This window comes from Micromonospora sp. NPDC049230, assembly GCF_040647875.1.
Lineage (GTDB): Bacteria > Actinomycetota > Actinomycetes > Mycobacteriales > Micromonosporaceae > Micromonospora.
This window is the reverse complement of the sequence record NZ_JBEZCZ010000022.1, coordinates 57672-115342: the sequence shown is the minus strand read 5'-3', so window position 1 is coordinate 115342 and position 57671 is coordinate 57672. Positions and strand designations below refer to the sequence as shown.

Here is a 57671-nt window from a genome sequence, read left to right as displayed (position 1 = left end):
TTCGCGGCTGTTGCGGGCGGCCGTGCCGCCGACAAGCGTGGAGAAGTCCGGGGCGGGCAGCGCGGCCACGTCGAGTTTGCCCGCGACCGTTCGGGGCAGCGCGTCGACAGCGACGAACGCCGAGGGGATCATGTAGTCCGGCAACGTGGCTCGCAGCCGGTCGGTGTCGACGGGTGCACCGACGACGTAGGCGACGAGTCTCCCGTCGCGGACGACCACTGCGGCCTGGCCGAGGGCGGCCTCGATCTCGCCAAGCTCGATGCGGAAGCCGCGGACCTTGACCTGTCCGTCGGCGCGGCCGGCGAACTCCAACACCCCATCGCGATTCCATCGGGCGAGGTCCCCGGTGCGGTACATGCGCGAACCCGGCGGGCCGTACGGGTCGGCCACGAACCGTTGCGCGGTCAGCCCGGTCCGGTTGAGGTACCCGTGCGCCAGCCCGGCCCCGGCGACGTACAGCTCACCGAGGACGCCCGGGGGCACCGGACGCAGGGCGTCGTCGAGCAGATAGGTCCGCACGTTCGCCAGCCGGTACGCCGACCGGTCCGGACCGTGCCATCCATAGGCGTCCACTGACGCCTCGGTCGGCCCGTACAGGTCGTGACAGGTCAACCCGGGCGTCGCGCACACCCGTTGCCACAACTGCCCGTCGATGGCCTCGCCGCCGACGAGCAGCACACTCAGGCCCGCGTCCAGCACACCCGCCGGCACCAGCTCCCGCAGATAGGTGGGCGTCACGTCCAACACGTCGAGGTGGTGGCGGCGGACGTAGGCGACAAGGGCGGCGTCGTCGCGGTACTCGTCGTCGTCGAGGACGTGCACTGTGTGCCCGTCGAGCAGCCAGAGCAGCGGCTCCCACGACCCGTCGAAGGTGAACGACGCCACGTGCGCCACCCGACGTCGCGGACCGGCCATCAGCCGCTCACGATGCGACGCGAACAGGTTCACGATGCCCCGATGGGGCACCACCACACCCTTCGGCCGTCCCGTCGACCCGGACGTGAAGATCACATATGCGGGGTCGTCCGCCCGGGGACGGGCGGCGCTGCCGATCGGGCCCTCGAAGAGGGTCGGGTCGTCGAGCAGCAGGCGGGCGTGGCCCGGCGGCAGGGGAGTGTCGCCGGTGGTGAGCACCAGCGTCGGCGCGGCGTCGTCGAGCATCGCCGCGATCCGGTCGGTCGGCTGGTACGCGTCCAGCGGCAGGTACGCCGCACCCGCCCGGAGGACGCCCAGGATCGCCGGGACGGTGAGCGGGCGGGACACCGCGAGCGCGACCAGGGCGCCCCGGCCGACGCCGCGTCCGGCCAGCACGCCGGCCAGCCGGGACGACCACCTGTCCAGTTCGGCGAACGTCCACGACCGGCCGCCGGAGACCAGCGCCACGGCCACTGGCGTGGCCGAGGCCTGCGCCTCGAACAGGTCCACGATGGACCCCGGCGGCGTTGTCCCGTCGGTGTCGACGGCCAGCAGCAGGTCCCGTTCGTCCTGGCTCAGGACGTCGATTCGGCTGACCACCGCCGACGGGTCGGCGGCGACCGTGGCGAGGACCCGCTGCAACCGCTCGACAAGGGTGTGCGCCGTGGCGCGGTCGTACCGGTCGGTGGCGAATTCGAGGCTTCCCTCGATGCCGCCGTCCGAGGCGTCGGCGAAGTCGAAGGAGAGGTCGAACATCGCCGTACGGTGTCCGACGGGTTCGGGCGCTCCGGTCAGCTCGGCGAGCGTCCAGGTGTCGCCCCCGCCGGGCAGGTAGGAGACCATCGTCTGGAACAGCGGGTGCCGGCCCAGCGACCGGGCCGGGTTCAGCGCTTCCACCAGGTGTTCGAAGGGCACGTCCTGCCTGTCGAAGGCGGCCAGGTCGGTCTCCCGTACCCGGGCCAGCAATTCGCGGAACGACGGGTCGCCCGAGGTGTCGGTGCGTAGCACCAGCGTGTTCACGAAGAAGCCGACGAGGTCGTCCAGCGCGGCGTCCGGTCGGCCCGCCACGGGTGCGCCCAACGGCACATCGGTGCCCGCGCCCAACCGGGACAGCAGCACCGCCACCGCCGCCTGCACCACCATGAAGAGGCTGGTGCCCGTCGATCGGGCCAGGTGCCGGAGGTCGCGGGCCACCGCGTCGGGCAGGACGAAGTCGACGAGGTCGCCACGGTGACTGGCCTCCGCCGGGCGGGGTCGGTCGGCCGGCAGGTCCAGCTCGTCGGGCAGCCCGGCCAGGGCCTCCCGCCACGCCCGCACCTGATCGGTCAGGTCGGCGGACTGTTCACGTTGCCAGAGGGCGAAGTCGGCGTACTGCACGGGGAGCGGCCGGTACACCGGGGCGTGTCCGGCGCGGCGTGCCTCGTACGCCGTGGTGAGGTCGGCGCGCAGCGGTTCGTCGGACCATTCGTCGCCGGCGATGTGGTGCAGCAGCAGGAGGAGCACGTGCTCGTCCGGTGCCACCCGGAACACGTCCACCCGCAGCGGTGGCTCCCGATCGAGCGCGAACGGGTGCTCGGCGGCGGCGTCGACGTCGCCGCCCTCGTGGAACGCGACCGGGACGGCGTCCGGTGGGAGGATGTGCTGGTAGGGGGTCCCGTCGATGTCCGGGAAGATGGTGCGGAGGGTTTCGTGGCGGGCGACCACGTCGCCGATCGCCGCGACCAACGCGTCCGGGTCCAGGCGGCCACGCAGCCGCCAGGCGATGGGGATGTTGTACGTCGGGTTGGGTCCCTCCAGCCGGTACAGGAACCACAACCGTTGTTGGGCGTACGACAGGGGCACCCGGTCCGGGCGTGCTCCGGCCACCAGCGGTGCGCGGCTCGACCCGACAAGCTTCGGCAGTAGGCCCGCCACGGTCGGTGCGTCGAACACCGCGCGGACCGGCAGGTCCACGCCCAGGACGGCCCGGACCCGGCCGGCGAGGCGCATGACCAGCAGTGAGTGGCCGCCGAGGGCGAAGAAGTCGTCGTCGATGCCGACTGACGGCAGGCCGAGCACTTCGGCGAAGAGGTCGCAGAGTTGTTGTTCGCGGCTGTTGCGGGCGGCGGTGCCGCCGACAAGCGTGGCGAAGTCCGGGGCGGGAAGCGCCGCCACGTCGAGTTTGCCGGCGATGGTGCGGGGCAGCGCGTCCACCTCGACGAACGCCGAGGGGATCATGTAGTCCGGCAGCGTGGCCCGCAGCCGGTCCAGGTCGACGGGCCCAACCACGTAGGCGACCAGTCGGCCGTCGCGGAGCACCACGGCGGCCTGGCCCAGGGCGGCCTCGATCTCGCCCAGCTCGATGCGGAAGCCGCGGACCTTGACCTGCCCGTCGGCGCGGCCGGCGAACTCCAACACCCCGTCGCGGTTGAACCGGGCCAGGTCCCCGGTGCGGTACATCCGACTGCCGGCCGGACCGAAGGGGTCGGCCACAAAGCGTTGTGCCGTGAGCCCCGGTTGATTCAGGTACCCGTGCGCCAGCCCGGCCCCGGCGACGTACAGCTCACCGAGGACGCCCGGGGGCACCGGACGCAGGGCGTCGTCGAGCAGATAGGTGCGCACGTTCGCCAGTCGGTACGCGGCCCGGTCCGGACCGTGCCACCCGTAGGCGTCCACTGACGCCTCGGTCGGCCCGTACAGGTCGTGACAGGTCAACCCGGGCGTCGCGCACACCCGTTGCCACAACTGCCCGTCGATGGCCTCGCCGCCGACGAGCAGCACACTCAGGCCCGCGTCCAGCACACCCGCCGGGACCAGCTCCCGCAGGAACGTGGGCGTCACGTCCAACACGTCGATCCGTTGCGCCAGCAGCCGCGACACGAGAACACCCGCGTCGCGGTACTCGTCGTCGTCGAACACATGCAGGGTGTGCCCGTCGAGCAGCCAGAGCAGCGGCTCCCAGGACCCGTCGAAGGTGAACGACGCGACGTGCGCCACCCGACGCCGGGGGCCGGCCATCAGCCACTCGCGATGCGACGCGAACAGGTTCACGATGCCCCGGTGCGGCACCACCACGCCCTTCGGCCGTCCCGTCGACCCGGACGTGAAGATCACGTACGCGGGGTCGTCCGCCGACGGCGCACCCACGAACGGCTCCGCCGCCGGCACCGCCGAGCCCACCACCAGCCGAGGGCCGGTCCAGGGCATGTCGGTGTCCCCGGTGGTGACCAGGATCGCCGGAGCCGCGTCGTCGAGCATCGCGGTGAGCCGGTCGGTCGGCTGGTAGGCGTCCAGCGGCAGGTACACCGCACCCGCCTTGAGCACGCCCAGGATCGCCGGGACGGTGAGCGGGCGGGAGGTGGCCAGCGCGACGATGCCCCCGGCGTACGAGGCCAGCGCACCGGCGAGCCGCGACGACCAGTCGTCCAGCTCGGCGTACGTCCAGGCGCGTCCGCCGGAGACCAGGGCCACCGCCTCGGGGCTGGCCGCCGCCTGCGCGACGAACAAATCCACGATGGAGCCCGGCGGGATCGGGGTGGCGGCCGGCACGGCCAGCAGCCGGGAACGCTCGGCCGGGGCCAGCACGTCGATCCTGCTCACCACCGTCGACGGGTCGGCCGCCACGGTGGCGAGGACCCGCTGCAACCGCTCGACGAGGGTCTGGGCGGACGACCTGTCGTACCTGTCGGTGGCGTACTCCAACTCGCCTCGAACACCGCCGCGGGTCTCGAAGAAGTCGAAGGACCTGTCGAACATGGCGACGTGCTGGCGGACCCGCTCGGTCTCGACGCGCAGCGACCCGAGGTGCCAGGCGGCGTCGGCCTCGCCGAGGTAGGAGACCATCGTCTGGAACAGCGGGTGCCGGCCCAGCGACCGGACCGGGTTCAGTGCCTCCACCAGGTGCTCGAACGGCACGTCCTGCCTGTCGAACGCGGCCAGGTCGGTCTCCCGCACCCGGGCCAGTAGCTCGCGGAACGAGGGGTCGCCCGAGGTGTCGGTGCGTAGCACCAGCGTGTTCACGAAGAAGCCGACGAGGTCGTCCAGCGCGGCGTCCGGTCGGCCCGCCACGGGTGCGCCCAACGGCACATCGGTGCCCGCGCCCAACCGGGACAGCAACACCGCCACCGCCGCCTGCACCACCATGAACATGGAGGTCCCGGTCGAGCGGGCCAGCGCACGCAGTCGTTCGGTCACCTCGGCGGGCAGCGTGAAGTCGACGACGTCGCCCCGGTGACTGGCCTGCGCCGGGCGGGGCCGGTCGGCCGGCACGTCCAGCTCGTCGGGCAGCCCGGCCAGGGCCTCCCGCCAGCCGTCGACCTGGGCGGTGAGCGCGCCCGACTCGGCGCGCTGCCACAGCGCGAAGTCGGCGTACTGCACGGGCAGCGGCGGGAACGCCGGCACCAGCCCGGCGCAGCGGGCGGTGTAGGCGGCCACGATGTCGCGGCGCAGTGGCACATCCGACCACTCGTCGCCGGCGATGTGGTGCAGCAGCAGCAACAACACGTGCTCGTCGGGTGCGACCCGGAAGAGCTGGGCGCGCAGCGGAGGCTCGTGGTCGAGGCGGAATCCGTACGCCCCGATCTCGGCGAGCCGGCCGGGGAGGTCCGCCTCGGCGATGTCCGTCACCGGCACCGCGACCGGTGCGACGGGCAGGACGCGCTGGTACGGCTCGCCGCCGTCCTGCTCGCCGAAGATGGTGCGGAGGGTTTCGTGGCGGGCGACCACGTCGCCGATCGCCGCGACCAACGCGTCCGGGTCCAGGCGGCCACGCAGCCGCCAGGCGATCGGGATGTTGTACGTCGGGTTCGGCCCTTCGAGGCGGTAGAGGAACCACAGCCGTTGTTGGGCGTACGACAGTGGCACCCGGTCGGGGCGTGGTCCGGCCACCAGCGGTGCTCGGCTGGATCCGACGAGTCTCGGCAGCAGTCCCGCGACTGTCGGTGCGTCGAACACCGCGCGGACCGGCAGCTCGACGCCCAGGACGGCGCGGACCCGGCCGGCGAGGCGCATCACCAGCAGCGAGTGACCGCCGAGGGCGAAGAAGTCGTCGTCGATGCCGACCGACGGCAGGCCCAGCACCTCGGCGAACAGGTCGCAGAGCTGTTGTTCGCGACTGTTGCGGGCGGTCCGACCCACACTCGACGCGGCGAAGTCCGGAGCCGGCAACGCGGCGACGTCGAGCTTCCCGGCCACCGTCCGGGGCAGCGCGTCCACAGCGACGAACGCCGACGGGATCATGTAGTCCGGCAACGTGGCCCGCAGCCGGTCCAGGTCGACAGGCCCACCCACCACGTAGGCGACAAGCCGGCCGTCCCGGAGCACCACTGCGGCCTGGCCGAGCGCCGCCTCGATCTCGCCAAGCTCGATGCGGAAGCCGCGGACCTTGACCTGTCCGTCCGCGCGACCGGCGAACTCCAACACCCCGTCGCTGGTGAACCGGGCCAGGTCCCCGGTGCGGTACATCCGACTGCCGACCGCACCGAACGGGTCGGCCACGAACCGCTGCGCCGTCAACCCGGCCCGGTTCAGGTACCCGTGTGCCAACCCCGCCCCGGCCACGTACAGCTCACCGAGCACCCCCGGCGGCACCGGACGCAGGGCGGCGTCGAGCAGATAGGTGCGCACGTTCGCCAGTCGGTACGCGGCCCGGCCCGGACCGTGCCACCCGTAGGCGTCCACTGACGCCTCGGTCGGCCCGTACAGGTCGTGACAGGTCAACCCCGGCGTGGCCGACACCCGTTGCCACAACTGCCCGTCGATCGCCTCGCCGCCGACGAGTAGCACACTCAGACCCGCGTCCAACAGACCCGCCGGCACCAGCTCCCGCAGGAACGTGGGCGTCACGTCCAACACGTCGATGCGCTGCGCCCGCAGGTAGCCGACAAGCGCGGCGGCATCGAGATAGACGTCCGAGTCGACGACGTGCACCGTGTGCCCGTCGAGCAGCCAGAGCAGCGGCTCCCACGACCCGTCGAAGGTGAACGACGCCACGTGCGCCACCCGACGTCGCGGACCGGCCATCAGCCGCTCACGATGCGACGCGAACAGGTTCACGATGCCCCGATGCGGCACCACCACGCCCTTCGGCCGTCCCGTCGACCCGGACGTGAAGATCACGTACGCCGCGTCCTGCGCCGACGGCGTCGCCACGAACGGCTCCGCCTGCGGCACGGCCGAGCCCACCACCAGCCGAGGACCGGTCCAGGGCACGTCGGTGTCCCCGGTGGTGACCAGGATCGCCGGAGCCGCGTCGTCGAGCATCGCGGTGAGCCGGTCGGTCGGTTGGTTCAGGTCGAGCGGCAGGTACGCCGCGCCGCTGTCGAGCACGCCGAACACCGCCGGCACGGTGAGCGCCCGTGGCAGCGCGAGCGCCACCCGATCGGTACGCGTGACCCCGCGCTCGCGCAACGCCCCGGCCAGTCCGGCGGCCCAACGCTCCATCTCGGCGAAGGTCCACTCGCGTCCGTCCGCGACGAGCGCGACAGCGGTGGGCGTCCGGGCCGCCTGCTCGTGGAACAGGGCACTGACAGTGGTGTCGGGCACCGGCCTGGCGGTGTCGTTCCAGCCCCGCAGGACGCGGTCGCGTTCCGCCGAGGTCAGCACGTCGACGGCGGCGAGGGGCGCGTCCGGGGCGTCGCAGATCCGGGTCAGCACCACTGTCAGCCGGTCCAGGAGCGTCGCGGCGGCGTCGGTGTCGATCAGGTCGGCGCGGTACTCCAGTTCAAGGTGCAGTCGATGGCCCGGACGCGCGGTAAGCGTCAGCGGATAGTGCGCGCAGTCGCGGACGTCCGCGCCCGTGACGCGTACGCCGTCTGCCGCCGCCGGCAGGGACTCGCCCAGCGGGTAGTTCTCGAAGACCGTCAGGGTGTCGAACAACTCGCCGTGCCCGGCCAGCCGCTGGATCTCGGCCAACCCGAGGTGCTGGTGCTCCATCAGCCGCACCTGCCCGTCCTGTAGGCGGCGTAGCACTGTCGCCACCGGCGTGGCCGGGTCCAGGGTGATGCGTACCGGAATGGTGTTGATGAACAGGCCGATCATGGTGTCGGCGCCGGTGAGGTCCGGCGGACGCCCGGCGACCGTCGCGCCGACCACCACGTCGTCGCGGCCGGTCAGTGCGCCGACCACGATGCCCCAGGCGCCCTGGACGACTGTGTTCATGGTGAGCCCACGGGCCCGGCCGAGGGCGGTGAGCCGAGTGGTCGCCTCGACCGGGAGGTCACGCACGAGGCGCTGCGGAACGACAGCGTGGGCCGGCGGACGGCCAGCCAGCAGGGTCGGCCCGTCCAGCCCGGCCAGTGCCGCGCGCCACGCGGCCTCGGCCGCCGGGCGGTCCTGGGCGGCGGTCCAGGCGAGGTAGTCGCGGAAGTCGGCGGGCGCCGGCAGGAGGTCGCCCCGGTAGAGGGCGATCAGCTCGTCCAGCAGCAGCGGCACCGACCAACCGTCGAGCAGCAGATGGTGGTGGGTGAGCACGAGCCGGTGCCGGTGCGGCCCGAGGCGGACCAGGGTCATCCGCAGCAGCGGCGCGGTCGCCGGGTCGAGCCGGGTCGCCAGGTCCGTGTCGAGGAAGCCGGGGAGGTCGTCCTCGGTCAGGTCCAGGGCGGCCCAGGGCAGCGGCACGTGCCGGGGCACCACGGCAACGGACTGCCCGTTCTTGCGGCGGCGGAACGCCACCCGCAGGTTGGGCCGACGGTCGAGCAGGGCCTGCCCGGCGGCCCGCAGCCGCTCGGCGTCCAGCGGCCCGTCCAGGGCGACAGTCAACTGTCCGGTGTAGACGTCCGGGCCGTCCGCGGCGAGATGCGCGTGGAACAGCAGCCCTTCCTGGAGCGGGGTCAGCGACAGGATGTCGGCGATCCCGGAGGCCTGCCCGGGGGTGGCGGTCGCGGTCACGAGAGTTCCCATTCGGCCTCGAACTCGTCGATCTCGTCCTGGCTGAGCGTGAGCGTCAGGTCGGACGGGGTGAGCCCGCCGGCGGCCGGGCCGCGGGCGTGCACGACGAGCGCCTCCAGCGCGGCGAACCAGGTGGCGGCCAGGTCGGCCACCGCCGCGTCGTCCAGCAGCTCACGCGGGTACGCCCAGGTCACTCCCAGCTCCGGGCCGGTCGCGGTGTCCTGCACGTACGCGTTGATCTCCAAGGTGTACGGCGCGACAGGCATGCCCAGGTCGAACCCGCCGGCCAGAATGCCGTGCCCCGCCACCGGCGTCCAGCTCCCGCCGTCGCCGGACGAGGCGGTGAACCGGCCGAGGTAGTTGAAGCTGACCTGCGGCGCGGGCCGGGCGGCCAGCTCAGGCTCGGTGTCCGGGTTGAGGTAACGCAGCATCCCGTACCCGATGCCGTGGTCGGGGATGGCCCGCAACTGCTCCTTGAGCCGCTTCAGCGCGGTGCCGGCGCTCGGTCCACCGGTCAGCGCCTCGGCGACGTCGATGTCACCGGGGTCGAGGCGGACGGGGAAGACCGTGGTGAACCAGCCCAGCGCCGGAGTGAGGTCGACGTTCGCGACGACCTGCTCCTCCCGACCGTGCCCCTCCAACGCGATGAGCACGGAGCGCTCGGCGCCCCTGCCGTGCCGGGTCCGCCAGTCGATCATCGCCAGGGCCAGCGCGGTGAGCAGCACGTCGTTGATGCCGGCGTGGAAGGCGGCGGCGACGGTGGTGATCAGCGGCTCGGTGGTCACGGCGGGCAGCCGCACGGTGTGTCGGGTGACGGTGGCGAGGTCGTCCACCGGCCGCAGCGGGCGTCGCGTCAACGCCGGGTCCGCGCCGGTCAGGATGCGCTGCCACAGCGCCAGTTCCGCTGTGCGTTCCGGCCGCCGGGCCGCCTCGGTGAGTGCGGTGGCCCACCGCCGGAAGGACGTGCCGCTGCGTTCCAGGACCGGGGTACGCCCCGCCGCCCGCTGCTCCCAGGCGGCGGCCAGGTCGGCCGGCAGGATCCGCCACGACACGCCGTCCACGACGCTGTGGTGGATGACCAGCAGCAGCCGGCCCGGCGCGGAGGGCCCCCTGTCGAACCAGACGGCCTGGGCCATGACACCCCGCTCGGGGTCGAGCCGGCCGGCGGCGGCCTGCTCCTCGGCCTCGATCACCGCGCCGGGTTCGGCCCGCCGCAGCCACGGCCGACCGGTGCCGCGCGGCGCGACGTGCAGCCGGCCCGGCGTCGCGGGGGTGGCGCGGACGAGCCGCGAACGCAGCAGGTCGTGCCGGTCGGTGAGCGCGTTCAGCACGGCGGTCAGGTCGGCCTCGGTGGCTCCCGCCGGCGTGGCGAGCACCATCGACTGGCTGAACGCGTCGATGTCGCCGCCGGTCTCGTCGAGCCAGCGCAGGATCGGCGTGAACGGGATGTCGCCCACACCGTCGTCGGGCCGGTCCCGGGCGCCGGTGTCGAGTTCGGTGACGACCTCGGCCAACGCGGCCACCGTCCGAAGCTCGAACACCTGGCGTGAGGTGCAGACCAGCCCCGCCGCGCGGGCGCGCAGCACGAACTGGATGGAGACGATGCTGTCCCCGCCCAGGCTGAAGAAGTCGTCCTCGATGCCGACCCCGGGGACGCCCAGGACGTCCGCGTACAGCTCGCACAGCACCCGTTCCCGTGGCGTGCGGGGCGCGGTGCCGGTGGCCTGCGCGGCGTAGTCCGGTGCCGGCAGCGCCGCCCTGTCGAGTTTGCCGCTGGTCAGCACCGGCAGTCGGTCCAGCAGCACGAAGCCGGTCGGCACCATGTAGCTGGGCAGCCAGGACTCGGCGTGCAGACGCAGCGCCTTCACCAGCGCCGCCGGATCGGCGACAGCGGTCAGGGTGTTGGCGTGCGCGACCACCGCGCCGCGACGGTAGGCGTGCCGGGGCTCGGTGCCGCGTTCGAAGACGACGTCCAGGTCCCCGCTTGTCGAGGAGCCGTCCCAGGTCACCACGGCGTGGTAGCCGGCTGCGTCGGCAAGTGCGTGGAAGTCCTCGACGGACGGGGCGTCTGCCGCACCCAGGCGCGCGTTCGGCACCGCGGTGACCCGCAGCCGCGGCGGGTCGGCGGTCAACTGCTTCCGGACGTCGTCCAGGTGCCCGGCCCAGGCGTACGTCGTCTCGGGTGTGGGCGCGGGCACCGGCGCGGTGGTGAGCACCACGTCGTAGCGGTAGCCGCTCAGCTCGTTGTCGTAGCCGCCCCGCTTGACCCACACCTCGGCGCCCCGGATCGAACCGGTCGGCAGCGTGGCGAAGTAGTCCGGGTCGAGCAGCAGCTCCCGTTCGGCGCGGACCGCCGCCTCCACCGCGGCGTCCAACGCGGCGGGGGCCACGCCACGGCTGGTCTGGATCGCCTCGTGCAGCATCCGGTGCAGGCGCAGGTTGCGGACGTCTCCGACGAAGATCACACCGCCGGGGGCGAGTCGCTCGGCAGCCGCGCGCAGCACGCCGCTGAGGTAGTCGGCGCTCGGGAAGTACTGCACCACCGAGTTGATGACGACAGTGTCGAACCAGCCGGTCGGCACCCCCGTCAGGTCGTGGGCCGGTTGGGCGCGCAGCGTGACCCGGTCGGCGAGCCCCGGAATCGCCGCCACCGCGGCCCGTAGCGTGTCGACGGCCTGCTCGGAGAGGTCCAGCCCCCAGTAGCTCTCGCACTCCGGGGCGAGTCGCGACAGCAGCAACCCGCTGCCCACGCCGATCTCCAGGACGCGCCGGGGCCGCAGCGACCGGATCCGGTCGACAGTGGTGTCCCGCCACTCGCGCATCTGCGCCAACGGGATGGGCGCGCCGTCGAAGCTGCTGTTCCAGCCGGTGAAGTTCTCGTCGAAGCGCTCGACCCGGCCGGCCTGGTAGAGCAGTTCGTGCAGTTCCTTCCACTCGGCGACCTGGCTGTCGGCCCGGTCCTGCGGTGCGGCGTCCTCGCTCGGTACGACGTAGGCCGCCAGCCGCACGTCACCCGGGCGGTCCTCGCGGGCCAGCACTGTGACCTGGCCGACGTTCGGGTGGCGGGCCAGCACCGACTCGATCTCGCCCAGCTCGATGCGGTATCCGCGCACCTTCACCTGGTCGTCGACCCGCCCGAGGAAGTCCAGCCGTCCGTCCGCCCGCCAGCTCGCCACGTCACCGGTGCGGTACATCCGTCGGCCGGGTGGGCCGTACGGGTCGGCGAGGAACCGCTCGGCGGTCAGGTCCGGCCGGTTGACGTAGCAGCGGGCCAGGCCCGGACCGGCGAGGTAGAGCTCACCGGGCACCCCGGGCTCCACCGGCCGCAACGCGTCGTCGAGCACGTAGGCGTCGGTGCCCGGGTCGGGGCGTCCGATCGGGACCGAGGAGCTGTCGATCCGCTCCGGGTCACACTCGCCGAGTGTGGAGTTGACGGTGGCCTCCGTCGGGCCGTACGCGTTGAACATGCGGCGGTCCCGGGCCCAGCGGGCGACAAGTTCCGGCGACACCCGTTCGGTGCCGGCCAACAGGATGCCCGGTGGCAGGTCACACTCCGGGGGCAGCGCGGCCAGCAGCGCCGGCGGCAGGATCATGAAGTTGGTCCGGTGCCGGATGGCGTACTCGGTGAGTGCCGGCCCGGCGACGCGACGCTCGGCGGGGACGATGACCAGTCGCCCACCGGAGAGCAGGGCCAGGCAGAGATCCCAGAACGCCACGTCGAAGCTCGGCGAGGCGAAGTGCAGGACCCGGACGTCCGGGGTGAGCCCGAACCGCTCGAACTGGGTGGAGAGCAGCTTGGCCACGCCGGTGTGGGTGAGCAGCACGCCCTTGGGGCGGCCGGTCGAGCCCGAGGTGTAGATGACGTAGGCGGCGTGCTCGACCCGCAGGCCGGGCCGTTCGGGGTCGTCGGTCGACGCGTCCGCAAGCTCGGCCACCACCTCGGGGGCATCGAGCAGCAGCCGGGGCACCCCGTCGGCGCGCGGCAGCCGGTCCGCCGACTCGGAGGTGGTGACCAGGCAGACCGGTCGCGCGTCGCCGACCAAGTAGGCGAGCCGCTCGGCCGGATCGGCCGGGTCCAGCGGAAGGTAGGCGCCGCCGGCCTTCAGCACCGCCAACTCCGCCACGATCATGTCGATCGAGCGCGGCACGGCGAGCCCGGCCACCCGATCCGGGCCCAGGCCCCGGGCGACCAGCAGGTGCGCCAACCTGTTGGCCCGGGCGTCCAGCTCGGCGTAGGTGACCTCGACGTCCTCGAAGACCACCGCCACCGCGTCCGGGTCACGTCGAGCCGTCCGCGCGAACGCGTCCGGGAGGGTGGTCGGGGCGACGGTCAGCGGACCGCCGCTGGAGAGCGCCTCCCGGTCCGCCACGGTGCCGCCGGTGCTGCCGCCGATGATCTGCATACAGTCGCTCCTGAAGGGCCGGGGCGGTCGGGTCGGTAAGGTAAGCCTGGCCTAAATGTCCGGATTCGAGGCGCGGTGGAACCGGGGCTCGGCCCGTCGGCGCGAGCCCCGGAGGCCCGAACGAATCAGCGCCCGCGCGTCACGGGTGGCTGGTGAGGTAGCCGCCCATGGTGCGGAAATACTCTGTCGCGGCCAGCTCGGTGCCGTCGTCCAGGCGGACCCGTTCGACAGCGAGGCCGGGGCTCTTGCCGCGGCGGGCCTCGGCGCCGGCCACGATGACGACGGCGTCACCCTCGCGGATGAAGATCCGACCGGGCGTACCGCCGTAGTTGCCCTTCGAGACGGACGCGGCGGTGATGCGCAGCCGCTGGCCCCGGTGGAACGCGTACGCGTTCGGGTACGGGTCGGACTGCGCCCGGACCAGCCGGTCCAACTCCTCCGCCGACCAGGTCCAGTCGATGCGGTTGTCCTCATCGGAGCGCTTGTGGAAGAAGCTGGCCTTCGAGCGGTCCTGTGGCGTCCAGTCGGTCCTGCCGGAGGCGATCAGCGCGAGACCGTCGACGGTGATCGGGCCGAACAGCTCCAGCGTCTTGTGGAACAGGTCGGTAGTCGTGTCCCGCGGACCGACCGGCACCGACCGCTGCAACACGATGTTGCCGGCGTCCAGCTCCGCGTCCATCATGTGCGCGGTCACCCCGACCTCCTGCTCACCGTTGAGCAGAGCCCAGATCAACGGCGAGAAGCCGGCGTACGCGGGGAGCAGCGAGTCGTGCACGTTGAGCGTGCCCCGGCGGGGCAGCTCGAAGATCCGCGGCGGGATCCAGGTGCGCCAGTTGGTCGCCACGATGACGTCCGGATCGGCCTTCTCCAGCGGGATCAGCAGATCGTCGTCGGGCCGGTCGCGGACCTCGACCGGAATGCCGTGGGCCGCCGCGAGGTCGGCGACCGAGTCGCTCCAGATCCGCTCGTACGCGTGCTCGCTCGGCGGGTGCGTGACCACCAGAGCGACCTCGTGCTCCGAGTCCAGTAGTGCTTGCAGGGTCCGATGCCCCCACGTCTGGTACCCGAACATGACTACCCGCACGGTTCCTCCTGGCCCATCCAACTCAGCGAAAGTTAGGTTAGTCTAACCTAGCTTCGCGCCGTCCCCGGGGGCGGCTCTTTCACGTGCAGGGTGTCGACCCGCTCGACCTGACGATGAGGACTGCCGATGTCACAGGCCGCTCCATACGGCGCAATTCCGGTCTACGACCTGCTCGGAATCGGCTTCGGTCCCTCCAATCTGGCCCTGGCGGTCGCCGTGCACGAGCACAACGGCGACGCCGCGGCGGACCCGGTCACCGCCGTGTTCCTGGAGCGCCAGCCCCGTTTCGGCTGGCACCGCGGCATGCTGCTGTCGGACGCGACGATGCAGGTGTCCTTCCTCAAGGACCTGGTCACGTTGCGTAACCCCACCAGTGAGTTCAGCTTCCTGTGCTACCTGAAGGACCGGGGGCGGCTCGTCGACTTCGTCAACCACAAGAGCTTCTTCCCGCTGCGCGTCGAGTTCCACGACTACCTCGAGTGGGCCGCGGCCAAGGTCGGCGACCTGGTGCACTACGGCCAGGAGGTCACCAAGGTCGTCCCGGTGCTCCGCGACGGCGTCGTCGAGGCGTTCGACGTGCTGGTACGCCACGGTGGCCGCGTCACCTCGTACCGCGCTCGCAATCTCGTCGTCGCGACCGGGCTGCTCCCGCAGACCCCGGCCGGCGTGGAGATCTCCGACCAGATCTGGCACAGCCGCGACCTGCTGACCAACATCGACCGGCTCGACGGCACCGACCCCTCGCGGTTCGTCGTGGTGGGCGCCGGCCAGAGCGCCGCCGAGGTCACCGCGTTCCTGCACGAGCGGTTCCCGACCGCCGAGGTGTGCGGCGTGTTCTCCCGGTACGGCTACAGCCCGGCCGACGACAGCTCGTTCGCCAACCGCATCTTCGACCCGGCCGCCGTGGACGACTACTTCACCGCGCCGTCGGAGGTCAAGACGATGCTGATGAACTACCACCGCAACACGAACTACGCGGTCGTCGACGCCGACCTCATCGAGGAACTCTATCGGCGCTCTTACCAGGAGAAGGTCAACGGCGTCCAGCGGTTGCGCCTGCTCAACATGTCCCGTCTGACCGGGGCCCGCGAGCACGATGGCCGGGTGGCCGTCACCGTCGAGACGCTGACCACCGGCGAGGTGTCGGTCCTCGACGCCGACGTCCTGATCTGCGCCACCGGCTACCAGCCGGTCGACCCGTTCCCGCTGCTCGACGACGCGGCCCGGTACTACCACCGGGACGAGTTCGGCAGGGCCGTGGTGCAGCGCGACTACCGCATCCGGGCGGACGCGTCGGTGCGGGCCAACGTCTACCTCCAGGGCGGCACCGAACACTCCCACGGCATCAGCGCCTCCCTGCTGTCCAACGCGGCGGTACGCGCCGGCGAGATCCTCGGCTCCATCGTCGGCCGCCGCGCCGACGACCGCCCGGTGGCCACCCGCGTCGCGGTGGCGGCGGGTGTGCCGGACTGACGGCGCACCTCTGACCACACCAACGAGCAAGCCCGCGCCGGTGGCCGGCGAGCGGGGGCAGCAACTTCGGGGAAACTGCTGCCTCAACCGCGTGCCAGGCAGCAGTTTCCCCGAAACTGCCGCCTCGTCGGTGGCCGGAGCGGTCGTGTGGTGCTACCTGTCGCGGGCGCGGAGGAACAGGATCACCACGATGGCGACCGCGACGAGGACGAAGAAGCCGATCATCACCGGTGTGTCGACGGGTGACTTTGGACCACCGACCACGGCGAGGTTTGCCAGCATGTTCGGCTCCGTCCGATGAGGAGGGTGTGGGTCAGGACCACTCCCTTCCCCAAATGCCCGCCGCCCAACCCGCGCCGGTGCTGCCGGGCTGACCGGGAGTCGCCCGCACCCGGGCGCCGCGTCAGAAGCTGCTGACCAGCTTCACGAACGCCTCGTCGATCTTGGCGGGATCGGTGGCGTCGAAGGCCTTGCCCGACGATGCCTTGGCGATGCGGTCCAGGGTGGCGAAGTCCGAGTCCCGGTCGAAGGCGATGCAGAACACCTTCACCGGGCGCTGCGGGTCCAGGGCGACATCGTCGAGCAGACGGGCCAGGTCGTTGTCCTTGCTGTACTCGTTCTTGCCGTCGGTCAGCACGACTATCGCGTTGATCCGCTGCGGGTCGTACCTGTCGCGCAGTTCTCGGTGCGCGGCCCGGACCGTCGCGTAGAGCGCGGTGGCGCCCTCGACGTGCAGGCCGGCGATCTTGCTGTTGATCTGCTTTTCGTCGAACTCACCGAGCGGGACCTCCCGCCGGTAGGGGGTCTTCGGCCGGCTCGGAATCTCCGAGGAGAACGACCAGAGCCCCACCCGGTCTTCGCTGTTGAGCAGCGCGAGGCCCTTGCCCGCCGCCGCCGAGGCGACCTGGAAACGGGTGCCTGTGGTGCCGACCTTCGCCTCCATCGACCCCGAGGTGTCCAGGGCGATCAGGATGTTGGCCTTCTTGCGCAGCGTGCGCCAGCCGTCCAGCATCGCACCGATCACCTGCGGGTCCGGGGGCTTGAAGTAGCGCAGCCCGCCGGTGGGCTCGGCGCCGACGCTGGCGAGCAACTCCGCCGAGGCGCGGCCCTCGTGGTCGCGGAAGCCGAGGCGGGCGAAGCTCTTCTGCTGATCGTCCTCGGTCAGGAATTTCCGGAAGTCGGCAGCCGCCGCGCGCTGCCGCCCATCGGCGGAGGGCAGCACGACGAACGGGTGGTCCAGGTTGAACGTGCCCTCCTTGGGATGGACGGCGACAAGCGGCACGTTCGGCCGGCGGCCCCGCTCCTGCCCCTCCTGCCGAGGGCTCAGCGCACCCGTGTTGTAGAGGTCCACCAACTCCTCCTGGAGGACGACGGCACTCATGTCGCCCGTGCTGCCCGGGTCGCCGGTCAGGTCCGCCTCGGCGAGGCTGCGCAGCAGGTCCACCGAGTCGTCGCTGTAGTGCGACACGTTGGCCTCGATCCGCCTGACGAACTGGGTCACCGCGGGGTTGGCCAGGTCGGACCGGGTCAGGTCGCTGGACCGTTGCACCGCCGCGTAGTAGGTGGCGATGGTCGCGGCCAGCCCGGAGGTGGACAGGTTCGGGTTGTCCTTGCCGAAGGTGAAACGGCCCCACTCCGGCTTGCCGAAGCCCGCCCACCCGTCCCGCCCGGAGAGGCCCAGGATCTCTCCCCAGCCCAGCGCCCCCCGCTGGCGTATTAGCTCGGCTTTGGGCTGCGGCATCGCGATCACCAGCGGGCTGTTCGCGATCGACGGGTACTGGGCCGGAGTCTGCGGCTCCCGCCCGGCGGCCTGGTCGAGCAGCCGGAGCTGGCCGGTCCAGAGGCTCGACGTCGGCAACCAGACCTGTGGTTGCGGCAGGCCGGTGTTGGCCCAGCCGGCAGCCAGCGCCTCGGTGGCCTTGCCCGAGTTCAAGGCGCTGACGTGCACCTGGGCGCAGCGGCCGCCGTCGATCGACCGGTCGCTGCGGTTGTAGCGTTCGGCCAGGTCGACGAGCAGAGCCGCCTTCTCCGTGGAGGAGTTGACCTCAAGCGTGGTGGTGCAGTCGGCGTCGCGCTGGCGGACGATCACGAACGCCCCGGCGATGACCACCAACCCGGCGGTGACGGCGGCGGTGTACGGCAACCACTGCCGCTTACGCGTGGCGGTTGGGGGCATCGGGACGTCCTCCTCGGCGGGCGGGGCGTTGGCAGTCAACCTATCGATCCGGCGCCAGCCGGCGACCCCGACCCCAGCGCACCTGTCATCCCCGGTCGGACCGCCCCCCGAGCGCCGTCGCGACCAGCAGCCGCACCAGGTAGACCACGACGAAGGCGACAGCCCCGACCGCGGCGGCCGGGACGACCGCGCTCGACGCGACGTAACCGGCGGCGGCGCCAACCGAACCGAGGAAGAGCGCTGTCGAGATGCCCCAGGCGTCCGGGGCCTCACGACGCAGCCGCCGCAACGCGCCGCCAGCACCAGCACCGCCGCCGGGCACCGTCACCGGCGGCTGCGCCACCACCGGGTGTACGGGCTGCGTCATCGGCAGGTAGGCCGGCTGAGTCGGCACCTGCGGGTGCGCCGGCTGCGTCACCTGCGGGTAGGCCGGCTGAGTCGGCACCTGCGGGTGCGCCGGCTGCGTCGGCACCTGCGGGTAGGCCGGCTGCGTCATCGGCAGGTAGGCCGGCCGCGGCACTGGCGCGTGGGACGGCTGGGTCGGCACCGGCGACTGGGTCGGCATCTGTGGCTGCGTCGGGCGTGGCTGTAGCGCCGTGGGCGGGACCTGGGGCAACGGGTGGTTCGGTGTCGGCGCGCCCGCGGTCTTGTTGCCGGCCTCCAGCAGGTGGTCCCGACCGAGCGGATCGGTGACCCTGCCGTCCTGTCGGAGCAGCCGCACCAGCACGCGCTCGGCGCTCGGCCGGTCCGCCGGATCCTTGGCCAGGCACTCCCGGATCAGCTCGTCCAGAACGGGAGGCAACGCGGGCAGCTCGGGCGGATCGTTCAGCACCCGGTGCATCACGGCGAAGAGCGAGTCGTTGCCGAACGGCGGCCGTCCACCGGCGGCGAAGGCGATCGTGGCCGCCCAGGCGAAGACGTCGCAGGGCGGACCGATCGCGTCGTTGCGAAACCGCTCGGGCGCCATGTACGCGGTGGTCCCCATGACCCGGCTGGACGCAGTCTCGGTGACCCCCAACGCGCGGGCGATGCCGAAGTCGATCACCCGAGGACCGTCCTCGCCCAGCACCACGTTGTCCGGCTTCAGATCGCAGTGCACCACCCCGGCGCTGTGGATCGCGGCGAGCGCGGTGACGGTGCCGACCGCGAGCCGGTGCAGGGCGTTACCGGTCACCAGGCCCCGCTCGCGGACGTGCCGGTGCAGGGTCGGGCCCTCGATGAACTCACTGACCACGTAGGGCCGCTCGCCGTCCACCTCGGCGAAGAGCACCTGCGCGGTGCAGAACGGGGCGACCCGGCGAGCGGCGGCGATCTCCTTCACGAACTGCGACCGCGCCCGTGGGTCACTCAGATCGACGTTGACCATCTTGATCGCGACCCGGTCACCGGCGTCGTCCTCACCGAGGTAGACGACGCCCTGCCCGCCCGCGCCCAACCGGCCCACCAGCCGGTACGGGCCGGCGGTGACCGGATCGTGCGTCCACAGTTTCGCCAATCCCGGCACCGGCGCGCCGGCCAGCTCTGACATCCCGACTCCATCAGTGTCGTGCCCGGCCACCGGCGGCGCAGGACAGGGCCATCGTGCCATGTCCGCCGCCGGCGAGGAGAGGACGTTCGGCAGTGGGTTGAGATCGAGGACCTTGACACCCGCCCTAGGCGGGTGGCGGCGCGCTCGACCCCCGGATCCGTAGTGCGGGGCTGATGACGACCCGGTGGGTGGGGCGGTCGGGGTCGGCGAGCCGGTCGGCGACGAGACGCACGGCGGCGCGTCCGATCGAGCGTCGCGGCGGTCGGACCGCGGTCAGCGGCGGGCTGAAGAGCCCGGCGACCTCGTCGTCGTACGCCACGATGGACAGGTCGCCGGGAACGGACAGGTGTCGCTTCTCGCAGTGCTGCACCAGTGCGATCGCCTCGGCGTCGGCATGCACCAGCAGTGCCGTCGTCCCGGTCGCCCGGCACCTGTCCAGGACACCGTCGAGGACGGTGTCCCGTTCCGGTGACCGTGTGTCCGGCACCACTGCCACCACCGTCGCGTCCGAGTCGAGGCCACACTCGCTCGTGGCGTCGAGCCAACCGCGTCGTACGTGCTGGCTGGTGGGGCTGTTGGCGTCGAGCACCAGGCCGACCTTGCGGTGGCCGAGGGAGGTGAGGTGGCGTACCGCCATTGCCGCGCCGAGCGCGTGGTCGGTGACCACCGACTCCATGACGGCGTGGTGGCTGCCCACCGTGGCGGTCCGTTCCAGCAGGACGACCGGGACGTCGACCTGGTCCAGCCACTCGATGGTGCGCTCGGCGCTCGGTGCGTCCATGCTCGGCGCGATGATCAGGGCGTCGACGCCCATCCGCCCGACCAGGCGGGCCAGTTGCGGCTGGTCGTCCTCGCTGTCGTAGGAGGAGCCGCGCAGAACCACACGCATGTCGAGCTCGCGGGCGGCCCCCTCGACGCCGCGAGCCACGTCCGGCCAGTAGTAGTCCAACGAGGGCACGAGCATGCCGAGGGTGCGCCCGACCAGCGGGTCCTGGCCCGCTGCGGGTGACTCGTCGGCCGTCGGGGCGTCGTCCGGCAGGATCAGGGCGACCCCACCGTGGACCCGGCGGACCAGCCCCTCGGCGGCGAGCTCGGCGATGTCGCGTCGGATGGTGACCGGCGCGGCGCCGAGCACGTGCGACAGGTCGGAGATGCGCATCGAGCCGTCGCGTTGCAGGGCTGCCAACAGCTGCTGGCGGCGGACCACCTGGAGCGGCCCGCGGGAGGACTCCGTCGTGGTGACGACGGGATTGTCCTTGGTCATGGGGGACCTCCGAGGAACGCTTCGTGCGGCGGGAGCTCTTGCATGATGACGACGAGCTCGCCGGCCGGACCGAACGCGGTGACGTCGATCGCGAGCCGGGTCAGCTGGTCTCCCCACACGTCGAGGAGCAGGGGGTCCGTGATCTGCCGGATCGTCACGGCGCAGGGCGCCGAGGCCGGCTGCCAGCTGAGCCCGAGTCGGCCGGCGCCGTCCAGCGCGGTGACCTCGGCGCGGCCGTCGCCGAGGCGTACCCGACCGGCGACGAGCAGGTGGACGAGGGTCGGCGGGGCGGCCTCGGCCGGGTCGGGGTCCCCGGGGTCGAGCTCCCAGGAGTCGACGATGACGACCCGTCCACCCCGGCGGTCCAGTCGGGAGCTGCGCCACCAGTGCCGGACATCCGCGCGCGGGTAGGCCCCGGCGAGGTCCAGACGCACCTCGGCGTCGGTGTCGTCGGTGGTGGCGGTGGTGTGCCGGGCGGCGTGGGTGTGGCCGGGCGCCTGCTCGGTGCCGCGGATGTGTGGGACGTTGTGCCAGTCGCTGCGCATGGTCCAGATGTCGTACCGGCCGGGGCCGAAGGTTTGCGCCGTGTAGGTGGGACGCCCGGCGTCGACGATCACCGGCACCCCGTTGAGGGCCACCACGATGTTGCCGACGTCGTTGTGGTTGTGGTGTTCGCCGTTGTGCCCGCCCTTGGCCGCCAGGGTCAGCCCGCGGGGGCTGCCGGCCGCCGCGCGGGTGAGCAGCACGTGCACGGAGGGCAGCCACACGTCGCGGGGCAGCGGCGGGGCCGCCGGGGTGGCGGCGACCCACGCCGGGTCGGTCAACGCCAGCAGCAGCCGGCCCAGGCCGTGTTCCTCGTCCGCGACGGGCGCGTCCGGACGGCGGTGCGCGGCGGCGTACGCCACCGCGTCCCGGTCCCCGACCCGGCGGGCGGCCCGGTGCAGGGCGCGCCAGGGCTGGCCCCCGGAGGGCCGGGCCGACCCGTCGGCGTTGTTGAGGTACCAGTCGCCGCCCAGGTGCATCCGGTGGGGGAAGGCGACGGTGTGCCGCAGGGCGTCGCCCGGCACGCCGTCGAACGCGCCACCGGTGGCGTGGGCGAGCAGGTCGAGTGCCTCGTGGGCCCGACACGCGCCGTTCCACCAGTAGCCGTAGCCCTCGTCGATGGCGCCGTCGGCGGGCAGCGACGCCACGTACCGGTCGAGCCCCTCGACCACCAGGTCGACAAGCCCGACGCGCCGGGGTGGGTCCTGCACCAGGCGCAGCGCGGCGACGAGCACGTTGCCGTGGATCCACGGGCTCCAGTTGTGCACGTCGCCGTCGAGGCCGAGCCAGTGCCAGTCGCGGCGCTCGGCGAACGGTGTGAGCACGCGCCTGTCCACCTCGTGCCGGATCCGGGCCCGCAGGCCAGGGGCGTGTGCGTCGAGCGGTTCGCCGAGCAGGTGGTCGATCCAGGCCAGTTGGGCGGCGACCTCGCCCGCGCCGAGGTCGAGATAGGGATCGGTCACTGTCGGCAGCACCGCGCCGTGCACGGCGCGGGTGTCGTCGTGCGCTGGCCAGCACCAGCTGCTCTGCTCGCACAGCAGGGTCACGCCGTCGACCACCTCGTCCAGCCAGGCCGGGTCGAGGGTGACAGCGGCCAGCACGGCGGCCCGGGTCAGCCGCCGCTGCCGGGCGAAGACCACCTGCTCGTAGGTGTCGCGTTCGCCGTCGCGGAAGTACCTGGCGTACTGGTGGGCCAGGGGGAGTGGCCAGGGGGCGGCGATGTCGCCCTCGGCCCGGCTGCGCAGCCGCCGCATCGTGGGGGCGTGCGGGTGCGCCCACACCGCACGCTCACGCGCCGGCGGCACCGGCAACGATCCGTCCGGTGGCGCGAGTGCCAGGGCCAGCAGGGCCGTGCGGTTGCCCGGCCAGGCCGCAGCCAGAGGGCCCGCGAAGCGCTCTGCGACGGTCATGGCCCCTCGGACGGTAGAGCGAGTCTGAACGGTTCTGATCGTATCAGAGCACTTATGGTGGTCGAGGGTCCGCAGCGGCACCGCAAGGAGGCAGCATCGTGCGTCCTTCTGATCAGGTGTGCTCACATCGGTGGAAGAGAGGCATTGACTTGCTCTGTTGTGAGCGTTTTACTTCGGAAACGCTGCGGATGCCTGCGCGTCACATTCCGGGGCACGCCCCGCTCGCCACCTGCCACGGAGACGGATCGATGCGACAGGACCTCGGATGACGTTCGGGACGACCGGCCAGCCGGCACCGGGGCCACGCTCGGCTGCCGATCTCGCCGCGACCTGGAGCCGGGACGACTGGTTGGCCCTCGCCGACCGGATGCTCGCCGCCGCCCGGCCGTTCGCGTCGCCCGGGCACGCCCTCGTCACGTTTCCCGGGCCGGAGGGCGGCTACGGGCGGGCCGTCGACGGCCTGGAGGGTTTCGCCCGCACCTTCCTGCTGGCCGGCTTCCGTATCGCGGGCGCCCGGGGAGTGGGCACCGACGAACTCGTCGACAGGTACGCGGCCGGCATCGCCGCCGGCACCGACCCGAGATCCCCGGACCGCTGGGTGCGCCTGGACGAGCACCCCCAGGCCAAGGTGGAGGCCGCCTCCATCGCGCTGGTCCTGGACCTGACCCGCCCGTGGATCTGGGACCGGCTGCCGTCCGCGGTGCGCGAGCGGGTGGTGGACTATCTGCGCCCGGCGGTCGGCGACGACACGTACCCACGGATCAACTGGGTCTGGTTCCGGCTTGTCGTCCAGACGTTCCTGCGCTCGGTGGGCGGGCCGCACTCGCTCGACGAGATGAACGAGGACCTGAGCACGCACGACGGCTTCGTCCGCGGGGACGGCTGGCTGTCCGACGGGCCGGAGCGCTCCTACGACCACTATGTGGGCTGGGCCCTGCACCTCTACCCGACGCTGTGGGCCCGGATGGCCGGCGCCGCCGACCTGGCCGAGCCGCGCCGCGAACGGGACCTGGCCGGCCTCGACCGCTTCCTGACCGATGCTGTCGCGCTCGTGGGCGCCGACGGAGCACCGCTGCTCCAGGGGCGAAGCCTGACCTACCGCTTCGCCGCGGCGGCACCGTTCTGGGTCGGCGCCATCGCCGGCGTGCCCTCGGTCAGCCTCGGCCGGTTGCGGGGCGCGGCCACCCGCGTCGTGCGCCACTTCGTCGCCAACGGCGCCCCGGACGAACGCGGCCTGCTCACCCTCGGCTGGCACGGGCCGTGGCCCCGACTGGCGCAGTCGTACTCCGGGCCAGGCTCGCCGTACTGGGCCAGCAAGGGTCTGCTCGGCATCGCGCTACCCGCCGACCATCCGGTGTGGACGACTCCCGAGGAGCCGCTGCCGGTGCAGGAGCGGGACACGCTGCGGGCGGTACCCGCGCCCGGCTGGCTGGTCTCCGGCACCCGCGCCGACGGCATCGTGCGCGTCGTCAACCACGGCACCGACCACGCCGTCGAGGGCGCCACCGTATCGGATTCCCCGCTCTACGCCCGCCTGGGCTACTCCACCGCCACCACCCCCGTCCTCGACGACAGCGGCTGGGCCAACCCGCTCGACCAGTCCGTCACTCTCGTCGACGACGCGGGCCGGGTCACCCACCGCGCCGGCATGCGCCTGCTGACCGTGCGCGTCGACACCGACGACGTGGGTGTGGCCGGGTCACGTGCCCTCGCCCACTGGGTCGACCCGGAACCGGGCCAGCGCGACCACGGCGGCGGCCTCGTGGGCCGGTACGAACCGGCCGGGGACCTCACCGTGTACTCGCTGGTCCGGGGCCCCTGGGAGCTGCGTCTGACCCGCGTCGACGGCCTCGCCGACGGCGTCGACGCGGCTGCGCTGCGGCTGCGGATCGGCGGCTGGGCCATCGCCGGGGACGCGACGGCCGACCTCCGCCGCGGGGTGGCGACAGTGACCGGCGCCGGCCTGACCAGCAGGCTCGAGAGCGTGCACGGCGACGGGACGGCCGGCGCCACCACAGTCGCGCACGGCGGGCCCCTGGCCGGCGGGCTGGTCGTGCCCTGGCTGGACCACCCCGTCCGGCCGGGCGCATGGGTCGCCGCCCTCACCGAGTTGTCCGGGGCGCCGGTCGCCACGGCCGGGCAGGCGTGCCAGGCCGTGGTCGACGAGGACGGCCACGGCCTCCACCTGGCGGTCGACTGGCCCGACGGGATCAGCACGTCGACCCGTCTGGACACGGAGCATCCCAGGCCCACCCAAGCGGCCTGGTAGCAGTGCGGGCCCGTCCGGGCCCTTGACCTGAAGGAGAAAGGGATGAAGCGTGCGATACCGGCCGTCATCAGCGCTGCGACGGCCCTGACGCTTGTTCTCGCCGGTTGCGGGGGCGGAGACGAGCCAGTCGACCCCAACGCACCGGTGACGATCACCCTGGCCGGCTGGAGCCTGTCGTCCACGCCGGAGTTCAAGACGCTCGCCGACGGCTTCAAGGCGACCCACCCGAACGTGACGGTGGAGCTCAAGGAGTACGCCCCGGGCAACGACTACGACACCCAGATGATCACGGACCTGGCCGCCGGCACCGCGCCGGACGTGTACGTCATGAAGAACCTCAAGAACTTCTACACGTACCAGAGCGGCGGTCAGCTGCTCGACGTCTCCGACGCCGCCTCCGGTCTCGGCTCGGCCCCGGGGCTCGCGTCGTACCAGGTGGACGGCAAGGCGTACGCGGTGCCGTACCGGCAGGACTCCTGGGTGCTGTTCTACAACAAGGACCTGTTCGCGAAGGCGAAGGTGACGCCGCCGGACGGCAGTTGGACCTGGGACGACTACACCGACGCGGCGAAGCGACTGCACACCGGGCTGAAGGGGGCCGGCTCGAACGCGACGGGCGCGTACCAGCACACCTTCCAGTCGACGGTGCAGGGTTTCGCACTCGCCCAGACCCCGAACGCCGACCTGCTCTCCGGGAACTTCGGCTACCTGAAGCCGTACTACGAGCGGTCCCTGGATTTGCAGGCGGCCGGCGCGCAGCCGACCTTCGGCACCGCGAAGACCAACAAGCTCACCTACCAGGCGCAGTTCGGCAAGCAGCAGTCGGCGATGCTGCTGATGGGCACCTGGTACGTGGCCACGCTGCTCAACCAGCGAAAGAGCGGTGACGCCGACAAGTTCCAGTGGGGGATCGCGCCGGCGCCGCAGTTCGACAAGTCCACCACCGGCACCTCCGCCACGCCTGTCACCTTCGGCGACCCGACCGGCTTGGGCATCAACCCGAAGATCAGCAAGTCCAAGACCGCCGCGGCCAAGGACTTCCTCAAGTACGCGGCCGGCCCGGAGGCCGGCAAGGCGCTGGCCGGGATCGGCATCACCCCGGCCCAGGTCACCGACGCGGTCACCGCGACGCTGTTCGGACTTGATGGCGTACCGCAGGACGAGCTGTCGAAGTTCGCCTACTCCAAGCACACCATCAAGCCGGAGAACCCGGTGTCGAAGCACACCGCCGGTCTCCAGAACCTCCTCAACGAGACGCACTCGGCGATCCTCTCCGACAGCAAGGGCGTCGACGCGGAGCTGAGCAAGGCGCAGACCCGCGCCAAGAACGAAGTCCTCAACCAGTGAGCTGATGGCGGGCCCGGCGCGCCTGAGCCGCACGCCGGTCCCGCCGCCATGCTGAACGCTTCCGGAGACTCCCTATGGCAACATTGCCGCGCACGAGACCCAGGAACCGGCGGCTGGTGTCGCGCAACACTGTCGCCGGCTGGTCGTTCATCCTCCCCAACTTCCTCGGCTTCGCCCTGCTCACCCTGCTACCCGTCGTCGTGTTGTTCTACGTGGCGTTCACCAACTGGAACGTCTTCGGGGTGGCCGAGTGGACCGGCACCGCCAACTTCCGGCGGATGTGGGACGACACGAGCTTCTGGACGGCACTGCGCAACACCGTCTACTACGCCGTCTTCCACATCCCGCTGACCCTCGCGGCAGCACTCGGGCTGGCGCTGCTGCTCAACCGCAAACTGCGCGGCGTGCGGTTCTTCCGCACCATCGCCTTCTTCCCCTACATCACCTCGATCGTGGCGATCGCTGTCGTCTGGAACCAGCTGTTCAGCCCGGAGTACGGCCCGATCAACGCTCTCCTCGGCGCCGTCGGGGTGGACAACCCGCCGGGCTGGACCGCGTCGGCGACCTGGTCGATGCCGGCGGTGATCATCGTCGGCACCTGGCGGTACATGGGCTACTACATGCTGCTGTTCCTGGCCGGCCTACAGACCATCCCGGCGCAGCTCTACGAGGCGGCCGAGACCGACGGCGCCTCACCGTGGCAGCGGTTCCTGCACGTGACCCTCCCCGGGTTACGAACCACGACCTTCTTCGTCACGGTGCTGCTCACCATCGAAAGCTTCAAGGTCTTCGACCTCATCCTCGTGATGACCGGCGGCGGACCGGGCCAGTCGACGCTTGTGCTCTCGCAGTACATCTACCAGAAGGGCTTCGAGGAGAACCAGTTCGGCTACGCCTCGGCGGTCTCCATCGTCCTGTTCGCCATCTGCTTCGGCATCACGGTCATCCAGTTCATGGTCAACAAGCGGAGGAACAGCTGATGACCGCGACCGACCTCTCCCTGCCCACCCCGGCCGTCGCCGCGCCCGGCAACCGCGCGCCCCGCCGACCGGTCCGGTCCCTGGGCGGGCGGCTCCTCGGGTACGCCGCTCTCGTGCTCGCGGCGATCGGGCTGCTGCTGCCGTTCTTCTGGATGGTGGTGGCGTCGTTGAAGACGAACAACGACGTCTTCACCATCCCGATCACCTGGCTCCCCGACCCGGTGGTGTGGCGAAACTACGTCGACATCTGGCAGCGCTCGGACATGACGACGTGGCTGTGGAACACCCTGCTGCTGTCGGTGATCGTCACCTTCCTCCAGGTGCTCACCGGCAGCTTCGCGGCCTACGGCTTCGCCCGCGTCCGCTTCCCCGGCCGCAACCTGCTCTTCCTGGCGTACGTCGGGACGATCGCGGTGCCGTGGCAGTCGTACATGATTCCGCAGTTCATCCTCATGTCGAAGCTGCACCTGTCGAACACGCTGTGGTCGATCGTCGCGATCCAGGCGTTCGGCGCGATCGGCGTGTTCCTGATGAAGCAGTTCTACGAGACCATCCCCGAGGAGCTCAGCGAAGCGGCGCGGGTCGACGGGCTCAGCGAGTACGGCATCTACCGACGGATCATTCTGCCGCTGTCCCGGCCGGCGCTCGCCAGCCTGGCCCTGCTCATGTTCACGACCACCTGGAACGACTACCTCGGCCCGCTCGTCTACCTGCGCAGTCCGGAACTGCGCACCATCCAGTTGGGGCTGAACACCTTCATCTCCCAGTACAACGCCGAGTACGCGCTGATCATGACGGGCTCGGTGCTGTCCGTGCTGCCCGTCGCTGTCATCTTCCTGCTCGGCCAGCGCTACTTCATCGAGGGCGTCGCCTCGACCGGACTGAAGGGGTGAGGTCCATGCGCTCGCGCCACCACACCATCACCGCCGTCTTCGACGGGTTCTACGTCGCGCTCGTCACCAACCTGCTGCTGGTGCTCGGTTGCCTGCCACTGGTGACGCTCGCGTTCACCACCGACGCGGCGCGCTCCTGGCCGCTGTACGCGCTGACCGCCCCGCTCTGCGCGCCGGGGCTCTGTGCGGCCTTCGCGGTCATGTCCGCCTACTCGGCCGGCGACACCGGCGGCGTGCTGCGCACCTACGGCCGCGCCTGGCGGGCCACCGCCCGACCGGCGATGCTCTGGACGGCGACGGCGATGGCCGCCCTGGTGGTGCTCGCCGTCGACGCCCGCGCCGCGTGGGGCCACCGGGTCGGGGCACTCGCCCTGCCGGTGCTGGCGACCCTGATCGTCCTCACCGTGGCGACCACGCTGCTCGGGTTGGTGACCATCGCCGAGCGCCCCACCGCGCCACTGCGCGAGGTGGCCCGTACCTGCGTGTACCTGGCGGTTCGCCGGTGGTATCTCACCGCCGTGTCCCTGCTCGTGCTCGCGCTGCTCGCCCAGCTTCTGGCGGCCCGCCCCGCGATCGCGCTCGGCCTCGCCGCCGCGCCGCTGCTCTACGTCGTCTGGGCCAACAGCCGCTTCACCCTGCGCGCCGCCCTCGACCCACCGACGGCCGCACCCCAAGGCATCTGACCACCACGTTTCGCCACCGAGCCCGGACGCCGACGACACACCTGCCCGGCACCGGACCGGACCCACGAGGGAGAACAGCATCCATGACGGCGACCGACGTCCGTCCCAGCTCCGACGCAGAGGCCACGGCGGCCGCGGTGGCCGCCGCGATACGCACCGTCGACGCGAACATCGCCACGTTCGGCGACCGGTATCCCGCGGACACCACCGACGCCAACCGCTACCCGCTGCGGCCACCGAGCGCTGGCCAGCCCGAGGGCGCCAACGTCGGCTGGACCACCAGTTTCTGGCCCGGCCAGCTCTGGCTGGCACACGACCTGAGCGGTGACGACCGCCACCTGCGGGCCGCACTGTCGCACGTGGACAGCTTCGCCGATCGGGTGCACCGCGGCGTCGACCTGGACACCCACGACCTCGGGTTCCTCTACACCCTGTCCTGCGTCACCGCGGCGCGTCGTACCGGCGACCCGCGGGCCCGCGACGCGGCTCTCGCCGCCGCCGACCACCTGATGACGCGTGTCCTCGAACCCGCCGGAATCATCCAGGCCTGGGGCGACCTGAACGACCCCCGCCAACGCGGCCGCACGATCATCGACAGCCTCATGAACACGCCGCTGCTCTTCTGGGCGAGCCAGACCACCGGCGACGACCGCTACGCCGCCGCGGCCCGCCGGCACACCGCCCAACTGCGCCAGCACATCCTGCGTCCGGACGGCACCACCTTCCACACCTTCTACTGGGACACGGACAGCGGCGCGCCGCTGCGCGGGGAGACCGAGCAGGGCCACGCCGACCACTCCTGCTGGGCCCGCGGGCAGGCCTGGGGCATCTACGGTTTCAGCCTCAACCACCGGCACATCGGCGACCCCGCGCTGCTGGCCGCCGCGCGGACCTGCGCCGACCACTTCCTCGCCTGCCTGCCCGACGACCACGTGGCGTACTGGGATCTGGAGTTCGGCGACGGCAGCGGCCAGGAGCGGGACAGTTCCGCCGCGGCCATCGCCGCGTGCGGCCTCGTCGAACTGGCCGACGGCCTCACCGACCCGGCCAGTGCCGACCGGTACCGCAAGGCCGCCGCCGCGATCCTGCGCTCGCTCATCGACCACTACTCCACCGGCGGCCAGCCGGGCTCGAACGCGCTGCTCCTGCACGGCGTGTACGACAAGCCCAAGGACATCGGCGTCGACGAGGGCACCCTGTGGGGCGACTACTTCTACCTGGAAGCCCTCACCCGCGCCACCATCCCCGGCTGGACCAGCCCCTGGTGACCACCGCGACCGACCCGCACCGCCCCGCAATCCGAAAGGTGACAATGGACTACCGCTATCACTGCACCATTCCCGCCGGCGACGGCCGGAACGAGCTGCCCGTCAATCCCTGCCGGCTGCTGGACTTCACCCTGCTGCGACTGTCGGCCGGCGAGTCCTGGACCGGCGAGTCCGGTGACCGGGAGATCCTGGCCGTCATCCTCGGCGGCACTGCCGACTTCACCGTCGCCGGCCACCACTTCCCGCAGGTCGGCCAGCGTGCCGACGTCTTCTCCGGCAAGCCGCACTCGGTCTACCTCCCGGCCGGCTCCTCGATCACCGTCGAGGCCGTCACCGACGTGGAGATCGCCCTCCCCAGCGCACCCAGCGACCTGGCCACCGACCCCTACGTCATCGCGCCGGAGCAGGTCGCGACCGGCCAATGGGGAGCGGCCAACTTCGGCCGCGACTACCACCAGATCCTCACCGAGATCGCCCAGCCGGAGCTGCCCGCCCGCCGGCTCATCGTCGGCGAGACGTACACACCCTCAGGCAACTGGAGCACCTACCCGCCACACCGCCACAAGGTCGACGACCTGCCTGCCGAGGCCGCGCACGAGGAGATGTACTACTACCGCGTCAGCCCGGAGAACGGGTTCGGCATCAGCCGGGTCTACACCGACGAGGGGTACGAGGAGAACGTCACCATCCGTGACCACGTGATGCAGATGATGCCCGAGGGCTACCACACGGTGGTCAGCGCACCCGGCTACACCACCTACTTCCTGTGGTTCCTGGCCGGCACACAGCGCACCCAGGGCGCCCGCGAGGACGCCGACCTCGCCTGGGTGGGCCAGACCGTGCCAACCCTGCGCAGCCTGGGCCTGTAGCGACGGTTCGCGGACACCGGCCGCCTCGACGGCCGGACCGCGACCGGCGTGCGCGCTCGCCGTACCGCCGCCAGCGGTGACCCGACGGTCACCGCTGGCGGGCGGCGGCCGGGGGACGGTCGCCGCCGGTACGGCCCGGCGTCAGAGCCGGGAGGTGAACGTGGCCAGGAAGCGGTGTGGGGTGACCACGCCGGCGTTGTCGAAGCAGATCACGTCGATGTCGGCGTTCGTGGTGTACGGCCAGGGTTGGGTGAGGTGGCAGTAGTTACTGCCGGCGCCCTGCGCCACCACCTGAGCGTGCGTCTCCTTGAGACCGACCTGCGGGAAGGTCGCCAGGTAGCGGCCGGCGGGCGCCAGCGCTGCCACAGTGTTCGCGCCGACACCGAGCACCGAGTTGTCGTTCGTCGGACCGCCGACGGCGGTACCCAGGTAACCGAAGTACGACGGTGGGGCGAGAGAGCCGATCACCGGCCGCCGACGGTGGTAGGAGAGGGTGAAGTCGGTGTTGACGAACGCGCCGGCCTGGTCGTAGCAGAAGACGTACACCTCCACGCCGGTGCCGACCGCGTTCCAGGAGTAGACCTTGCACCGGCGGGGACCGGCGTTCGGCTGCCCGGCGGTGACCTGCACGTTGCCGGCGAGCACCCCGGCCAGTCCCACCCCGGGCAGCCGCACCAGGTACTGCCCGACGCCCAGCGGCCCGACAGTGTTCACCACACCCGTGGAGTTGTACGACTGCACCAGCGCGCCGCCGCCCCACTGCACGTACGCGTGGGAGGTGCCGGCCGGCAGCACGCCCGAGCTTGTCGTCCAGAGCACGGTGAACGGAGTGTCCTCGCGCGTACCGCCCGGCCTGTGGCACTGCACGTCGACGATCTCGTCGGTGCCGGACTGGAACCAGCGGACCACCTCGCAGTAGTGCCCGGTCCGGTTCACCGGAGTTACGTGCGGCACGCCCCGCGCGCCGGCACCCACCTGTGGGAAACGCACCTGGAACCGGCCGGGCGCGAGCTTGATGCCGTCGGCCCAGGCGGCCGGGAACGCGGTCTTCCAGCTACCCCACTGCCGGCTGGTGTCCAGCACGGTCCAGACCGCGACGGTGGGGTCCTTGACGTACGCGAAGCCCCAGCGGTCGGCGGTGGCCGCCGCGGCCGGTGCCGGCGGCGCGAGTGCCCCGGCGGCCAGGACGGCCGCCAGTGCCGCGGTGACGAACGATCGGAGACGCATCTGTTCCTCCACTCGACGAGAACATGCCGGAGGGAGTGTGCGCGCGGTAACTTCATGATCACAGTCGGCAACCTCGTGCCGCAGAGTCGGCTGTCCGCCACTCCGGATCGAGCTGTTGGGCGATCCTCCGGCGGGTTGGCCGCTGGCGGGGGATTTCCCCCGGAACCGACACCGCCGGCCGGCGGCCGACGCCGTGGCCGCGACGGTGCGTCAGTCTCAGCACATCGGGGTGCGGCTGGTTCGAGACCCCGACGAACGGGGGTCCGAGGCGGATGGCGCTGCTGTGGTTGCCGCGCTGGCTCCGCCGACCGGTCCGCGTCGAAGCACCCCCCGGCCACGACCTGTTCGTGGAGTGGCACGGCTCGGCCGCGGTGATCTCACACGGGGACGATCCGCCGTCGTTGCTGTGGCAGCTGGTGCGTACCGCCGTCGCGGCGTCCGACGACGTGCTGGTCCTGACCTCCGAGCGCGCCGTGCGCAGCGCCGCCTGCGGTGGCGTGTTGCGCGGTGTGGTCGAGGGTGCGGCCCAGGAGTGGGGCGTCGGCCGGGTCTGGGTGGCCGCGAGCGGCCTCGGCCGGCCGGACGAGGCGTACGCCTCCTGGCTGACCCGGCTGGCGGCCCGCACCGGCGTCGAACTGCTCGCCCCGGACGGTCCCGTCCACGCCACACCGGACGGCACCCTCTACGCGGCGGGCGGCACGGGCGCCTGGGGTTGGCGGTCCTTCCGGCCGGGCGCCAGCAGCCCGGTGGTCGGCAACCGTTACCCGGTCCCGTCCTGGGAGCCGGCGTTGCCGGACCAGGCGGTGGTGCTGCCCGGGCTGGTGGCCGATCCCGTCCCCGCCGGAGTGCTGCTGCGTGCCTCGGCCGCCGCACCCGCTGCGGTGGGCGACCCGGCCTACGACATGCCGGTGGACCGACACCGGCCGTCGCTGCTCCTGCGCCATGTCGGCGAACCACCACCGGATCCCTGGTCCCTCGCCGGGCTCTTCGCGGATCTGCCGGCGAGGACGATCGTTCGGATCGAGACGGCACTGCTCGACCCGACGGCACCACCACCGCGCGCCGACTGGGTGACCGCACTCGCGGCGGCCCTCGACGAGTCGGCCGCCGTCGCCGAGCCGATCGCGGCGCCCGAGCCGGGCCAGCACCGACGGGCGTCCGGCCAGCCACCACCCGTGCTCAGCGACGGTTGGGTACGCGCCAGCAGCCGGCTCTACCGCCACGCGACAGTGCCGGACCTGCTCGCCGAGGTGGTCCCAGCCGGTGTCCTGCTGCGCACGGCTGGTGCCCGTCAGCCCGACGGCATGGCCTTCGTCGACCCCGCCGAGTGGGTGCTGGCGGTCGACGTCCGCGACTCCGACCGGTTGGTCGACAAACTGTGCCGGATGCTCGCCGGGGCCGGCGCAGCGCCGGGCCTCACCCTGGTGGGGCAGACCGGAGAGCCGACGAGGGTACGCCTGGAAGCGGCGCTGCGCGCCGAGGCGGCACCCCGTGCGGGGCTGCCGGCGGACGCCCGGGCGACCTCGGCGACGGGCGCCGGCCGACCTCCCGTGGCGACCGATCGGCCGAGCAGAGTCGCGGACCAGGCGACGTTGGCGGTGCCGCTGTCACCGCGTCCGCCTGCGGCGGCGGTCGACGCCACGTCGGCGGAGGCCCCGGCGCGGGGCTGGCCGCCGGCCGCCGCGCACCAGTTCGCGGATCCGGCTGCGCCAGCCAGGACGGCGCAACGTTCCGTGGAGCCGGCGGCGTCGGTCGGGGCCGCGCACCAGTTCGTCGATCCGGCGGCCCCGGCCGTCGCGGCGCGGCGACGCGTGGAGTCCCTGCCGGTCGCGAGACGGTCGGCTGCCGCCGCCGAGGCGCTGCCGAGCGCTGTCGGCCAACCGGGCGCGCAGGATCTGACCGGCGAGCCCCCGCCACCGCATCGACCGGCCGCCGGTCCGCCACCGGTGATCACCAGCTCCGGGCCGTACCTGGGCGAGCCCGAACGCCCGGTTGTCGCCAGCGCCCCCGCCTCGGCAGGCGAAGGAGCGCTCACCCCCTCGCATCGAGGCGTGCCCGCCGCGTACCCCGTCGGGCGTGCGGTGCACAGTTACGCGCCGGCCGTGGCGGACCCCGTCGAGGACCGGGCCAGCACCGCTGCGGAACAGCGTGATCTCGCCGCCAGCCTCGGCCCGGCCTTCACCGACTCGATCACCACCGTCAACGCCGCCCTGGCCGCGTGGCCCGCGCTGCGGCAGGGCACCTCCGCGTCGGCGAAGACGGACTTCGTCGCCGTGCATGTCTTCTTCGGTCGGTCGGAGGCGGGGGCGGCCCGACTCAACGCGGGACTGCGTGCCGGGCGGGCACCGAGCCTGCCGGGCTACCTGCCGTGCCTGGTGTCCGGGTTGCGTCGCCTGCCGCCCTACCGCCGGGCGATGCTCTGCCAGGGGCGGGTGGCCGACCAGGCGCGACACCTCTACCCCGAGGGCGGCCTCCTGGTGGAGCCCGGCTTCCGCAGTGTCAGCGGCGCCACCGACCTCGCCGTGGAGGGTGCCGACGTCGACTACCTGGTCTGGTCGCGTACGGCACGGCAGGCCGGCGCGCTGGCCGAGCGGCAGGATCTGGACGAGGCGGTGTTCCTGGCCGGGGCCCGGTTCAAGGTGCTCGCCGTCCGGGAGGGAGCGGTGGCGGCGGAGCGCGTCGGCATCCCGACGACCGCCGTACTGTTGCGGGAGGTGTTGCCCGACGAGCAGTCCGTGTCCGGTCTGGACGACGCCGACCGGAGCGCGCTGAGCCGCCTGGAACGGGCGCTGACCCGGCGGAGAGCTGCCTCGCCTCGCCTGCTCACCGACGACCACACCATCGAGCGGCTGCTCGGTCCGCCGCTCGGTTACCTGGAGGAGACCGGGGCGTCCGTCGGCGCCGACTGACCCTCCGGTCATGAGGGATAACCCCCAACTCCGCCGGTACGGCGTCGGAAACCGCCGCGTCGGCGCTCGCCGTCGCATGCTCATCCGGTGCGGGTGTGACAGGGGGGTGAAGCCGAGATGCGAGCGCTGTCACTGCGGCCGCGCGGCAACCTGACGGTGGGCAGCCGGGGAAGCGTCGATGGGGCGGCGTGCGCCAGCACGCCGTCGTCGAGCAGCGGATAGCGGGAGCGGCCCGGCATGGACACCCCCATTCCTGACTGGTTGAACCACATCTTGAACTTCTTCGTCGGCGCGACCTGGCCGACGGGCAGTGAGAGCGGGATGCGGGCGCACTCCGGGGAGTGGGAGCACCTTCGCGACGTTCTGGATGAGGCCCGGGAGACGCTCGTGGCTGAGCGTTCTCGGGTGCCGGCCGTGTTGAGCGGGCAGTTCGCCGACGGCGTCACGAAGTCGCTGGACAGCCTCGTCGATTATCTCGACCAGCTGCGGTCGACCGCGGAGAGCATGCGGAAGGACCTGAAGAACGGTGCGGCCGAGCTTCAGGAACAGAAGATCCTGCTGGTGGTGCAGTTGGCGCTGTTGGCCATCCAGTTGGCCTGGCTGATGGCGTCGCTGTTCGGAGCGTTGGCGATTCCGCTGGTGGTTGGTGGGTTCCGCGCCGTCATCACCGCGATTCTTCGCAACCTCTTCGTCGAGGTCGGGCAGGAGATCGCTCAGGAGCCGCTGCTGATGATCGTGATCCAGGCGGCGCAGGATGCCGATGGGGTGCGGGAGGGCATCGACTGGAACGCGATCAAGAAGACTCTGATTCAAACGGTGATCGTGGGTGCGGCTGCCGGTCTGGCCAATTCCGCTGCTTCGGGTGCCGTCGACTGGGCGGCGGGGAGGATCGCCAAGGTCGACCGGGTGGGTGCCGACGGCACGCTCTACATCACCGACGGTGTGTTCCGGGCCGGTGCTCTCTTCACGAAGGGCGCGGCGCAGGCGGCCGTGGCGATGCCGGCTACCGCCGCCGGACAGGCTGCGGTGGGGGAGCGGATCGAGTGGCGGCCGTGGACGGCGACCAGCGCCTTCTTCGGTGGCCTGTACGAGGGCAACGCCGCCTCTCCGGGGCAGTTGGCCGACGGCCTCAACCTGCCGTACCGCAACGGGTACGACAAGGCGGCCCCTCTGGGCGGCGACGGGCAGCAGGGCGGTGGCGACTCCGGCGTCAACAACGAGAAGGAGACGCCGTCGACCGAACCACCCCCGTACTCCGTCGATGACGGCAACAGCAGCGGTAGCGACTGGGACAACGAGAAGCTGGTCGGCGACGAGAAGAGTGACGCCGGGACCGGAGACACGTCGCCCGCCACCGATGAGGTTCGGCAGTCCCTCCTCGGGGACAGCGGTGTCGGCACCGGGCTGGGCGCCGGGCTGGGCGCCGGCGCGTCTAGCGCAGCGGATCAGCAGGTGTCGACAGACGCCGGAACCGGCGGCATTTCGGAGGGTAGCGCGGCAGGCGCCGGCGTTCAGTCGTCCAACGGCGACGCGGGCGCGGGCGTCAGTCGTGGGGCGGGGATTGCCGATGGCGTGGCGAGTGGTGGTGTGGCGGACAGCCACGCGGCGGCTGGTGGCGTGGCCAGTGGTGGTGTGGCCGACGGCCGTGCGGCGAGTGGTGTGGCAGACGGTGGTGTGGCGAGTGGTGGTGTGGCGGACGGTGGCGTGGTGGACGGGGGTGCGGGGCAGGGTGCCGGCAATTCCGCAGGCCAGGACGGGACGAATGTGGCCGGCGGTGTCGCGGGCACGCCAACCGGCGGCGGCGTCGCTGATCGGTCGGGCGGCGGGCTCGGCGATGGTTCGGTTGTCGGCTCGAACGAGGATGCCGGCCGCCTGTCGGGCGGTTTGCCGGCCGAGCCCACGGTGGGTGGCCAATCCGGCGAGGTCGCCGAGAAGGACGGCGCTGGCGTCGGCGGTGAGCAGATCACCAACGGCCGGTCCGCGGCCGGAGCCCCGGAGACCGATGGTGCCGGTGGTGCCTCGCGGGGTGGTGTGGGGTCGGGTTCGGAGCAGGCTGCTGGTGGTGCTGGTGGTGCGTCGCGGGGTGGTGTGGGGTCGTCGGGTGGTGTGGCGTCAGCGGTGGGTGACGCTGGCGGTGCCAGCGGGGAGGGGCAGCAGCGCGCACAGGTGGGCGCGGGCCAGTCGTTCGATGGCGGCGCCGCCCGATCGGGGCCTGCGACCACGGTGGTCGGGGGCGACGGTACTCATGGGGCAGACTGGGCGACCACGGACCCGGGCAGCTCAGCCGACCTGCGGACCGTCTCGGACCCCGGTGTTCAGCAGACGCTGGGATTCGGCACCGACCGGTCGGAGGGTGCGGACCCGGCTCTGCCGCAGTCCACTGAGGCGTCGCCGGGCAGGAGCGATCCCCGCAGCGGTGGTGTGGAGCGACTGCTGGCCTCGTCGACCCAGGATGTGTCGCACGTGGTGGCGAACACCCGCGCCGCGTTCGAGGGTGCGCAGGCCGCGATCATCGGCGCGCTCCAGGCGTCGCCGCCGGACCGTGCCCCGGAGGTGGCAGCCGCCCGCGACGCCGTCCGGTCGGTCCAGCAGTCGCTGACGCACCTGGAGGAGTCGCTGCCGAGCCTGTCGAAGCAGCAGGCGAGGGCCGACATCGCGAGGGTGTTGACGGCCTACGACTCGGCGCACCATCAGGTGCGCAGCGTCGCCGGCGCGGCGCTCCTGCCGTCGGTCGACACGCTTGTCGGCCCGAGCCGCCCGGAGGTGGTGGGCGGAGACCGCTCGGCGGTGCCGACGTCAACCGATCAGCTGTCCCCTCCGGCTGTTGTCGACCGGGTCGAGCCAGCGCAGTCACCGACCAACGAGCCGAGCAACGGGCCAGCCAGCGAGCCGAGCAACGAGCCAGCCAACGGGCCGAGCAACGAGCCAGCCAACGGGCCAGCCAGCGAGCCGGCCAACGGGCCAGCCAACGGGTCGAGCAACGAGCCGGCCGGCATGGGGCAGGTCGGGCAGGGGGCGGAGGGGGTCGCCCCGGAACGCGGCGATGTGGATCGGCGGCTGCGGTCGGCGGTGGGCCAGTTGCCGGCCTGGGACAGGTCGGCGGACTGCGCCGATCGGGTCGCGGGGGTGCTGCGCCGGGTCGGTGTGCCGATCGTGGCCGAGGTGGATGGTCCGCGAGCCCGGGATGTGGTGGCCCAGTCGCTTGGCGGTTGGTTCGGGCCGGCGGGTGGTGTCGACCGCTTGGCGGGGCTGTCCGTTGGCGCGGTGACGCCGGTGTGGTTGCCGCCGTCGGGTAACGGCGAGACGCCTGCGCACATGGCCCTGGTGTGGCGTGCTTCCGAGTCACGGTTCGTGTTGGTGGAGACGCAGGGGGACGTCTCGCCGAACGGGTCCGACAGTCGGTTCGTCGACTTCGAGATGGACCGGCCGCCGGGGGAGCTGCGCGGGCCGGTGCGGTTGGTGTCCGACGCCGACGGCGCGTTGCGGCAGGTGGACCTGACGAGCGGCGCGGTGCTGGCCGGCGCTGCCGAGTCGGCGCTGCCGACGCTCGGTGACCGGGTGGCGGACGCACTCCTCGACCGAGCGCCGCACACCCACGAACCGGGCCTGATCGGCGGCGAGCTGGAGGGTTATGTCCGCATCGGAGCCCCGGTGCACCCCGCGACAACCGCTCAACAGGAGGCATGGCTGGGCGAGACCATCGCCACGGTGCACTCACTCGGTCTGACGGTCAAGGGTGAGACCAAATCCCCGGTGTACGGCCGCTACTCGGACCGCTGGTACCCGACTCTCGCTCATCTGCGAGCGGTCGAGGGGCGGCATTACCAGGGTCACCGGCAGGAGCTGTGGCTCGCCGCCGAGGTGGTTTACGCGCCCGGTGCGGCGGTGGCGGGGGAGGAGGGAACCGTCCCCTTCACCGTGGCGCAGTATCACGGCCTCGGGAAGGCGCTCATGCGGTGGCTACAGGACGCGGGACGCATCGGGCTGACGATGGGCGAAGCCCTGCAACCGTCCGCGGACTGGCAACGGGGGTATCTCGACGACTGGCTCAACCAGGTCCCACCGGAGAGCCGCGACTACGCCGACGCGTTGTCCCAGGCGTTGCAGACCCCGGACAACGTCCAGGTCGAGCAGGGCATGGCCGATCAGACGCTCTTTCATCCGTCCAACGTCCATGGCCAGAACATCCACCTACAGCTCTCCGCGGGCGGATCCCTGGCGGCGCTTCCCACCCTGATGGATTCCGCCCAGTGGGACGCCGCGGGGCTCGGCGTTGCCGCCGCCGGCACTGTGTCGGAGGCGGTGGGGGTCGCCGACCGGATTGCCAGGCGTCTGATGGCCGACTTCGTTCGCTCCCTTGCCCCTGGGCAGCCCCTCTCCCCGGCCGACATCGAGGACCTCATGCAGTTCGAGGAGCCGGCGCAACTGCGTGGAGCCCTCGTCCAGGTCCTGACGAATGCGACAGGTGAGGTGATCGGTCCGATCGCCGGATCCAATATCAGCAAGAACTCGGTGCTCCTGCTCAGCCGGCAGGACATGATCCACTACGGTGCGAACCTGCTTCCGGTGGTGAGTGACTACGTCAGCCGCAACATCCTGGACATCACCAACCACATCGAGAACGCCTACCGGCAGGAGCAGCAGGGCCTCGGTAGTCACCCGGCCGAGCAACAGGGAATGTCGTGGATCGATGCCCTGTACCGGGTCTCCGGCACGGACCGGCGGTATTCGGTGCGACAGCTGATCCAGGAGGGGCTCACCGGCGTGCCGGTGGTGAACATCAGCCAAGGTGACCTCTTCGGAAAGCTGGACAGCTTCCCCCCACACCTGTCGCCCGACGGCACGCGCGCGATCTTCGTGCTGGAGAAGCGGAACAACCGTGCGCACCAGGACGCCACCCCCGGGGTGCAGTACGACCCGTACACCACGCTCGACAGCACCGACGACTTTGTCGCCGACATGCTCGCCCTGACGAACGAGGCGCACGAGGTGGCCGAGCGTGCCCGGGCCCGCTCCGAGCAGTGGGCACCCACGGAGACCGCGCCGTTCGGTGGCGTCCAGGCGGCGGCACAGGCGTACGGCGCGGCGCACGGCCAGCTCACGCCGGTCCCGAACTCGGTGCTCAACGTCGACGCACAGGGCAACTACTGGCAGTCGACCGCGCAGGGCTGGGAACTGGTCGACAACCCGGATCCTGGTGGCTACGCCAACAACCCCTGGGTGTACGCGCTGACGAGCGTGCAGACCACCTCCGTCGCCCGGGTGGACCATCTGGTGCCGGCGACCATCGACGGCGTGCGGCACGCCGCGCAGCAGGTCCTGGACCAGCTCGACCGGTTGGCGGGTCGGATCGAGTCGGCGTTGCGGGAGGCGCTGACCGACCAGGCCGGCACGGCGGACGGCCCGGAGCGCACCGAGCAGGTGGAAACGGCCAGGACGGTCCTCGACGCGGCCCGGCAGGGGCTCGCCGCTGTGGTCAGCTCGGACCAGAGCCGTTTGGGGCCGGTACGCGAGCACTTCCGCGACGCGCTGCTCCGGGTGGACCACGCCCGCTACGAGGTGAACCGGGCGACCGGCGCGGAGACCGTGCCGACTGTGGAACGCCTGCGGGGCGCGTCGCCCGAACCAGGCGACGCGGACGCCTCCCCGCGCTCGTCCGGCGCGCTGCCGACGTACACAGTGGGTCTGGCCCGTGTCGACGACGCCGCGCAGCTGGTGGCGGCGCTGCCGGGCAACGCGCAGGACATCGTGCAGGCGTTCGTGTCGCTCCGGGACGACCGGCTTGATGACATCAGGACCGCTCTCGGACAGCCGGGCTCGTCGGCCGCCTTCTCCGCCGTCACCGCGTTCGACCGGCGACTCGCCACCCTGGAAGCGGGCCTGACCGACATGTCCGAGCAGACGCTGAGGGCTGGCCTCGTCGACCTGGTGCGCGACTATCGGGTCGCCCGAGGCCAGCTGCTGGCGCTGAGCTATGACCGGGACCTGCTGCCGCCGGTCGAGGCGATGCTGGAGTCGCCGGCCTCGGACGACGACACACCGACCGGCAAGGGGAAGGGCAAGGCGACGTCGAACACCCGTGACGCCGGGGGACAGGGCTCGTCGGCGACCGGGGACGGTGGGGTTGGGCGCCCGTCGGGTCCGGGCGGTGGGAAGGGCGCGGACAGTCGGGGCGGGGTCCGGGACGGCGCTGACGAACCCACCCCTGCCCCGCGTATTCCCGATGCTTTCGCCGACCATCCCCAGGACGGCGAGCTATACCCCAATCCGGAGATCAACGCGATGCTCCGGGAGACCAGGCTGCTCCTGAGTTCGGTGCTCGAACCCGGGCAGCGGGACGCCCAGCACTTCGCCGACAAGGCCGACAAGAACCTCCGGGACCACCGGGACGAGGTACGGGCGGCGACGCAGACCAGGAACGACCTGACGAGTGCCGAACAGCAGGTGCGGGACCGGCAGCAGCAGACGGATGCGGCGGTGCGGGCGCTACAGGTCAGCCAGGGCGAGGTGGCCGCGGCAACGAAGGCGCTGGCGGACGCGACCGAGCAGCTCGCGCGGACCGGGCGGCAGCACGACGTCCTGCGGGAGACGCGTGCGGACGCGGAGCGGGCCCGCACCGAGGCCGAGGCCGACCGGGCCGCCGCGCGAGCCGAGATCACCAGGCTGGAGGACGAGCGGGACACGGCGCAGGACCGGTTGGAGGAGATCGAGGAACAGCTCGACAACAACCTCAGCCAGGAGCGCCTCGCGACGCTCGCCCAGGATGAGCGTACCGCCGGTCAGCGGCGGCGCATCCACCTCATCGCGGAACAGGCCCGGCTCAACGAACGGCTCGACGCGATCGTTGGGGAGGGGCGGCAACAGGGCGCCCGGGGCAGAGCAGCCGACGCCGCCCTGACCAGGGCCAGGGCCACGATCACCACGACGGACAAGAGCCTGGAATCGGTGACGGCGAGCCTGCGCGAGCAGCGCGCCGCCCTGGACGGCGACGACGGCCTGCGGGCACGCCTGCGCCTTGCCGAGGAGGAGCACGCCGAGAACAGGGCCACCGCCCAGGCCGCCACGGCGAGCCGCGACGAGGCCGCCGCGCAACGGGACGTGCTGCGTACCGAGGTCGAGCGCCTGCCCTCCGAGACGGACCTGGCGAACACCACGACCCGCCTGACCCGGGCGGCCCGGGACGCCGGCGTGGTGCGTGACACGGCCACGGCGCGAGCCGATGATGCCCGAGAGGCCCTCGACGAGTGGCAGGACATCGCCGACGAGCGCGAGTCGGACCTGACGATCTTCGGCGATCGTGACGAGGCCGAAGGCGATCGTAGCTACCTGAGTATCGGCGCAGAGGGCCTGATCACCGAGCAGGCCGCGGCTCGGATGCGGGAGCTGGCGCTCGCTGCCGTCCGCCCGCTGGGGCGCTGGACTCAGGAGGCGGAGATCCAGGGCGACATCGCCCGCCTGACCACACCGATGGCGTTGGTGGATGATCTGCCGTCCTCCACCGGGCGCAGCGGCTCGGTACAGGTGGTCGGAAGCGGCCGCCACGCGGTACGGCTGACGTTCCACTCGACGCTCACCCGACACGACGAGCGGGACCTCGCCCCGCACTACCCGCCGCCCCCGGTCAGCCAGGGTGAGAGGCGGCGCTTCTCGGATGTCTCCTCCACCAGTAGCCACAGCAACATCAACTACCGCGATTTGCCGCTGCCCATCCAGGAGTTCCTTGGTCTGGGGACGACCGGCCCGCTGCGGGTGCTCAACGTGTCGGCGGTGCCCCGGCTGACCCACAACCGGCAGACCCGTACCGCCTTCGTCGAGACCGGGACGGGGCCGGCGACCATCGAGCGACTGCGGGAACCAGGACTGGCGCACTTCTACACCTGGGAGATGAGGGTCACGGCCGAGCCGGCGGCCCGTCCGCCCCGGCTGGTCACGCCCCCGGGGCGACCCACTCTCGACGATCCCGACGACCCCTGGCAGGACATCGAGGCCGACCCGGAGTCGAACAGCGTACGCGAGCGGTTGGTGGTGTTCTTTCCACAGCACATCGCCGTGCCGGATCCTCCGGAGGACACCACAGTGGCGGACGACGTGGCTCTCGCCTCGTACCCGATGTCACTGGACACGCTGCACGACCCAACGGAGCTGCCGCTGCGCATCCTGAGCGAGTTGCCCGGTCTCATCGCGGAGGCACGCGCGCGGAGCAGGGCCGCCGGGGGCAGGGCCGCTGGCGGTCGGCGCGCCGGCCGTGCCACGCCGGCCGTGCGCTCACCCCGCCGTGGTCGCCGGCTCGGTGCCCGGCGGGGGCACCGCGCGGGGCTGCTCAACACGAGGTCGCAGAAGCACATCTTCAGCTTCGCCGGGCACGGCAACATGCACAACGTCTTCCAGCGGGCGCGCGACGGGGCTGCCTACAGCGACCCGATCCACGACGCGAACGGCAGACTGCTCGGCGTCCTGCGCCTGACGGGAGTGCCGTTCAAGGACGACACCAGCCGTATCGTCAGCCGGGCCAGCGACAACTCGCTGGAGTTCCTGACCGAGGCACAGATGACCGAGCGGGGATCGGTCGTGCTGCGCAACGCTCTGGACCTGCCGGTCACCGCAGGCGTGACGCTTTTGAAGGCGCCGGCCGAGGAGACCAAGACTCCCGGCACGTTCTTCTCGGGCGGCCCCTCGGTCACCCTCGGCCTGGGGACCGGTGTCACCATCGGCCACAACAGCGGGGCTGTCTCGTTCGTGGGCCGCGGGTTCCGGTCCGGCCGGGAACCCGACCCGAAACGGCCCGGCATGGCACCCGACCCCACGGCCACCAAGGCGATCCGACGGGGCATGGTCGCCGATGTCGGCATGAGGTGGAAGCTCGAACTGATCACCGGCGGGAAGGAGCGGCACGCCGCGCCGCCCTCCCGCACGTGGTCCGGGAACTCCGCCGGCCATGGCGCCCGGGTGCGATACCTGCCGTACACGCTGCGCGACGCGGACAAGGTCCGCCACCCACCGCGCGGCGTCGTCGACGGTGACGGGCCCGGCATGGCGGTCTTCAAGAACTTCACAGTGGCCCCCCAGGGGACCGCCGCGGATCCGCGACCGGACCTGGACGAGCAGGTGGAGGACTACCTGCGCAGCGAGGGATACCTGCCGAAGACCGCGCCGGCCACCGAGCTGTTGGCGAAGAACCACAGGCGGCTGCTGGAAACCAGCTCCGGTGCGCACCGGATCGGCATGATCGGTGCCCTGCGCGGCACCGGCCTGTGGGTGCCCTACGACAAGCTCACCGCCTCCGGGACGCACCGGAAATGGATCAGGTACTTCGTCCCCGCCGACCAGGACCCGGAGGTGGGGTACGAGGGCCTCACCGACGAACTCGGCGCCAACATGACGATCGACTCGTTCTTCCGGCTGGACAGCTTGCGGTCGATGTTCCGGTCCAAACGCGCCGCGCTCGACGGCAACCTCAGCCTGCCGGTCCGGAAGTGGCTGAAGAGCCTGCTGCCCGGCTGGACGAACTCGGTGCTCAGCGGCACCGTGATCGGCAAGACCTGGGAGAACACCACCTCCCTCGGGTACGGCCAGGTCCCTGGTCGGTCGGTGGTCCTGGACACCGAGCAGGACCAGGCGATGCACAAGTTCGTCCTCGCCACGAACCTTCGCGCCGAGGCCTACGACGAGGGCCACGACACACCGGACGAGAGGTTCACACCGGGGGACCAACCCGTCTCCTACGAGGCGTGGGTGCCCGACATGCGCGTGCTGGCCGCACCCGCGCCCCGGCGTGAGCCGATCAGTCACCGGCCCCTTACCGACTTCGACCAAGCCATGCTGAGCGTCGGACCCAGCCTGCCGAACCTCGCGGGCATCGACGCCGTCCGCGGCAGCGCCGCGCTCGACAAGATGTTCGCGGAACTCGCCACGAGCCAGTTCGCCCCGCTACAGGAATGGCTCAGCAACCTTCCGGACATACTCGTCGCACGGTGGTCGAAACTGATCGGCAACAACCCCGGCTGGCCGACCACCCTGTCCGCGCACACCCGCCGGGTCTTCATCAGCGAGGAGCGGCTGCTGGCGGTGATGGACGTGGCGCTGCGCGGCGCGCACTCCTCGGAGCAGGCATTCGAGCCGGGCTTCCTCGCCGACGCGGAAGGCCGGCACGAGTTGCAGGCCTACATCCGTCAGGTGCCCCGGTACGTGCCACAGCCCCGCGACTACGAGCTCTACGTGGAGGACGGGATCCCGGTCACCGGCACCAGCGCGTTCACCCGGAGCCGGGAGGAGACGCGCTACCACAGTGCAGGCGCCAATGTGGTGCACCCTTACGGCAACGCGCCGAGTGCCACGTACCTCACGTCCACGCGTGAGCGTGTCAGCGATACCAAGACGCTGGCGGGCACCGACTACCGGATCAACAACATCAGCGCTCGCGTCTACACGATCACCATCCCGGTCACGATGGTCGGCACCTTCACCGGGGCCTCCCGCAACCTGGTGAGCAGCCTCCGCTCACTCTTCGGCGGGATGTGGGAGGCCGCACTGCCGGCGACGGCGTCGGACAGCGCGATCGACGTCGAGGACGGCATCCAGGCGGTGGTCAGCATCCTCGACATGGCGACCATCTGGCGGGATCTCGAACGGTCCTGGCCCGACGTCGACCACTTCGCCGACACCGACGGTATTCCGGCCGACTTCCAGCGGCCTGTCGACTTCATCGCGGGTCTGCCCCCCGCGCTGCACGCCCAGGTCAAGGCCGCCCTCGACCTGTTGCCCCCCGAGCCGGGCGAGAAACCGGGCCCGGACGCCGTGTACCCACCACGACGGATCAGCCAGCGGCTGGGCCTGGGTGACGCCTCGGTGCTGGACATCAGACTTCCCGCCGGTCGGGAGCTGCTGCACCACACGCTGCGCAGCCTGAAGGTGGACGCCGACGGCGCCACCGACCTGGGTTCCAACAGCTACTCGGCCGGGCTCTACGACTGGATCACCCTGCACGCGTCGAGCATCGTGACGCGCGGCGACATCCGCCGGTACTTCAGCTCCGGGCCGTCCCCGTACCCGGTGGTGGTGGCCGGGTTCCAACGCGCGATCACCCACCGGGGCGGCACCATGGTGGTCGACTACAAACTGCTTGCCCGCCCCGACCCACTGCACGATCCGCTGCGGCTGCACGGCCGGAAGATTCCCCACCAGATCGACCCCTCCACGACCGGCGCCGTCGACGAGAACGGTCGCCCCTTCGGTCCGGTACCCGCGCCGGAGTCCGACATGGAGATGCACGGGACCCACCTGGAGTCCCGGGGCAAGGCGACGCAACGGGTGAAGTCGCATACCGGTCGCCTCTCCGGCCCCGTGCACACGAGGGCGCAGCGGCACAAACCGGTGCGACTGATCGGGGGGACTCCGCAGATCGAGCTGTCTCGGCAGCGGAGCGAGGCCGACCTTGAACGGGACCGGCAGGAACCGCGGGTGATCACCAAGTCCAAGGGTGGGCTGGCCCGCATGTACTACCCCTTCGAGATCAGCGTCGACGTGCGGGTGAAGACACTGAATGATTGGCTGATGACGGCGGTGACGCCGACCATCTTCTCCTGGGCGAAGTCGCTCTGGACCAATCCGGCCGGCGAGGCGGGCCAGGAGTCTTGGCTGAAGGCTGGCGCCGTGCTGGAGTTCATGGCGGCCGACGGTTCCACCCAGCCGCTGGTGCCGGACGGTACGGGACGCCCGCCCGCGGTCACGGTGTTGCGCGGCGACCCGGCGGGGCCGGAGACCCTGCACGGGGTCCGGATCAACCCGACCTCCCGGGCCAACGAGATGGGCGGGTTCACCCTCGGCGTGCTCCGGTCCTTCCGTCCCACCGAGGGGTTGGGACCGGAGTTCCGGGTGAGCTGGTTCAGCGACCTCCCCAAGTTGCAGGGACTGGTGCTCGAAGTGCTTCCCGGCGTCAACCAGTGGGAGCTCACCGGGTTCGTGGACGGGGAGGTCGGCGGGGGCAACCTCTACTCGTTGCTCAAACGCGGCGGAGTCAAACAGACCTTCCCGAGCGGAGGACTGGGCGTCGGTGTCGACGGCACGTTGACCATCAAGACGATCGCCGCGTCGCCCTGGCGGCTTCCCGCCGAACAGCACAAGCCCAACCCCGGCGACCCCGATGTGCCTGTCGACTTCGTGCCCGGCCACGACGCCAGCGCGGTATTCGAGTACTTCCCGATCGTCGGCAAGGTCCTGACCTCCACCAGCCAGGTCGAGCAACGCCTGACCGTGGCGCTGGCCCCGCTCGTCTCGCTGAACCAGGGCGACGGGGTCCGGGCGGCGATCAGCCCCACTGTCACGTCGCGCCAACTGGACTCCGGCGACGCGTCGGGCGACAGCGGCGGTGGCACCAGTTCGGCGGGTCGGCCGGAGTTCGGTGCGGCCCCGGGTGGCCAGAGCTTCCTCAACTTCACCATCCTGGGCGTGTCGTTCATCGGCTCCGAGACCATCGGCGCGAGTACCCAACTGCGCTGGTCGGACCGGCGCGGCCGGCGTTTCGCGCCGGCCAAGACCGGCTCCCACGAGGAGAAACACCCGGTCGTTCTGCGTCAACGCGACGTGCTCTTGGAGATCACCGGCGAGACCTCGACGGTGTCGAGCGTCGTCTGGGAGGGCATCGTCGACACGGTTCGCAACGCCGGCCAGGCCGTCGGCGACGCGGCCAAGTGGGTCGAGGATCTCGCCGGCTTCGGCGGGTCCATCGACGCCCTCGCCGAGCGGCTGAGCCCGGATGCCCCGGTGGGGAGCAAGACCACGCGGACCCGGCTGCTCGCCGGCACCGTGGAGACCCGGATTCCGTTCGCCCTGGTGGATCCCGGCCGGCAGGTCGACGCGGGGGTCTACCTGCCGGGCGCGGCCGACCGCGACACCCACGTGGACGCCATCGAGGGGCTGCGGGGTCACCCGGACGCGCCGATGGTGATCGGCCGCGGCATCACAGTGGACGGCACGACCACCATCGGCGGCCGAACGGCGGCGCAGGTCCTGGACACGTTGGAAACGGCGGGCGTCTCCCGGAGGTCGCCCCTGGTCGTGATGGCCGGGACGGACCGGGCGTTCGTCGAGGACCTGTCTCGCGGGTGGATTGGTCCCGTGTTCGCCAACCGGCATGTCGTGGTCGACAAGGACGGCCAGGTGCTCGGCTACACAAACGAGGAGGTCCGCGAGGGCCTGCGAGCGGCGCACAACTGGGAGGAGTTCCGGGGTGGTCGGTTCCGCAAGGAGCTTCCCTCGCACAACCTCGCCGACGTGCTGGCCGACCGGTACGGCGTCGACACCCGACCGCCGGCTCCGGTCCGTACGGAGTCGCAGCCGGTGTCCCTGACGGCACCATCGGCCAGCCAGCCGCTACCGCCCGACCACCAGCAGTTCGAGGGTGCACGCAAAGCCGACGGTGCCGGGAAGCCCAGGGGCATCCTGAAGGCCGGCAGCAGCGGGAAGGCCGGCGGCGGCCCGAAGGCCAGCGACAGCGGGAACGCCGGTGGCGCGGGGCAGCGCCGGAGGGTGCACTGGGCCTTACCGGAGGATTCCAGCACGCCTGCCGGCCCGCCTGCCGGCTCCTCCACCCCAGGGCCGGGGGGTAGCGACCTGGCCGGTGCGACGCCTGCCGACCGCAGTGGGTGGACCGAGGTCGGTCCGCCCCGGGTGGCGAGCGAGGTGCTGACCAGGCACCCCTATCTGCGATCGAGCGGCACGGACCCCACCCACCCGCGGACCGACTGCGTCTTCGCGTCAATCGTGACGGACCTGCGGATACGCACGGGAGGCCAGGGTTCCTTCGTCGTCCCGGAGTCGGTGGCGACCGAGGTGGACGTGCTGTCCTGGTACGCCGGGCATCCGCTGCGGGACGTCCCGGGCTTCGACGCGGTCACCGAGGCGATGCGCAACGCGGTGGACGGCGCCGCCGGCATCGTCATCGTCAACGCCGCCGACGGCGAGGTGGCGCACGCGTTCAACGTGTTCCGCGACGACGACGGCGAGGCCACCTACTGGGACGACCAGACCGGCCAGCCCGCGACGGCACCCCCGGATCCGTCCCGGATCCGGTTCGTGGCCACCACCGAGGGCGTACCCGATCCGGCCGCACCGCCGGTCTCGCCTTCAGCGGCGGACGCCCACGCGGACCTGGCCGGGGCGTCGACCGAAGAGGCGTCCGACGCGCCGGCCCAGTGGCCGGACGACGGGTTCGTCAACAATCCCGACGAGTTCCGGGCCGTCGAGGACGACCTGCGCCACCGCCTCGACGTGGGTGACGATCCCCTCCCGTACCGCACTCGTGGCGCGCTGTCCCGCCTCGCGCCCGGCGCGGACGCCGCGCTGACCCTGACCCTCGGCCTCGACCCCGCGGATCCGGCGCGTGCGTCGGTCGACGGCGTCGCCGTGGCGGCGCGGCTGCGTCGACCGGGGAACGTCACGATCGCGCCCGACGGCAGCACCGTCACGATGCGGATCACCGACGACTCCACGGACACCTGGACGGACCTGCGGGAGCTGGTCCGCCACCTGCGCTCCGCCGGCGTACGACAGGTGCACGGCGGCATCGAGGCGGCTCTCGACCCCGCCGGCGACACGCAGGGCCTGGCCACGCTCGTCGACGGGTACGCGGCCGAGTGGGGCGTGCTGCTGGCGGCGACAGCCGATCCGCACACGGCGCCCGGTGCCCTTCTGCTCACGCCGGACGCGATCACCGCGCGGATGCCCGCCGCGCGGCTGGACCTCGGCACCATCCAGGCGCAACTCGCCCTGCTGGTGGCGGTGCGGGCCGTGGACCGCACCTCGATCGTGGCACCGCCGGGCCCCGGCGCAGTCGCCCGCCAATCCGCCGCACGGGCCCTGATCGACCAGGTCGGGGCCGGGCCGGCCCACCGACGTGACCTGGCCCGGCTGTTCCACCTCGGCGGCCGGGTCAGCCGGGACGACGAGACGCGGTCGGAGTCGGCGACCGTACCCCTGAAGGGGTCTGCGGCCCTGACCGGCGACGGCCTGCGTCGACTGTTCGGCGAGGTCGTCGCCGCGGGCCGCGTCGTCGACCCGGCCGGTCGGGTGACGGTGGCGGACTGTCTCGCGGTGGTGCGGGCGCTGGTGTCGCGGCTGTTCCCGGGTGGCCCGCTGGCGCATGCGGTCCGGGTGCCCCGGACGAGGGACGACTCGGATCTCGGTCGGCCGGCGGAGGCGTGGCTGGGGGATCGGCGGGACTGGGAGCGGTTCGACGGCTGGGACGCGCTGACGGCGCGGCTGGGCGCCGATGACCTCGGCCGGCGTTCGGTGGCCGTGGTGTTGGTGGAGCGGACGCGGTCGGGGTTCGGGCACGTGTACGCCGCGTATCACACGGCGGACGAGGGGGTGCTGTGGCTGAACCTGACCGATCCGGGTGCGGTGCCACGGGTGGGCGTGCCGCAGGAGACACCGGGAGAGTACGACGCGGACATCCACGCCCGTGCGCTGGTGATCGGTCCGGACGGGGTGGTCCGCGGCGGCGGCACGTCCCGGCCGCCGCTGGCCGAGGCCCTGGTGGATCCGGTCGCCAGCAGGGGGTATCGCGGCGGTGGGTTGGAGGGTGAACGCACCATGCCGATGGACCTCCACGCCGACGACTCGGAGCAGGCGTCATCGGACGGCATTCTCGCCCGTGCCCGCGACGGCAGCTTCCACATCGAGGTGGAGCACAAGGAGCTGCGCTACGCGGCCGAGGAGGCCGAGGACGGCGAGCCCCGCGGCTACCTGCTCCCCGGCGACCCGGCCAGCGGCGACCCGGTGTGGGTCGCCATGCCCGAGTTGGTCACCGGGATCATCAGCAACCTGCCCGGCGAGCAGGGCCGGATCGAGGACACCGAGGACTTCTGGCGGCAGCTTCAGGAGTTGGAGGACCGGTTCGAGGCGGTCCAGGGGGCACCGGGCCTGCCCACTGTCGCCCTGCCCGCGACTCTCGCCTCCGCCGAGGTGGCGGCCGCGCCGTTGGCCAGCGGGACGATCGGCCCGCCGCCGCGCGGCGACGACGGTGGTTGGCACTGGCACATCTCGATCGGTACGCCGGTCGAGGGCCTGAGGCGGTTCCTGGCGCACGTCGCGCAGCGCACCTGGCGCGACAGTTCCGTCACCTTCGAGTCAGCCCCGCTCGGCCTGCTCGCCTACCGCTCCAAGGAGAACCAACAGGACGGGATCGACTTCGGCGAACGCGAGGCAGCGCACTTCCTGCGGCACTTCGCCGAGGCGGGCCGGGTGCCCAGCGCTCGGGTGCTCGACGTGGTGAAGGGTGTGCTCGCGCTGGCGTACGCGCACACGGCCGGGGCCGCCGAATACCTGCTCGCCCCGATGAGCCTGACCAAGGCACACGTCGCCGCCCTGTCCCGGCCCGCGTTGGGCCTGTACGTCCGACAGTTGCCCTGGTGGGCGCGGCTCTACCTGAGCGATCAGGCGGACGTGATCCACAACCGCTTCGCGCGGTTCTACCTCGACCACAACAACGGCTACCTGGACGAGCTCGGAGCCGTGGCCGGCGCGGGGGTCGGTGTGCGGCTGTCGAGCCGTCAACAGCCCTGGACCGCGTCCCGCGCCGCACCACTGATGTCGCCGATGATGTACCTGCTCTCGGCGCTGCACGGGAACCTGGTCAACCAGCAGCACGTGTTCCCCGGGATGACGACGCACGACCAGCTCGACACGGCGGACGGCAGCCTTTCGGTCGAGCTCGCAGTGGTGGAGGTGCGGTCGTACGGGGCCCGCCGGGGCACTGTCGCGCAGGCCCGCGTGTGGTACCAGGAGCTCGCCACGCTGGCTCGCGACCTGTACCTGGAGGTGAAGGACCTGCCACCGCTGCGGGACGTACCGCTGCCGGAGGCCGGACCGACCACCACCGCGCAGGCGCGTCCGGTCACGGCACCGCTGTTCGAAGCCGTCAGCCGAGCCCTCGCCGACGACCTGCCGGGCGCGCTCGACGCGCTTGAGCCGGCCCGCCGACACCTGACGGTCAGACAGCGGGCCCAGTGGGCCAGGCAGCTGACGTCGCTGCACCACACGCGGGTCGTGGCGGACGGCCCGGAAGCCGGAAGTCCGTTGCTGGGTCTCGCGGCCGAGATCGCGATGCCGCTGCTCAGCCTCTGGCTGGCCGCGCCCACCTGGGCAATCGCGACGCGGGAGTGGCAACCACTCAACGACATCCTCGCCGTCGACGGCGGCCGGCAGTTGGTGCCCTTCCTCCAGGAGAACCTCCTGCCGGACGAGTTCGACGACCCGCCCTGGCAGACGGTCGGCGGTGGCGGCGAGGCCGCGCGTCAGGCCGCCGCCGCAGTCATCGACCTCGCCAGCGCGGGCGTCGGGAACGAGGCGCTGGGGCTGCTCGCCGCCGACGGTGCCGAGGCCCGCCGGGAAGCGCTGCGCGACCTGGTGGCCAAGGCGGGCCCGGAGGAGTACGACCGGCTGCGTCCGCTGCTCGAGGTGGCCGCCCCGCCCGGGGCCGACGTCGCGATGGTGACGGCGCTCGGTCACGCCGCCAGAAACGACGTCGACGCGGCAGCGCTGATCATTCAGCGGACACTGCACCAACTCGACTCCCCGTCCCGGACCTACTGGACCCGTCGGCTCGGCCAGCTGGCTGAGCGCGGCACCTTCGGTTTCCCCGAGGTGGACCGGCTGATCCTGCTCATCGCCGACGCGCCGGAGACACAGTGAACGACTCGGGGCCGCATCTCGTTTGAACAGGCACGCCCGGCACACCGTCGGGCGTGGACGGAGGCGAGCACGTGGCACGGGTCGGGAACGAAGAGCGGCGATACCGGATGGTCTGGGCCGCGGGGGAACGCAGCGTCACCGCCGACGACCCGGCGGCGCTGCTGGCCGACCTGATCCCGGGATACCAGGCCGTGCCGGAGGGGAGGCGTCGGGCGGTCCGGACGGAGCACGCCGAGCTGTCCCTGCGGCGGATCCAGCGACGGGTGCTCGACGCCTACGACTCCTTCGACTGCGATTCGGAGGAGATGCAGGTCCTGCTCAACGACCGCGCCAACCGTCGGGTCCCGCAGCGGTGGTCGGCCCCGGTGCCGCTGGTGCTGATCGACGCGCACTTCGCCGAGGCCGGCGCGGAGCGCCCCCGCGAGGCGGGTGGGCGGATCATCTGGCTGGAGACCGAGGACGAGGAGTCCTACGTACGTTCCCTGGCCGTGGCCGGTGAGATCTTCCTGGTGATCCGGCAGGACGCCGTCGGCGTGGCAGCGGGTGGGCGCAGCGGCCCGGCCGTCGGGGCGGCGGTCGGATGACAGTGCCGGAGGTGCCGCGACCACGCACCGCGCGGCCGGGAGTCATCCCGAGACGGCGGATGATCGTGGGCCGTACGGCGCAGTTGGACGCCCTCGACGCGGCCCGTGCGGCCGCCGCGACCGGTGGCCGCTTCGCACTGGTCCGAGGTCCGGCGGGCAGTGGCCGCACGTCGCTGCTGGACGCGGCCGCGGGTGCCTGGCGTACCGCCGGGGTGGTGGTGCTCCGGGTGGCACCTGCCGCACCGGGCGACACCGCAGCCGGCTTCGCGGCGCTGCTGAACGCCGTTCGGGACAAGTACGAGCTACTGGCCGACCCGCCGCTGGCCGGCCCGCTGAGCGCGCTCGGTGCGCTCTGCGACGAGCCAGCCGGCGCGCACGCCGGGCGTGGCATCGCGTTGGCCCAACAGGCCGCCGCCGCGTTCGCCCTGATCGGCCGGCGGGCGCCGACGGTGCTGATCGCCGACGACGCCGGCCCGGCGCTGGCCCCGGCACTGGCCGCCGCGGTCCGCGCCGGTTGCCTCGTCGTGGCCGCCGGCACGCCCGGCGACGGCCGACTCGGCACGCTCGCCGACGTCGTGGTGGACCTGCCGCCGTTGAGCGCCGACGCCGTGCGCGGGATGCTCGCGCGCCGGTACGCGGTGCCGCTCGACGACGCGGTGCCCTCGGCCCTGTCCACCGCGCTCGGTCCGCTGGCCGGGCACCCCGGCACGGTGCTGGAGATCGCACACGAGTTGACCCGGGCCGGGCGGCTCGCCGTCGTGCGGGGGCACCTGTGCCTGCTGGACCCACACGCTCCGATCGCGCTGCCGACGGACCACAGCCTGCTCGCCGCGCTGCGGGCGCGCGGCCCGGTCGCCGTCCGGCTGGCCACCATGGCCGCCGTCACCCGGTTCGGCATCGACGACCTGCCGCTGTTCGCCGACGCCACGCGCGGCCGGCTGTCCGACTACGGCTGGATGATCGACGAGCTGATCGACGACGGGCTGCTCGTCGCCGGGCCGCAGGGCGAGATCGTCCCGCAGAGCCCGGCGCTCACCGCCCGCCTGATCACCGACGCCGGCCCGGACGCCGTGGCCCGCCTGCACCGCGCCTGTGCCGCCGCGATGTTCCGTCGGGCCGCGTCCGGCCGGCCGGCGGACGGGGCGGCCCTGGCCGACCAGGTCACCTCGGCGGGCATCGCCCTGCCGGTCGACAGGCGTACGGCGGTGACCCTCGCCGCCACGGCCGACGAGAACACCGACAGCGCGCCGGACCGGGCGGCGCACTGGCTGCGCGCCGCGCTCTGGCACTCCGGCGGCGGGCGGGCCGGCGATGACATCCTCGCCCGGCTGCTGCGGCTGCTGGTGCGCACCGGCCAGGTCGCCCGCCTCGGCGAGGTGGTGGACACGGCGATCCATCGAGGCCACGGCGCGTCGTCCCGGCACGCCGCGGACCTCGTGGCCGCCGCCGCACTCGTCGCAGTGCACACCGGAGAGCCGGTGCCCGCCACCGTCCGGTCCGCTCTGCGGGGAGCACCGGCGGCCCCGGCGACAGTGGTCTTCGCCGACTGGTGGCGCACCGGCGTACCGCCCGCGCCGTCGATGCCGCCGGCAGCCCACGCGGACACCGGATCGCTGCTGCACCCGACGGAACTCGGCGTCCTGGCCGACGCCGTCGGCCACGGCCTGGCCGATGCCGGCCCGGCGACCGAGGAGCTGCTGCTGGCCGGCGAGACGGGGGACCTGGCCGCACTCCTGGAGCTGGTCCTGGGTCCGCACCGCTATGGCGTGCCGAAGGACGGGCTCCTGTCGGCGTACCACCGGCTGCACACCTGCCAGGCCGACGGCGACCTCTCCGGCGTGCTCTCAGCCGCCCGTGAGCTGGACCTGACCGGCGCCGAGGCGCCCCTGCCGCGCTGTCTCGCCCGGCTCTGGGCGGCCGAGGCGCTCGGCCTGCTGGGTCGCGCCACGGAGGCGCCCTCCTGGCTGCGCTCGGTCCCGGACGACCCGCCGTACGCGGCACTTCGCTGGTGGGCCGGGAACGGGCCGGCCGGGGAGGCCCAGACGGCGCAGGAGGCGGGCCGGCGGTTGGGTGACGGGCGGCGGGCGTACGAGAGCCACCTGCACCACGGCAGTCGCATCGGCGTCGAGCACCTCCTGGTACGCGCGGCGGGCCTCGCGGCACGGTTCGGTCTCGGCGAGCAGATGGCCTGGTTGACGGCGGTGGTCGACGCCGACGCGGCCGAGCCTCGGCGTCGGCTCAGCAGTCAGACGACGCTGCTGATCCAGGCGCTGTGCCGGGGTGACGAGAACGCCGCAGTACGCGGTGTCGACCTCGTCCGTGCGGGTGGGAACCGCCTCGCCCTCGCGTACGCCTGTCTGGCGCTCGGCCGGGTCGCCGAGGACCCTCGGCCGTGGCTCGTCGAGGCACAGGCGGTGGCGAAGACGATGACCTCAGGTTGGCTGCGGTCCGCCGTCGCCGCCGTGATGCGGGAGCGTGACGTTCGCCAGCCCCGCACCCGTACGCCCCGGACGGGGTTCAGCCCGGTGGAGGCGCGCATCATCGAGTTGATCGGTCACGGACGGACCAATCGGCAGATCGCGGCGCAGGTGCGGATCAGCGAGAAGACCGTCGAGAACCACCTGACCCGGCTCTTCGCGCGTACCGGCTGCCGCTCGCGTGTCGAACTGGCCGCGGTGAGCCTCACCACGGACATCCTCGGCCCGGCGTCGTGAGCGTCGCGGTGAACCTCCCGCTCGACCTCGACGGGCCCATCCTGACCGTGCTCACCGGTCCCGCCGGCATCGGTCGCACCCATGCGCTGCGCACGGTGCGCGACGCCGCCGCGCAGGCCGGCAGACCCGTACTCGACCTGCGGTTGGCGCCGGAGTGTCGGCACGACGCGGGGTACCTCGCCGGGCGGATCCTCGCCGCGCTCACCCCGACCCCCACCCGGCTGGCCGCCGGTCGTGGCCACGCCCTCACCGGCGAGCCACCATCGCACGCCCTCTCCCGCGTCCTGCGGCGACACCCCGGTCTGGTGCTCCTCGTCGACGACGCCCAGTGGGCCGACGCGGAATCCGTCGAGGCCCTGCGGAGCGTGTTGCACGAGGTCTACCCGGTGCCCGTACGGTGCGTCGCCACAGTGCGTGCCGACTCCGTCGGTGCCGACCCGGACCAGGTGGCCGCCTTCGACCGCCTGTGCCAGAGCGGGCTCGTGCGGATCGAGCGGCTGCGGCCGCTGTCCCGTGCCGACGTCGACGCGCTCGCCCGCCAGGCGTTGCAGGCGACACCACACGACTCCCTCTCGACGCGGCTACGCCGACTCAGCCGGGGGGTGCCCGCCGCGGTGCTGGCCGTCGTCGAGGGTTACCGCGCCTCGGCGGCCCTCCGGATCGTCGAACGCCGCGCCTACCTGACCGACGCGACAGGCGCACCCCGGATCCCCGCGGAGCACGACCTCACCCGGCCGGTACGCCAGCTGGGTCCGGCCACCCACACTGTCGCCCGCGCCCTGGCAGTGCTCGAACCGTTGGGCGCGGCCGTCCCCGAGCTGATCGGGCAGGCGCTCGACACCACACCGGAGCAGGCACGCCAGCACCTGGATGCCCTTCGCGCGGAGGGTTCCGTGCGGGAGGATCGGCGCGGCTGGCGGATCCGGGTGCCCGCGTTGGCACTGGCCCTGCGCGCGGGTCTCGGCCCCTACGAACGGCGTCGGCTCGCGCAGGTGGCCGTCGAGGCGCTCTGGTCGGGCACCGCCCGTTGTGCGGATCCGGCGTACCTGCCGGATCAGCTCGCCGCCGCCGGTGGCCTGGTCGACGCCGAGCGGGCGGCGGCACTGCTGCGCCGGCACGCGGACGACGCGGCGGTACGCGCGCCAGTCGCGGCGGCCCGCTGGTGGGCCGGTGCGGCCGACCTCAGCGGCGATCCCGCGGACCGCGCCGAGGCCATGCTGGCCCGAGCCGTCGCCGAGTTCGGCATCGGCCGGTACGCCGTCGCCCAGGCGCAGGTGCGTCACCTGCTCGGCGAGTACGCCGGCCTCCTGCCCGACGCCGCCCGGCAGGAGGCCGAACTGCTCGCCCTCGCCAGCGCGCGTGGCGCGCGTGCGGCCCCTGACGTGCACGCCGTCGCGGCCGGCGAACCGTGGCTGCCCGACGGTCCGGTGCCGACCCGGACGACCCGGGCCGCGGCGCTCTGCTTCCTGGACCGCTGGGCCGAGGCCGCGAGCCTGCTGCCGGCCGACTCGACCCACTCCGACAGTGAGCTGCTGATCGGCATGCCGACCACCGCCGACACCGGCGGCGGCCCACTGGC

The 57671-nt window shown here is 72.2% G+C and carries 22 protein-coding genes (2 of these 22 cut by a window edge); 13 read left to right on the top strand and 9 right to left on the bottom strand.

Going from position 1 to position 57671, the window contains the following annotated elements; translation table 11 throughout:
* From AB0A95_RS19690 to AB0A95_RS19680, 3 genes are all read right to left on the bottom strand, one after another.
* The coding region annotated (locus AB0A95_RS19690) for an amino acid adenylation domain-containing protein (RefSeq protein ID WP_357557187.1) crosses the window boundary (this coding region is incomplete at its 3' end): on the bottom strand, positions 1–8781 show 8781 of its 10323 nt. Its footprint begins 1542 nt before the window's first position.
* The gene (locus AB0A95_RS19685) at positions 8778–13184 is read right to left on the bottom strand and encodes an amino acid adenylation domain-containing protein (RefSeq protein ID WP_357557185.1); all 4407 of its coding nucleotides are present in this window, start codon (positions 13182–13184) and stop codon (positions 8778–8780) included. The genes AB0A95_RS19685 and AB0A95_RS19690, both read right to left, overlap by 4 nt.
* 139 nt (positions 13185–13323) lie before the next feature.
* A complete protein-coding gene (locus AB0A95_RS19680; protein ID WP_357557184.1) occupies positions 13324–14268 on the bottom strand; it encodes a methionyl-tRNA formyltransferase in 945 nt (314 codons plus the stop codon).
* A gap of 126 nt (positions 14269–14394) precedes the next feature.
* Here AB0A95_RS19680 and AB0A95_RS19675 point away from each other — a divergent pair, with 126 nt between their 5' ends.
* Positions 14395–15741: a lysine N(6)-hydroxylase/L-ornithine N(5)-oxygenase family protein gene (locus tag AB0A95_RS19675; protein WP_357557183.1), complete on the top strand. Its 1347-nt coding sequence runs from the start codon at positions 14395–14397 to the stop codon at positions 15739–15741.
* Positions 15742–15894: 153 nt separating this feature from the next.
* Here the strand turns inward: AB0A95_RS19675 and AB0A95_RS19670 are convergent, their stop codons facing one another.
* The 5 genes from AB0A95_RS19670 to AB0A95_RS19650 all read right to left on the bottom strand — a co-directional run bounded on the left by AB0A95_RS19670 (position 15895) and on the right by AB0A95_RS19650 (position 22661).
* Positions 15895–16023 (bottom strand): hypothetical protein, encoded by a 129-nt coding sequence (locus AB0A95_RS19670; protein ID WP_357557182.1) that lies wholly within the window; start codon positions 16021–16023, stop codon positions 15895–15897.
* A 121-nt stretch (positions 16024–16144) separates the two neighbouring features.
* Positions 16145–17917 carry an extracellular solute-binding protein gene (locus AB0A95_RS19665; RefSeq protein WP_357557181.1) on the bottom strand — a complete coding sequence of 591 codons (1773 nt, stop codon included), beginning with the start codon at positions 17915–17917 and terminating at the stop codon, positions 16145–16147.
* Positions 17918–18002: 85 nt separating this feature from the next.
* Positions 18003–19445 (bottom strand): protein kinase, encoded by a 1443-nt coding sequence (locus AB0A95_RS19660; protein ID WP_357557180.1) that lies wholly within the window; start codon positions 19443–19445, stop codon positions 18003–18005.
* A 124-nt stretch (positions 19446–19569) separates the two neighbouring features.
* Positions 19570–20709 carry a substrate-binding domain-containing protein gene (locus AB0A95_RS19655; protein ID WP_357557179.1) on the bottom strand — a complete coding sequence of 380 codons (1140 nt, stop codon included), beginning with the start codon at positions 20707–20709 and terminating at the stop codon, positions 19570–19572.
* Complete coding sequence (locus AB0A95_RS19650) at positions 20706–22661, bottom strand: heparinase II/III family protein (protein ID WP_357557178.1); 1956 nt, start codon at positions 22659–22661, stop codon at positions 20706–20708. The genes AB0A95_RS19655 and AB0A95_RS19650 overlap by 4 nt, the downstream gene beginning before the upstream one ends.
* Positions 22662–22926: 265 nt before the next feature.
* Here AB0A95_RS19650 and AB0A95_RS19645 point away from each other — a divergent pair, with 265 nt between their 5' ends.
* The 7 genes from AB0A95_RS19645 to iolB all read left to right on the top strand — a co-directional run bounded on the left by AB0A95_RS19645 (position 22927) and on the right by iolB (position 30970).
* Positions 22927–24930 carry a DUF2264 domain-containing protein gene (locus tag AB0A95_RS19645; RefSeq protein ID WP_357557176.1) on the top strand — a complete coding sequence of 668 codons (2004 nt, stop codon included), beginning with the start codon at positions 22927–22929 and terminating at the stop codon, positions 24928–24930.
* A 42-nt stretch (positions 24931–24972) separates the two neighbouring features.
* Positions 24973–26277, top strand: a complete 1305-nt coding sequence (locus AB0A95_RS19640; protein WP_357557175.1) for an extracellular solute-binding protein — start codon at positions 24973–24975, stop codon at positions 26275–26277.
* 116 nt (positions 26278–26393) lie between these two features.
* Entirely contained in the window at positions 26394–27257 is an 864-nt protein-coding gene (locus tag AB0A95_RS19635; protein ID WP_357557174.1) for a sugar ABC transporter permease, read from the top strand.
* Positions 27257–28150 (top strand): carbohydrate ABC transporter permease, encoded by an 894-nt coding sequence (locus AB0A95_RS19630; RefSeq protein WP_357557173.1) that lies wholly within the window; start codon positions 27257–27259, stop codon positions 28148–28150. Before AB0A95_RS19635 ends, AB0A95_RS19630 begins: the two co-directional genes overlap by 1 nt.
* Positions 28151–28155: 5 nt before the next feature.
* Positions 28156–28833, top strand: coding sequence for a hypothetical protein (locus AB0A95_RS19625; RefSeq protein WP_357557172.1), 678 nt, complete (start codon positions 28156–28158; stop codon positions 28831–28833).
* 83 nt (positions 28834–28916) lie between these two features.
* Positions 28917–30101 carry a glycoside hydrolase family 88 protein gene (locus AB0A95_RS19620; protein ID WP_357557171.1) on the top strand — a complete coding sequence of 395 codons (1185 nt, stop codon included), beginning with the start codon at positions 28917–28919 and terminating at the stop codon, positions 30099–30101.
* The gene (iolB, locus tag AB0A95_RS19615) at positions 30098–30970 is read left to right on the top strand and encodes a 5-deoxy-glucuronate isomerase (RefSeq protein WP_357557169.1); all 873 of its coding nucleotides are present in this window, start codon (positions 30098–30100) and stop codon (positions 30968–30970) included. Before AB0A95_RS19620 ends, iolB begins: the two co-directional genes overlap by 4 nt.
* A gap of 141 nt (positions 30971–31111) precedes the next feature.
* Here the strand turns inward: iolB and AB0A95_RS19610 are convergent, their stop codons facing one another.
* The gene (locus tag AB0A95_RS19610; protein WP_357557168.1) at positions 31112–32197 is read right to left on the bottom strand and encodes a hypothetical protein; all 1086 of its coding nucleotides are present in this window, start codon (positions 32195–32197) and stop codon (positions 31112–31114) included.
* A gap of 272 nt (positions 32198–32469) precedes the next feature.
* Here AB0A95_RS19610 and AB0A95_RS19605 point away from each other — a divergent pair, with 272 nt between their 5' ends.
* From AB0A95_RS19605 to AB0A95_RS19585, 5 genes are all read left to right on the top strand, one after another.
* Entirely contained in the window at positions 32470–35106 is a 2637-nt protein-coding gene (locus AB0A95_RS19605) for a hypothetical protein (RefSeq protein ID WP_357557167.1), read from the top strand.
* Between the two features lie 237 nt (positions 35107–35343).
* Positions 35344–52794: a toxin glutamine deamidase domain-containing protein gene (locus tag AB0A95_RS19600; protein WP_357557166.1), complete on the top strand. Its 17451-nt coding sequence runs from the start codon at positions 35344–35346 to the stop codon at positions 52792–52794.
* A gap of 71 nt (positions 52795–52865) precedes the next feature.
* Complete coding sequence (locus tag AB0A95_RS19595; RefSeq protein ID WP_357557165.1) at positions 52866–53378, top strand: hypothetical protein; 513 nt, start codon at positions 52866–52868, stop codon at positions 53376–53378.
* A gap of 11 nt (positions 53379–53389) precedes the next feature.
* Positions 53390–56092 (top strand): LuxR C-terminal-related transcriptional regulator, encoded by a 2703-nt coding sequence (locus AB0A95_RS19590; RefSeq protein ID WP_357557164.1) that lies wholly within the window; start codon positions 53390–53392, stop codon positions 56090–56092.
* A protein-coding gene (locus tag AB0A95_RS19585) for an AAA family ATPase (protein ID WP_357557162.1) crosses the window boundary here: on the top strand, positions 56089–57671 show its 5' portion. The gene runs 1150 nt beyond the window's last position; 1583 of the gene's 2733 nt are visible here — the first part of the coding sequence; the start codon lies at positions 56089–56091; its stop codon lies off the right edge, out of view. The genes AB0A95_RS19590 and AB0A95_RS19585 overlap by 4 nt, the downstream gene beginning before the upstream one ends.

Coding starts and splice junctions, on each gene's coding strand:
- AB0A95_RS19685 (WP_357557185.1), bottom strand. CDS start 13,184: ATGCAGATCATCGGCGGCAGCACCGGCGGCACCGTGGCGGACCGGGAG.
- AB0A95_RS19675 (WP_357557183.1), top strand. CDS start 14,395: ATGTCACAGGCCGCTCCATACGGCGCAATTCCGGTCTACGACCTGCTC.
- AB0A95_RS19670 (WP_357557182.1), bottom strand. CDS start 16,023: ATGCTGGCAAACCTCGCCGTGGTCGGTGGTCCAAAGTCACCCGTCGAC.
- AB0A95_RS19665 (WP_357557181.1), bottom strand. CDS start 17,917: ATGCCCCCAACCGCCACGCGTAAGCGGCAGTGGTTGCCGTACACCGCC.
- AB0A95_RS19660 (WP_357557180.1), bottom strand. CDS start 19,445: ATGTCAGAGCTGGCCGGCGCGCCGGTGCCGGGATTGGCGAAACTGTGG.
- AB0A95_RS19655 (WP_357557179.1), bottom strand. CDS start 20,709: ATGACCAAGGACAATCCCGTCGTCACCACGACGGAGTCCTCCCGCGGG.
- AB0A95_RS19650 (WP_357557178.1), bottom strand. CDS start 22,661: ATGACCGTCGCAGAGCGCTTCGCGGGCCCTCTGGCTGCGGCCTGGCCG.
- AB0A95_RS19645 (WP_357557176.1), top strand. CDS start 22,927: ATGACGTTCGGGACGACCGGCCAGCCGGCACCGGGGCCACGCTCGGCT.
- AB0A95_RS19640 (WP_357557175.1), top strand. CDS start 24,973: ATGAAGCGTGCGATACCGGCCGTCATCAGCGCTGCGACGGCCCTGACG.
- AB0A95_RS19630 (WP_357557173.1), top strand. CDS start 27,257: ATGACCGCGACCGACCTCTCCCTGCCCACCCCGGCCGTCGCCGCGCCC.
- AB0A95_RS19625 (WP_357557172.1), top strand. CDS start 28,156: ATGCGCTCGCGCCACCACACCATCACCGCCGTCTTCGACGGGTTCTAC.
- AB0A95_RS19620 (WP_357557171.1), top strand. CDS start 28,917: ATGACGGCGACCGACGTCCGTCCCAGCTCCGACGCAGAGGCCACGGCG.
- AB0A95_RS19610 (WP_357557168.1), bottom strand. CDS start 32,197: ATGCGTCTCCGATCGTTCGTCACCGCGGCACTGGCGGCCGTCCTGGCC.
- AB0A95_RS19605 (WP_357557167.1), top strand. CDS start 32,470: ATGGCGCTGCTGTGGTTGCCGCGCTGGCTCCGCCGACCGGTCCGCGTC.
- AB0A95_RS19600 (WP_357557166.1), top strand. CDS start 35,344: ATGGACACCCCCATTCCTGACTGGTTGAACCACATCTTGAACTTCTTC.